General features: G+C 35.5%; 52 protein-coding genes, 2 riboswitches and 1 other annotated feature (1 of these 55 running past the window's edge). Of the genes, 35 read left to right on the top strand and 17 right to left on the bottom strand.

The features are described 5' to 3' along the window. Window positions 1-119, top strand: partial view of a hypothetical protein gene (locus ABS916_RS12105; protein WP_350452143.1) — the end only. Its footprint begins 727 nt before the window's first position; 119 of the gene's 846 nt are visible here — the last part of the coding sequence; its start codon lies beyond the left edge, outside the window; it ends in the stop codon at window positions 117-119. A gap of 27 nt (window positions 120-146) precedes the next feature. Here the strand turns inward: ABS916_RS12105 and ABS916_RS12100 are convergent, their stop codons facing one another. Together ABS916_RS12100 and ABS916_RS12095 are read right to left on the bottom strand one after the other, a co-directional pair. Beyond that, the gene (locus ABS916_RS12100) at window positions 147-1295 is read right to left on the bottom strand and encodes an NAD(P)/FAD-dependent oxidoreductase (RefSeq protein WP_350452142.1); all 1149 of its coding nucleotides are present in this window, start codon (window positions 1293-1295) and stop codon (window positions 147-149) included. Between the two features lie 283 nt (window positions 1296-1578). Further along, the gene (locus ABS916_RS12095) at window positions 1579-3000 is read right to left on the bottom strand and encodes an aspartate ammonia-lyase (RefSeq protein WP_350452141.1); all 1422 of its coding nucleotides are present in this window, start codon (window positions 2998-3000) and stop codon (window positions 1579-1581) included. 262 nt (window positions 3001-3262) lie between these two features. On the opposite strand from ABS916_RS12095, the gene ABS916_RS12090 reads away from it, so the two are divergent. Then, entirely contained in the window at window positions 3263-3700 is a 438-nt protein-coding gene (locus ABS916_RS12090; protein ID WP_035021249.1) for an Lrp/AsnC family transcriptional regulator, read from the top strand. A gap of 66 nt (window positions 3701-3766) precedes the next feature. On the opposite strand, the gene ABS916_RS12085 is transcribed toward ABS916_RS12090, so the two are convergent. The 4 genes from ABS916_RS12085 to ABS916_RS12070 form a co-directional block, all read right to left on the bottom strand. Further along, on the bottom strand, window positions 3767-5011 hold the full coding sequence (locus tag ABS916_RS12085; RefSeq protein ID WP_350452140.1) for a glutamate-5-semialdehyde dehydrogenase: 1245 nt from the start codon (window positions 5009-5011) through the stop codon (window positions 3767-3769). An 18-nt stretch (window positions 5012-5029) separates the two neighbouring features. Next, window positions 5030-5851 (bottom strand): glutamate 5-kinase, encoded by an 822-nt coding sequence (proB, locus tag ABS916_RS12080; RefSeq protein ID WP_350452139.1) that lies wholly within the window; start codon window positions 5849-5851, stop codon window positions 5030-5032. A 202-nt stretch (window positions 5852-6053) separates the two neighbouring features. Further along, a complete protein-coding gene (locus ABS916_RS12075) occupies window positions 6054-8696 on the bottom strand; it encodes a cation-translocating P-type ATPase (RefSeq protein WP_350452138.1) in 2643 nt (880 codons plus the stop codon). Between the two features lie 530 nt (window positions 8697-9226). Next, window positions 9227-9745 carry a type 1 glutamine amidotransferase domain-containing protein gene (locus ABS916_RS12070; RefSeq protein ID WP_350452137.1) on the bottom strand — a complete coding sequence of 173 codons (519 nt, stop codon included), beginning with the start codon at window positions 9743-9745 and terminating at the stop codon, window positions 9227-9229. A gap of 169 nt (window positions 9746-9914) precedes the next feature. Here ABS916_RS12070 and mgsA point away from each other — a divergent pair, with 169 nt between their 5' ends. Beyond that, window positions 9915-10343 carry a methylglyoxal synthase gene (gene mgsA, locus ABS916_RS12065; protein ID WP_035021260.1) on the top strand — a complete coding sequence of 143 codons (429 nt, stop codon included), beginning with the start codon at window positions 9915-9917 and terminating at the stop codon, window positions 10341-10343. Between the two features lie 41 nt (window positions 10344-10384). Here the strand turns inward: mgsA and ABS916_RS12060 are convergent, their stop codons facing one another. The 5 genes from ABS916_RS12060 to ABS916_RS12040 all read right to left on the bottom strand — a co-directional run bounded on the left by ABS916_RS12060 (window position 10385) and on the right by ABS916_RS12040 (window position 17008). After that, window positions 10385-12934 (bottom strand): vitamin B12-dependent ribonucleotide reductase, encoded by a 2550-nt coding sequence (locus tag ABS916_RS12060; protein WP_350452136.1) that lies wholly within the window; start codon window positions 12932-12934, stop codon window positions 10385-10387. Window positions 12935-13146: 212 nt separating this feature from the next. After that, the gene (locus ABS916_RS12055) at window positions 13147-14346 is read right to left on the bottom strand and encodes an amidohydrolase (protein ID WP_350452135.1); all 1200 of its coding nucleotides are present in this window, start codon (window positions 14344-14346) and stop codon (window positions 13147-13149) included. A 48-nt stretch (window positions 14347-14394) separates the two neighbouring features. Continuing rightward, complete coding sequence (locus tag ABS916_RS12050) at window positions 14395-15219, bottom strand: MetQ/NlpA family ABC transporter substrate-binding protein (protein ID WP_350452134.1); 825 nt, start codon at window positions 15217-15219, stop codon at window positions 14395-14397. A gap of 21 nt (window positions 15220-15240) precedes the next feature. Beyond that, window positions 15241-15921, bottom strand: a complete 681-nt coding sequence (locus tag ABS916_RS12045) for a methionine ABC transporter permease (RefSeq protein WP_350452133.1) — start codon at window positions 15919-15921, stop codon at window positions 15241-15243. Between the two features lie 13 nt (window positions 15922-15934). Next, window positions 15935-17008, bottom strand: coding sequence for a methionine ABC transporter ATP-binding protein (locus ABS916_RS12040; RefSeq protein WP_350452132.1), 1074 nt, complete (start codon window positions 17006-17008; stop codon window positions 15935-15937). Between the two features lie 56 nt (window positions 17009-17064). Beyond that, window positions 17065-17320: a binding site (T-box leader), on the bottom strand. 512 nt (window positions 17321-17832) lie between these two features. Then, window positions 17833-17935: riboswitch (THF riboswitch) on the top strand. Window positions 17936-17976: 41 nt separating this feature from the next. Between ABS916_RS12040 and ABS916_RS12035 the strand changes: the two genes are divergently transcribed. Both ABS916_RS12035 and ABS916_RS12030 read left to right on the top strand, forming a co-directional pair. Next, complete coding sequence (locus ABS916_RS12035; RefSeq protein ID WP_350452131.1) at window positions 17977-18492, top strand: folate family ECF transporter S component; 516 nt, start codon at window positions 17977-17979, stop codon at window positions 18490-18492. Between the two features lie 118 nt (window positions 18493-18610). After that, complete coding sequence (locus tag ABS916_RS12030; RefSeq protein ID WP_350452172.1) at window positions 18611-19078, top strand: NUDIX hydrolase; 468 nt, start codon at window positions 18611-18613, stop codon at window positions 19076-19078. Window positions 19079-19135: 57 nt separating this feature from the next. On the opposite strand, the gene ABS916_RS12025 is transcribed toward ABS916_RS12030, so the two are convergent. Beyond that, entirely contained in the window at window positions 19136-19576 is a 441-nt protein-coding gene (locus tag ABS916_RS12025) for an organic hydroperoxide resistance protein (RefSeq protein WP_350452130.1), read from the bottom strand. A 164-nt stretch (window positions 19577-19740) separates the two neighbouring features. Between ABS916_RS12025 and thmT the strand changes: the two genes are divergently transcribed. Next, window positions 19741-19920: a 2-hydroxymuconate tautomerase gene (gene thmT / locus ABS916_RS12020; RefSeq protein ID WP_035021281.1), complete on the top strand. Its 180-nt coding sequence runs from the start codon at window positions 19741-19743 to the stop codon at window positions 19918-19920. A gap of 102 nt (window positions 19921-20022) precedes the next feature. Here thmT and ABS916_RS12015 read toward each other — a convergent pair whose 3' ends face one another. After that, on the bottom strand, window positions 20023-20925 hold the full coding sequence (locus ABS916_RS12015; RefSeq protein WP_350452129.1) for an ArsR/SmtB family transcription factor: 903 nt from the start codon (window positions 20923-20925) through the stop codon (window positions 20023-20025). A gap of 255 nt (window positions 20926-21180) precedes the next feature. On the opposite strand from ABS916_RS12015, the gene arfA reads away from it, so the two are divergent. The 12 genes from arfA (at window position 21181) to ABS916_RS11955 (ending at window position 35966) form a co-directional block, all read left to right on the top strand. After that, the gene (gene arfA, locus ABS916_RS12010; protein ID WP_350452128.1) at window positions 21181-22677 is read left to right on the top strand and encodes an arabinosylfuranosidase ArfA; all 1497 of its coding nucleotides are present in this window, start codon (window positions 21181-21183) and stop codon (window positions 22675-22677) included. Window positions 22678-22692: 15 nt separating this feature from the next. Next, the gene (locus ABS916_RS12005) at window positions 22693-24030 is read left to right on the top strand and encodes an ABC transporter substrate-binding protein (RefSeq protein WP_350452127.1); all 1338 of its coding nucleotides are present in this window, start codon (window positions 22693-22695) and stop codon (window positions 24028-24030) included. A 74-nt stretch (window positions 24031-24104) separates the two neighbouring features. Further along, window positions 24105-25025 (top strand): carbohydrate ABC transporter permease, encoded by a 921-nt coding sequence (locus tag ABS916_RS12000; protein WP_350452126.1) that lies wholly within the window; start codon window positions 24105-24107, stop codon window positions 25023-25025. Window positions 25026-25039: 14 nt separating this feature from the next. Continuing rightward, on the top strand, window positions 25040-25876 hold the full coding sequence (locus ABS916_RS11995; protein WP_350452125.1) for a carbohydrate ABC transporter permease: 837 nt from the start codon (window positions 25040-25042) through the stop codon (window positions 25874-25876). Between the two features lie 301 nt (window positions 25877-26177). Continuing rightward, a complete protein-coding gene (locus ABS916_RS11990) occupies window positions 26178-26807 on the top strand; it encodes a DUF624 domain-containing protein (RefSeq protein WP_350452124.1) in 630 nt (209 codons plus the stop codon). A gap of 62 nt (window positions 26808-26869) precedes the next feature. Beyond that, complete coding sequence (locus ABS916_RS11985; RefSeq protein WP_350452123.1) at window positions 26870-28228, top strand: glycoside hydrolase family 43 protein; 1359 nt, start codon at window positions 26870-26872, stop codon at window positions 28226-28228. A 31-nt stretch (window positions 28229-28259) separates the two neighbouring features. After that, window positions 28260-29213: a glycoside hydrolase family 43 protein gene (locus ABS916_RS11980; protein WP_350452122.1), complete on the top strand. Its 954-nt coding sequence runs from the start codon at window positions 28260-28262 to the stop codon at window positions 29211-29213. A gap of 30 nt (window positions 29214-29243) precedes the next feature. Beyond that, window positions 29244-30692, top strand: a complete 1449-nt coding sequence (locus ABS916_RS11975; RefSeq protein ID WP_350452121.1) for an alpha-N-arabinofuranosidase — start codon at window positions 29244-29246, stop codon at window positions 30690-30692. Window positions 30693-30938: 246 nt separating this feature from the next. Next, window positions 30939-32546: a xylulokinase gene (locus ABS916_RS11970; RefSeq protein ID WP_350452120.1), complete on the top strand. Its 1608-nt coding sequence runs from the start codon at window positions 30939-30941 to the stop codon at window positions 32544-32546. A gap of 14 nt (window positions 32547-32560) precedes the next feature. After that, window positions 32561-33265, top strand: coding sequence for an L-ribulose-5-phosphate 4-epimerase (locus ABS916_RS11965; protein ID WP_350452119.1), 705 nt, complete (start codon window positions 32561-32563; stop codon window positions 33263-33265). Window positions 33266-33280: 15 nt separating this feature from the next. Then, complete coding sequence (gene araA, locus ABS916_RS11960) at window positions 33281-34705, top strand: L-arabinose isomerase (RefSeq protein WP_350452118.1); 1425 nt, start codon at window positions 33281-33283, stop codon at window positions 34703-34705. A 166-nt stretch (window positions 34706-34871) separates the two neighbouring features. Then, window positions 34872-35966, top strand: coding sequence for a GntR family transcriptional regulator (locus tag ABS916_RS11955; RefSeq protein ID WP_350452117.1), 1095 nt, complete (start codon window positions 34872-34874; stop codon window positions 35964-35966). Between the two features lie 125 nt (window positions 35967-36091). Here the strand turns inward: ABS916_RS11955 and yidA are convergent, their stop codons facing one another. From yidA to ABS916_RS11940, 3 genes are read right to left on the bottom strand one after another with little or no spacing between them, the layout of a single operon-like run. Beyond that, window positions 36092-36931 carry a sugar-phosphatase gene (gene yidA / locus ABS916_RS11950; protein ID WP_350452116.1) on the bottom strand — a complete coding sequence of 280 codons (840 nt, stop codon included), beginning with the start codon at window positions 36929-36931 and terminating at the stop codon, window positions 36092-36094. Next, the gene (locus ABS916_RS11945) at window positions 36928-38322 is read right to left on the bottom strand and encodes an HD domain-containing protein (protein ID WP_350452115.1); all 1395 of its coding nucleotides are present in this window, start codon (window positions 38320-38322) and stop codon (window positions 36928-36930) included. Before ABS916_RS11945 ends, yidA begins: the two co-directional genes overlap by 4 nt. Beyond that, on the bottom strand, window positions 38319-39188 hold the full coding sequence (locus ABS916_RS11940; RefSeq protein WP_350452114.1) for a lipoate--protein ligase family protein: 870 nt from the start codon (window positions 39186-39188) through the stop codon (window positions 38319-38321). Before ABS916_RS11940 ends, ABS916_RS11945 begins: the two co-directional genes overlap by 4 nt. A gap of 209 nt (window positions 39189-39397) precedes the next feature. Here ABS916_RS11940 and ABS916_RS11935 point away from each other — a divergent pair, with 209 nt between their 5' ends. The 16 genes from ABS916_RS11935 (at window position 39398) to ABS916_RS11860 (ending at window position 55645) form a co-directional block, all read left to right on the top strand. Next, window positions 39398-39829, top strand: coding sequence for a YwiB family protein (locus ABS916_RS11935; protein ID WP_350452113.1), 432 nt, complete (start codon window positions 39398-39400; stop codon window positions 39827-39829). Window positions 39830-39873: 44 nt separating this feature from the next. Next, complete coding sequence (rpoE, locus tag ABS916_RS11930) at window positions 39874-40491, top strand: DNA-directed RNA polymerase subunit delta (RefSeq protein WP_350452112.1); 618 nt, start codon at window positions 39874-39876, stop codon at window positions 40489-40491. A gap of 256 nt (window positions 40492-40747) precedes the next feature. After that, the gene (gene pyrG / locus ABS916_RS11925; protein WP_350452111.1) at window positions 40748-42346 is read left to right on the top strand and encodes a CTP synthase; all 1599 of its coding nucleotides are present in this window, start codon (window positions 40748-40750) and stop codon (window positions 42344-42346) included. A 133-nt stretch (window positions 42347-42479) separates the two neighbouring features. Next, window positions 42480-43337 carry a class II fructose-1,6-bisphosphate aldolase gene (gene fba, locus ABS916_RS11920; RefSeq protein ID WP_350452110.1) on the top strand — a complete coding sequence of 286 codons (858 nt, stop codon included), beginning with the start codon at window positions 42480-42482 and terminating at the stop codon, window positions 43335-43337. A 263-nt stretch (window positions 43338-43600) separates the two neighbouring features. Next, window positions 43601-44869: a UDP-N-acetylglucosamine 1-carboxyvinyltransferase gene (gene murA / locus ABS916_RS11915; RefSeq protein WP_350452109.1), complete on the top strand. Its 1269-nt coding sequence runs from the start codon at window positions 43601-43603 to the stop codon at window positions 44867-44869. A gap of 12 nt (window positions 44870-44881) precedes the next feature. Continuing rightward, window positions 44882-46177, top strand: a complete 1296-nt coding sequence (rho, locus tag ABS916_RS11910) for a transcription termination factor Rho (RefSeq protein ID WP_350452108.1) — start codon at window positions 44882-44884, stop codon at window positions 46175-46177. 142 nt (window positions 46178-46319) lie between these two features. Further along, window positions 46320-46592 carry a type B 50S ribosomal protein L31 gene (locus tag ABS916_RS11905; protein WP_350452107.1) on the top strand — a complete coding sequence of 91 codons (273 nt, stop codon included), beginning with the start codon at window positions 46320-46322 and terminating at the stop codon, window positions 46590-46592. 471 nt (window positions 46593-47063) lie between these two features. Next, window positions 47064-47831: a hypothetical protein gene (locus ABS916_RS11900; RefSeq protein WP_350452106.1), complete on the top strand. Its 768-nt coding sequence runs from the start codon at window positions 47064-47066 to the stop codon at window positions 47829-47831. A 240-nt stretch (window positions 47832-48071) separates the two neighbouring features. Continuing rightward, window positions 48072-49169, top strand: a complete 1098-nt coding sequence (locus ABS916_RS11895) for a D-alanine--D-alanine ligase (RefSeq protein ID WP_350452105.1) — start codon at window positions 48072-48074, stop codon at window positions 49167-49169. Between the two features lie 105 nt (window positions 49170-49274). Beyond that, a complete protein-coding gene (locus ABS916_RS11890) occupies window positions 49275-50663 on the top strand; it encodes a UDP-N-acetylmuramoyl-tripeptide--D-alanyl-D-alanine ligase (RefSeq protein WP_350452104.1) in 1389 nt (462 codons plus the stop codon). Window positions 50664-50748: 85 nt separating this feature from the next. Then, window positions 50749-51459: a Bax inhibitor-1/YccA family protein gene (locus tag ABS916_RS11885; protein ID WP_350452103.1), complete on the top strand. Its 711-nt coding sequence runs from the start codon at window positions 50749-50751 to the stop codon at window positions 51457-51459. A gap of 487 nt (window positions 51460-51946) precedes the next feature. Beyond that, on the top strand, window positions 51947-53527 hold the full coding sequence (gene cshA / locus ABS916_RS11880; protein WP_350452102.1) for a degradosome RNA helicase CshA: 1581 nt from the start codon (window positions 51947-51949) through the stop codon (window positions 53525-53527). 208 nt (window positions 53528-53735) lie between these two features. Beyond that, complete coding sequence (gene acpS, locus ABS916_RS11875; protein WP_350452101.1) at window positions 53736-54086, top strand: holo-ACP synthase; 351 nt, start codon at window positions 53736-53738, stop codon at window positions 54084-54086. A gap of 275 nt (window positions 54087-54361) precedes the next feature. Next, window positions 54362-54610 carry a hypothetical protein gene (locus tag ABS916_RS11870; protein WP_350452100.1) on the top strand — a complete coding sequence of 83 codons (249 nt, stop codon included), beginning with the start codon at window positions 54362-54364 and terminating at the stop codon, window positions 54608-54610. A gap of 27 nt (window positions 54611-54637) precedes the next feature. Further along, window positions 54638-54988 carry a type II toxin-antitoxin system PemK/MazF family toxin gene (locus tag ABS916_RS11865; RefSeq protein ID WP_035021324.1) on the top strand — a complete coding sequence of 117 codons (351 nt, stop codon included), beginning with the start codon at window positions 54638-54640 and terminating at the stop codon, window positions 54986-54988. 110 nt (window positions 54989-55098) lie between these two features. Then, window positions 55099-55144: riboswitch (PreQ1 riboswitch) on the top strand. Window positions 55145-55153: 9 nt separating this feature from the next. Then, window positions 55154-55645, top strand: coding sequence for a QueT transporter family protein (locus tag ABS916_RS11860; RefSeq protein ID WP_350452099.1), 492 nt, complete (start codon window positions 55154-55156; stop codon window positions 55643-55645). A 48-nt stretch (window positions 55646-55693) separates the two neighbouring features. Here the strand turns inward: ABS916_RS11860 and cbpA are convergent, their stop codons facing one another. Further along, on the bottom strand, window positions 55694-56335 hold the full coding sequence (gene cbpA / locus ABS916_RS11855; protein ID WP_013709987.1) for a cyclic di-AMP binding protein CbpA: 642 nt from the start codon (window positions 56333-56335) through the stop codon (window positions 55694-55696). A gap of 230 nt (window positions 56336-56565) precedes the next feature. Here cbpA and ABS916_RS11850 point away from each other — a divergent pair, with 230 nt between their 5' ends. After that, window positions 56566-57270, top strand: coding sequence for an O-methyltransferase (locus tag ABS916_RS11850; protein WP_350452098.1), 705 nt, complete (start codon window positions 56566-56568; stop codon window positions 57268-57270). Window positions 57271-57671 lie beyond the last annotated feature (401 nt).

The following is a 57671-nucleotide window of genomic DNA, read 5'->3' as shown; positions in this document are numbered from 1 at the left end:
TAGGGATCTCAAATATGGTGGGCATGTTCGAATACGATCTAGCAACAAAAGAGTTGAAAAAAATGGATCCATTAACAGGTGAATATTCTGTCTTCACTGGAACAGATTCTACTATTTAAATACGAAAAAATAAGGATTTGAGATACTTATCTCAAGTCCTTATTTTTATTGTTCATTTCTTTAATGTATTGATCAACTGGATAATTAGAGAGTGGTAAGTCAGTAGCTTCACCTGAGATAAGCTGGCTTAACATGTACCCGATCAAAGGTCCAGAAGTTAACCCTGAAGATCCTAAACCACTAGCTGTAAAAAGGTTAGGGTACTCTGGAATAACGCCAAAAAAAGGTGCGAAGTCAGATGTGTATGCTCTTGTCCCTACGCGGATTCCTGTAATGGTGGCATTCTTTAATCCAGGAGCGAGTTCTATCGCTTCTTCTAGCATGACCTCTAACTTTTCTTTAGTAGGTGTTAAATCATATCCGCCATCATTTTCATGAGTAGCTCCTACAATGATTTTTCCATTTGCGAAAGGTATGATATCTTTTTCACCATCAGGCATGATAACAGGCCAGTTTGACATCTCTTCTTGTAAGTGAAGTTGAACTAATTGTCCTTTTTGTGGGCGAATATCAACGTCTAAACCAAGTGGGGCCAATAATTCGGGTAACCAGGCACCAACTGCTAAAACAACTGTATCATACGTTTTAGCATGGATATTCGTATGGATAACATACTCATTTGAGTTTGGAGAAGAGAGAGTGACTTTTTCTGAATAATAGCGAAGACCATTAGATTTAGCTTGATCGATCAGTCTTTCTGTCAATAAAGAGCCATCTACTCGCACACCACCTGAAGCAAATAAAGCAGATTCTTCAGAGTCATATAATGGGAACTTAGCTTTGATTTCCTTTGGAGATAGAAGAGCCAATTCCCCAATCTCCGGAGCAGTTTCTAAACGTTTGAGCGCTGTTTTTTCTAACTTTTTTAATAAACCAAGATTTTTTTTAAAGACTAAAGCACCTACTTGTTGATAGATATCGGAATGAGTAAGCGATTCGTCCAAATCATCCATAAGTTGTGGATAAAAAGCGGCGCCTTTTGAAGCTAATTGGTACCATTCTTTATTGCGTCGTTGAGATAGCCAAGGGCATATGATTCCAGCAGCAGCAGAAGTGGCTTGTCCTACACCATCATCATAAAGAGCTAATTCATAATTTTTTTGACTAAGGTAAAATGCAGCGGTCGCTCCTACGATACCACCGCCAATAATTGCAATTCGTTTACGTTGTGTCATTGATCCTCATCCTTTTCATCTACAACTACATGTATTTATTCGTAAATAACAAAGCGCTAGTGTTCCATGAACTACCTTTTATCACAATATTACTTTAGGTATGTGCATAAAAAAATTCTTTATATTACTCTAGGATCAATTGTCCAAGACCAATAAAAAGAATCGTAACATGGATAAGTATAAAACAAATAATGATTTTTATACATGAGATTTACTAAAAGAATGAAAAAACTTATCGTTTACTATGAAAAAGTAGTCAATTCTTACACATCTGTCAAAGTACTTATGCTAACACAGAAACAGATGTGTGGTTTGACGAAACAATACCTTTAGCTAATTTTTCTAAATCAAGAAGTTCATTAACTTTTTCTGTGGGCAACCAATTCTTTTCAAGAAGAATATGGCGAATGGAACGTCCAGTTTGCAAGGATTCTTTTGCTAGTTCACTTGCTTTTTGATAACCGATCAAAGGACAAAGAGCGGTAACGATTCCGGGGCTTTGTTCAACTTGATTCCGACAGTGTTCTTCATTGACAGTAATGCCAATAATGCAGTTATCCGTTAAGGTCATCACAGCATTTGTCAGTAATTCTATAGAACTAAAAAGATTCCGGAAAATAATAGGTTCGAATGGATTTAGTTCAAGTTGACCAGATTCGGCAGCCATTGTAATCGTAAGATCATTTCCTATAATTTGAAAAGCTACTTGAGAGACGACTTCTGGAATAACTGGATTAACTTTTCCAGGCATGATTGAAGATCCATTTTGCATCGCGGGTAAATTGATTTCTCCGAAACCAGTTTTTGGGCCACTAGACAATAAACGAAGATCATTGCACATCTTGGAGAGAGTAATAGCGGCTGTTTTTACAACTCCTGAAACACGAACGAATCCATCAACGTTTTGAGTAGCATCGTATAGATCATCAGCTTGCTGTAAGGGCAGTTTCAGTTCATGGGCAAGATTTTTTGCAATGGTCGCTGAATAACCTGCGGAGGCATTAATGCTATTTCCAATAGCTGTAGCGCCAATGTTAAGAGTATACATCTCACTTGTTATCATAGTTAACTGTTGAATGTCACGTTGAACAGCGGATTGATAGGCTTTGAAAGAACGTCCTAAAGTTGTAGGTACAGCATCTTGCAATTGCGTTCTTCCCATTTTGATAACGTTTGAAAATTCTGTTGCTTTTCGCTCCAATGTTTTTTCTAACGAGGTAAGAGTTGAGATGAGTTGTGGCAGCAGTTCTAAGACCGTTAGCTTTCCGGCTGTTGGAAAAACATCATTCGTTGATTGAGAACAGTTCACGTGATCATTAGGGTGTACCAGTTCATAAGTTTCTTTTGTTCCTCCAAGAATTTCACTGGCACGGTGTGCAATAACTTCATTCATATTCATATTTGCTGAAGTTCCGGCACCTCCTTGAATAGCATCAACAATAAAATCATCTTGAAAGTGTCCCGCAATAATTTCATCACTTGCTTTACAGATAGCTTCTGCAATTGAAGCGGATAGGTTTTTTTCTTGATAATTAGTGAGTGCAGCTATTTTTTTTATGAGTGCTAATTTTTTTATGAGGATAGGATGCAGCATTTCACCAGATAAGGAAAAATTATTTTTTGCTCTTAGAGATTGTACTCCGTAATAAGCTTCATTTGGAATGGGTAAGCTGCCGATTGAGTCAAATTCTATTCGTGTATTCATTTCTGTCACACTCCTCAAATGTAGGGTAAAAGACTTTTGTAAAAATCTATTTTTAAAAGATACCATGCTGGAACCGAGGAGTAAATAGCCAAAGAATAAGAAAAAACAAATGATTGGTATAGGTGTGTTTTAAATTAGATAATACGATATTTGACTGATTAAACTTTGTTTTATTAAGCGTAAAGTTTTTTATGTTTGAAATGTCTACCCCAATCTGTATAATCTAAATAGAAAGAAAATCTTAAGAAAAGGATGGGATAAAATGGATAGTATTGATAAACAGATTATTCAATTATTGGGAGATAATGCACGAGCATCATTAAAAGAGATTGCTGCTGAAACATTTTTATCCTCTCCAGCCGTCTCTGCACGGATTGCTCGTTTAGAGAATGAAGGGATTATTACAGGCTATTCAGCTCAAATAAATTTACATAAGTTAGGTTATCATATTACTGCGTTCATCAATTTGGAATTGAGCCCTAAGCAAAAACCAACATTTTATCCATTTGTAAAAGCATGTCCTAATATTCTTGAATGCAATTGTGTAACCGGAGAGTACTCCATGCTTTTAAAAGTAGCTTTTCCATCTACAGTTGAGCTGGATGGGTTTATCGGTGAATTACAGCAGTTTGGAAAAACTTATACACAGATTGTTTTTTCAACTAGCATAGAGCCAAGAGGGATTCAGTTAAAAGAATAGAAGGACATAAAAAAGATCTCGCTTTCTATGGGAAAGTGAGATCTTTTTTTATTTTATGGCTAAGTTTTATCGAATCTGTCCTTCACCAAAGATAATGTATTTGGATGAAGTCAGTTCATTTAGACCCATTGGCCCACGGGCATGTAATTTTTGAGTGCTTATTCCAATTTCTGCACCAAATCCAAATTCGAAACCATCTGTAAAACGAGTAGATGCATTAATGTAAACAGCAGCAGAGTCAACTTCGCGATGAAATTGAAGACCTGAAGCATAATCATCTGTCACGATGGCTTCAGAATGGCCAGTACTGTAACGGTCAATGTGTTCAATCGCTTCATCTAGAGAAGAAACAACCTTAATAGCTAAGATAAAGTCTAAGAATTCTGTTTCCCAGTCTTCTTGAGTAGCTGGTATGGCTTTTTTTAAATAGGATAAGGCTTTTTCATCTGCTCTTAATTCAACATTCCACGGAGCTAAAGCTTTTTCAATTACAGGCAAAAAGCTTTCCGCTACGTCTTCATGAATCAATAAGGTTTCAGCAGCATTGCATACAGAAGGTCTAGAACATTTGGCGTTTACAATAATATCAGTTGCCATTGCTAATTGAGCATCTTTATCAATATAGATATGGCAATTTCCTGTTCCAGTCTCAATTACAGGGACGGTAGCTGTTTCTAAAACGGCTTGAATTAATTTTGCTCCACCACGTGGAATCAAAACATCCAAATAACGATTTAATCGCATCATTTCGTTAGAACTTTCGCGTGTGATATCTTCAACCAATTGAATCGTTGTAGCAGGAAAGACTGTTGTTTCAAGTGCATCTTGCAAGATGCGAACGAGCGCTTTATTTGAATGAATGGCTTCCTTACCGCCCCGTAAAATGACCGCGTTACCGGCCTTGAAACACAATGATCCTGCGTCGGTCGTTACATTTGGACGAGATTCATAAATGATTCCAATGACTCCTAATGGAACACGTTGTTTTCCAATCGTCAATCCAGCTTCGTTTTTCCACATTCCATCAACTTTTCCAATTGGATCGGGTAAGTCGGCTATTTTAAGGATTCCATCAGCCATAGCTTCGATGCGTTCCTTAGTTAAGATTAAACGATCCATCATATTTTCTGATATTCCGTTTTCTTTAGCAGCTGTTAAATCTATCTTATTTGCTGTAAGAATAGTGTCTGTGTGAGCAATCAAAGCTTGGCTCATTAATTTTAATGCTTCATTTTTTTCAGGTGAAGTAGCTCTTGCAAGCGAGCGTGCCGCTTTCTTTGCTTTTTCACCTAATTGGATCAATGTTTCCATAAAAACACTCCTTCTAATTTAGTCAGCTGAGAATAAGGTTCCTATTTGTTTGCCTTCAATAATATCAAAAATAATCGTAGGGTCTTCACCGTTAGCCAATACCATTTGACTGGTATTTTTTAAAATATGATTAGCAGCAATCAACTTGGTAGACATTCCGCCAGTTCCATAGCTAGATCCTTTTCCACCCGCAAGAGCGTATAAGTCATCCGTAATGGTGTGAATTTCGTGAAAGAGAACAGCGTCAGGCTCATCGTTTGGATTTTTATTATAAAACCCATCAATATCTGATAACATAATCAGCAAATCAGCGTCCGTAATTTCTGCAACAATAGCGGATAGACGATCGTTATCACCGAATTTAGTTAAGTGATCCAATTCATCAACTGCAACAGTATCATTTTCATTTACGATTGGAATAATACCTTTTACAAGCAATTGTTCAAAAGTGTTAATTGCGTTTAGACGGCTAGTTGGAAACTCTACAATATCACGGGTCATTAAAACTTGTCCGATGATTTGTCCATATCCGTAAAAGAATTTACTGTATAAATTCATCAATTCGGTTTGGCCTACAGAAGCTACAGCTTGTTGTTCGGGAATCGTTCTTGGTCGCTCACTAAGATGCAGACGAGAGATGCCTACTCCCACAGCTCCAGAAGATACTAGAATTACTTCTTTACCTTGGTTTTTTAAATCAGATAAGACAAAAGCTAATTTTTCTAGACGTTGTAAATTAATAGTACCATTAGGGTACATGATCGTGCTGGTTCCAACTTTTACAACGATTCGTTTACATGAAGATAATAATTGTCGAGAAGTAGTCGTCATTTTTTTCATCCATTCTATACTTGATAACCCTAAAAAGTTTGGTTTAGTTTAATGAATTTGGTCATTAAACAGTAAGACATTCTATTCCATTTATTCTACCAGTTTCTAAGGGAAAAAACTATTTTTTCTGGCTTTAGATTAAAGAGGTAAAAGAAAAAAAGACCCTGGCAGATGCCTAGGACCTTTTCTTATTTAGTTTCTTTCCGAAAACTTAAAACGTTTTATTCATTTTACGCATAATGAATTTTTGTAGTTCAACTACTATAAGAATAGTAAGTGATAGTCCAATAGCGATCAACCAATGCGTCATACTTATAGCAACTAAGTTAAAAATACCAGCTAAGAATGGTACAGTAGCCACTAGAGTAATCAATGCAATTGAGAGCATTGCTAACCAGAACAAGTTCATGTTGGATGTGATCCCAACTTTGAAAATAGATTCTTTACTACGTGCATTGAAAATGTGCAGTACAGAAGACCAACCAAGAATTAAGAAAGCCATTGTTTGACCAACGTCATGACTTGCGGTGATCGTAGAATCGATATCAATAAATGAACCCACGTAGAAACCAATAAGAGTCGTAATTGTGAACGTTAAAGCTGCAATTGCAATATTCCGATAGCCGCCCTTAGCGAAGATACTTTCACCTTTAGCTGTTGGTTCATTAGCCATAATAGTCGGATCAGCTTTTTCTTTGCTTAATGCAAAACCAGGAATTCCATCTGCTACTACATTAACAAATAGTAGTTGAATCGCAATAACTGGTAAGCCCCAGCCCATAATGACAGCAATTAACATAATGAAAATCTCTGAAATGTTACATGATAATAGGAAATAAACGGTTTTTTTGATATTCTCATAAACACGTCTACCTTCTTCAACAGCATGGACAATAGTATCAAATTTGTCATCGGTTAAGATCATGTCAGAAGCACTTTTAGCAACCTCAGTACCGGTAATTCCCATGGCAGTACCAACATCAGCCGCTTTTAAGGCGGGTGCATCATTGACACCATCTCCAGTCATGGCCACAACGTCTCCATGTGATTGCCAAGCTTTAACGATTCGAATCTTGTCTTCAGGAGAAACACGTGCATAAACGGAATAATCACGAATGGTTTCTTTTAGTTTTTCATCTGAAAGTTTACCTAATTCAGCACCTGTGATGGCTTTATCGCCTTCTTCAAAAATACCGATTTGTTTAGCGATAGCAGAAGCTGTAGCAGCATGGTCACCAGTAATCATAATCGTTTTAATACCGGCTGACTTGGCTTCTTTAACGGCTTGGATACTTTCTTCTCTTGGAGGGTCAATCATTCCAACAATCCCAGCAAATGTAATCCCATCTTCAAGTTCTTCGGGACTTAAATCTTCTGGAAGTGTATCGTATGTTTTATATCCAACAGCGATAACACGTAAAGCATCATTAGCAAATGAATCATGGATATCTCGTGCATTTTGACCTACTTCATCTGTAATAGACGAAAATTCAACGGGTAAACGATCAAAAGCTCCCTTAGTAATGGAAATGTAGTGACCATCTATCTCATGAACGGTCGTCATCAACTTACGACTAGAATCAAAAGGAATCTCATGTACACGTGGATAAGACGCATCTAAATCATCTTTTTGTAGTCCTTTTTTCTGTAGCAAACGGATAATCGCTGTTTCGGTAGGATCTCCACTAATAACTTCCTCGCCATCACGATCTTCAATAGTCGCATTTGAGGCTAGGCTCATCATCTTAAGAACCCATTTTTCATCATCGCCAAACTCATTTTTTACATTTATTGGTTCATGAGGAAAAGCCCAAAGCTTTTGAATGGTCATTTGATTTTGAGTTAATGTTCCTGTTTTATCTGAAGCAATAACAGAAGCACTACCTAAAGTTTCAACGGAAGGGATGGTTCGGATGATCGCATTGCGATCTACCATATTTTTCACACCATTAGCTAATGAAATAGTGACGATAACAGGTAAGGTTTCAGGAACGGCTGCAACAGCAAGTGATACAGCAGTCATTAAGCTAAGGATAAAGGCTTCTCCTTGAAGGAAGCTTAAAATGAAAATAATAACCCCAGCAATTAAAGCTATGACACTTACTTGTTTTCCTAAACTATCCATTCTAGATTGTAAAGGTGTTTTTCCTTGTTTGGTACTGTTCAATAAGTTTGCAACAGAACCCATTTCTGTGTCCATACCAGTTGTTACAACAATAGCTTTTGCTCGTCCATTGGTAACCAAGGTTCCAGAAAAAACAGTATTAAATACATCACCAACAGGGCTGTCTTCTTCAATTTCTGCATTTTCATCTTTTTCGACAGGCACACTTTCACCAGTTAATGCAGACTCTTCGACTTGTAAATCTCCACTAGAAATTAAACGAGCATCTGCAGGGATTTGATCACCTGCTTCTAAAAGTATAATGTCTCCTGGTACTAACTCGGCAGCGTCAATAACGTCTTCTTGACCATCTCTTATAACGCGTGCTTGTGGAGCAGATAGACTCTGCAGTGAAGCCAAAGCTTTTTCAGCTTTTCCTTCCTGCCTAAGAGCAATAACAACATTGATGACAATAATAGAGAAGATTACAATAGGTTCTGAGAAATCGTCGGGGTGTTCAGTGATGGCAATATACGTGGAGATAATTCCGGCAAGGATCAAGATAATAACGGTGACATCTTTTAATTGATCAAGAATCTTTGAAAATAAAGAAACACTTTCCTCTTCATCAAATTGGTTGGCACCAAATTGTTTTTTGTGTTCTTCTACTTCCTTCGGGGATAACCCTGTTTCTGCGTTACTGTTGAACTGTGATATAATGGAATCTAATTTTTTTGTTCTAAAATCCATAACATTCCTCCTAATAAGTATTTTTAACAAAATGGATGTAACAAGTAAGTTAGACAAGCAACCACTTGTTTGTTTGTATAAGTATACCAATATTTTTTTGTTTTTGTCAAGTTAGGAGCTTGAAAAAAAGCAAGTAATATTAAAAAATTAGCAGGGCAATATTAATTTAGGCAAAAAAAACCACCCGTATAAAAAGGGTGGTAGAGGAGTCATTGCCATTTACTTTGGAGGAGAAAAGGCAATATAAAAAAGTTGGTTGTTATTGGTATAAGTAAACTATATCGATAAGTTATGAAGAAAATGTGATGAAAGTTTTATATATCTCTTAAGGTAATGGTAAAAATAAAAAAGCTATCTCAATTAAGAGATAGCTAGGGGATAAGACTCTTTTCAATAGGGGGAGAAAAGAGAGTGAAAATAAATTCAGTTTATTTTAACAACATCTATAATTTATCATAACCAACTAAATATCCTATGATAAACAAGTAAAAAATTTAATGGAATTAAATTAAAAATTACTTATTTAATCCTTAATCCGCTAAAGCATTCACGATTGCTTTATTAAAAGCGGGAAGATCTTTTGGTGTACGGCTGGAGATAATGCCGCTTTCGTCTTCTACAACTTCGCTGTCCTCAAATAATGCACCTGCATTTTTTAAGTCGACGCCCACTTGTTTAACAGCCGTCATTTTTTTGCCTTTAACAACTTCAGCATTAATAAGAAGTTGTGGACCGTGGCAAATTGAAAAAATAGGTTTTTTAGCATCAGCGAATGCTTTGGTAAAGGCTAAAAATCGATCATCTGATCTTAATTGATCTGGTGAAAAACCACCGGGAATCAATAGTGCATCGAACTCTTCGGGTGAAACATCTTCAATACCTTTATCAATGGTAATGGTGGTTTCTCCTTTTTTACCGGTAACGGTATTTCCTGCTTTTTTCTCGATAGTGATCACTTGATGACCGGCATTTGTTAAAGCCTCTTTTGGAGAAGTGAATTCGACATCTTCAAATAAATTGGTCACAACTGTTGCAATTTTCTTTCCCATGTATAATCCCTCTTTCCTTAAAATTTAACTACAATAAGTGTAACGCAGATGAAAAGTGTCTTCAAGTAATAGGCTTTTCTACATAAAGTAATCGCTAACATAGTCTTATCTTTTTTATCAAGTACATGTTATCATTAAATAATAAAAGGTGGAATGGAGTTGGAAAGAGATGAATATTGCATTTATTGCTCATGATAAGAAAAAAGACGAAATGGTAAAATTAACTACAGCTTATCGAGAAATTATCAAGGATCACCAAATATTTGCGACAGGAACTACTGGACAGCGGATTATTGAAGCAACTGGTTTAGATGTTCATCGCTTTAAATCAGGCCCACTTGGTGGAGACCAACAAATCGGGGCATATGTATCGGACAATAAAATTGATTTAGTTATATTTTTGAGAGATCCGTTAACGGCACAACCGCATGAACCAGATATTTCAGCATTGCTTAGGTTATGTGATGTCTATGAGATACCTTTAGCAACAAACCTCGGAACAAGTGAAATTTTATTACGAGGCTTAGGAAATGGCTTTATGGAATGGCGCAAAGTACAACGGGAAGCCCAATTAAAAGAGCTAGAAGAATATGAATAAAAAGATGGAGCTGGGACAATTTCCCAGCTCCATCTTTTTATTTACAGGCCACATTTTAATTGAGCATTGCAGTTAGTACAAGTATTGCAACCGCCTAAATCTTCTACTGTTCCTTGTCGACAGATGGGACAAGTATCTCCAACTTCATTTCCATACTTGTTTTCTTCGCTAATAGGAGCGACTTGAACCGTTTTTTGTGCTGAGGGTGACAAATCTTCTTTGGTTTCTTCATCCCATATTGTTTCTTCAGCTTTTAAGGTCAAGACTTGTGTATCACGGCTACCATCTACATAAACTGTGCCGCCTTTTGCTCCGCCTTTATAAAGACGCTCATAAATGGACTGAACTTGTTCCACTGTATACCCTCTAGGAGCATTGACTGTTTTAGAAATAGAACTGTCAATCCATCGTTGAATTGTACATTGAACATCAACATGAGCTTCCGGTTTTAGGCTCATTGCAGAAACAAATTGTTTAGGCAACCGTTCAGGATCCGTTTCGGGATGATGATCTAGGTATTCTTGAACGATATCAGCCTTTACTTCGATAAATTTACCCAAGCGTCCGCTTCTAAAATAACTGAAAGAATAGTAGGGTTCAAGACCAGTGGAAACACCAACCATGGTACCTGTCGAACCTGTTGGAGCGACCGTTAATAAATGTGAATTGCGTATCCCATGTCTCATAATCCCTTCATGGATATGTTTTGGCATTTTCTTCATATAACCAGATTGAAGGAACTTTTCCCTTAGACTAGTGGTCTCTGCTTCAGTTTTTCCAATTAGAAATGGAAAGCTGCCTCGTTCTTTTGCTAACTCGATAGAAGCCTCATAGGCAGAAACCGCAATAACTTCAAATAGCTTATCTACTAACTGATTTCCTTCTTGAGAGCCGTATTCTGCGCCACAGTAAATCAATAAGTCAGCGAGCCCCATAATGCCTAAACCAACACGGCGTTCACCTAAAGCTTGTTTTTCGTTTTCTGCTAAGAAGTAAGGAGTGGCATCAATCACGTTATCTTGCATACGTACACCGACTTGAACGGTTTGCTTTAATTTATCAAAGTCAATTGTTCCAGATTTCTTATTGGCCATTTCAGCTAGATTGACAGCTGCTAAATTACAAACAGAATAAGGAGCAAGAGGCTGTTCGCCACACGGATTTGTAGCAACGACTTTTTGACCATAAGCAGAAGCATTCGTCATCTGATTTGCATTATCGATAAAGAAAATGCCAGGTTCAGCAGCGTAAGTCGCACAAATAGTAATGAGTTTCCATAATTCACGAGCAGGGATGGTTCGATACGTATGAACACGATGCCCTGAAGCTTCCCATTCACGGACATCGCCAACTTCTGACCAATGAGCATTGTATTCTTCCATTTCCTTTGAGCTGTATGTTTCGACGGCAGGGAAGCGAAGAGGGTAGTCTGCGTCTTTTTCAACAGCCTCCATAAAATCAGTTGTTAGACAAACTGAAATATTTGCTCCAGATAAAAAGTCTGGATCGTGTACACTGTATGTGCCGCCTTCGTTTAATTTAGCCGCCGCTTCTTTTATTAAAGTTGCATCAAATCCACCATAACCAGGTACATTTTTATAATTTAAAATGCTTTGATACATAGCGATTTCACGTTCAGTAAAAGGTGTGAACTGTAACTTATCGGTAGCTAATTTCTTTATTTGATCGTCTGTTGTATTTTCAATCAAATAACGTAGAATACGAGGGTTTTGCATTTTTGAAATAATGAATTCAAGAATATCTGGATGCCAATCAGCTAACATAATCATTTGAGCTCCGCGACGACTGCCTCCTTGTTCCACCAAATGAGTCAACTTAGCGATGTCATCTAACCAAGAAACAGCTCCTGAGGATTTGCCATTCACCCCACGTGCTAGCGTATGACGTGGGCGAAGTGTAGAACCGTTTGTTCCAACGCCGCCGCCACGGCTCATGATTTCCATTACTTGTTTTCGATGATCTGAAATACCTTCGCGTGAGTCAGGGACAAAGGGCATCACATAACAATTGAAGTAAGTGACGTCAGTTTCCGAGCCCGCGCCATATAAAACGCGACCTGCCGGAACAAAATTCAAATTCTTTAGTTCTTCATAAAAAGCAGTGTAAGCATCCTTTCTTTTCTCGGGAGTTGATTCGATAGCCGCTAAACCTGTTGCGTTTCGTTTTGCAATTTGTTCGTAAAAGATTTCAAGTGGTTTTTCAATCACATCTAAGCTGCAAGTGATCAGCCCTGTTTTTTGTTCATGCTCCTCTTCAATGGATCCTCGGAATTCCTCATCAATTAAAATTGAAGCAGTGTGGTTAGAATAGTTGATGCTTGTAACAAATCCAGTGCCTCTTGTAGGGTATTGAGGGTCAGCTTTAATCGTTAAAACAACTAAGTCTCCGATAGAAAGAGTAGACTTAGAAATGTCTTTAAATGAATAACGATCTAACATAACTAAACGGGAAACACCTTTATAGGTTAAACTCATATCATCCGTTATTGGATGGACTTGTGGGAAAGCTTGTATAGCCTCATTTAATTTGTCGATGTTTAGGTGCATATTTGTAAAGGTATTTGCAATCATGGGTATCACTCCTTAATAATGTATGTAAATCAATAGATAGAAACGAAAATACTATATGTCGTTATACGTTTCTTATATTACACTATATGTAGTGTTTTTGCATTAAAAAAGAGAATGAAAAATCATGAAAAGTAAAAAGATTGAAGCGAAAACAACTCGCTTCAATCTTTTACAAAACTTTTTCAAAAAATAAATTTAAAAAATAGTTGACGTTACTGTTCGCCATTTAAAAAATCAAGTGCATAGTTGACATGTAATTCTGTAGCGATAGCTAATCCGCGTTCATCAATATCAAAATTTTCGTGGTGATGTCCATACCACGTCTCCGGATTAGAAGGGTCTTTTGTTCCAACACGAGCATAAACGCCTTCCGCAACAGCCAAAAAGTCAGCGAAATCATCTGCTCCTAAGCTTTTTGGATTATCTTGAATAACATTTTTTGCGCCTACAATGTCAGATCCAACACGAGCTGCACGACTTGCCGCAGTTTGGTGGTTGATAAGTGGAGCAGCCGCATCGTAATTTTCAAATTCAACTGTAGTACGATGGGCTGTTGCCACATCTCGTGCCACACGTTCAACAGCCTCTAAGACAAATTGACGTGTTGTGTGGCTGAAAGTACGAACTGTTCCTTCAAGAGAAGCTTCATTGGCAATAATATTGTAACGAGTTCCGGCATTTAATACGCCTACAGCAACTACGACATTATCTAAGGGACTAACTTCGCGAGCAACAATGCTTTGTAATTCGACAGTAATAGCAGCAGCAGTCAGTAAAGCATCTCTTCCTAAATCTGGTCTAGCAGCATGCCCACTTTCGCCAGTCACTTTAATTTTAAAAATATCACAAGATGCATTCGTTGGACCAGCAGTAGAAACGATTTTTCCAGTTTCAATAGAAGAGTCGACATGGATACCAAAAACTTGATCGACATTGTGAACAAACCCGCCAGATACAAATTGTCTTGCACCAGCGCCGATTTCTTCAGCTTGTTGGAAAGCTAATTTGATAGTGCCTGCAAAATCTGCTTCGTGATTTTTTAAAATTTTTGCGGCCCCTAATAAAGCTGAGGTATGGCCATCATGACCGCAAGCATGATGTAAGCCTTCATTAAGTGACTTGTAGGGTTTATCTTTTGCGTCTTCTAATTCAAGAGCATCAATATCAGCTCTTAAAAGAATGGTTTTTCCAGGTCCTTTCTGGCCATTTATTATTCCGATAGCTCCTGTTTCACCAACAGATTCGTAAGGGATTTCTAATTTATCTAATTGATTTTTGATGAATTTAATCGTTTCATATTCTTTTAAGCTTGGTTCAGGATGTTGGTGAAGATAACGACGCAATGCAATAACCTCTTGAGCTCCTTGTTGAACTTCTTCGTGTATTGTAGATTGAGTAAGTAGTGTTGACATTAATGATCATCCTCTCTAATTTAGTTGACACTTTCTATTTGCATCTAATTACCAAACTGGAATAGAAGAACCTTTTGATGTTTCTGCGATGACTTCTTTTGTATCTTCTGCTTGATAAGCTTCTATAATTTTTTGGAACACTTCATTATCTTTATCTTCTTCTCTTGAAACAATTGCATTGTAATAAGGATCAGATGATTCAGTAACTGGCTCTAAGAAAACCGCATCCTCGGTTGGAATGAAGCCGGCATCAACGGCCATTCCGCTATTAATAACGGAAGCAGTCACATCTTCTAAAGCACGAGCAGTTTGAGAAGAGTCCAATGTTTCAAATGTTAAATTCAAGGGGTTGGAAGTAATATCTTCGACTACAGGGATTTGTTTTTTTGCAGGATCAACTTCAATTAAACCGGCTGTTTGAAGTAATAGTAAAGCTCTTCCTTCGTTAGATACATCATTTGGAATAGCAATCACATCATTTTCTTTTATTTCAGATACGTCTTTAATCGATGATGAATAAATACCAAGAGGAGCGATAACCGTATCAGCTATAGCGACTAAATTTTCTCCATGGTCTTCATTAAATGAATCCATAAAAATTTTCGTTTGAAACGAGTTTAAATCTAATTCTCCTTCAGCAAGAGCGACATTTGGTGTAGCGTAATCCGTAAATTTAATTAATTCAATCTCAACGCCGTCTGCGGCTAATTTTTCTTTCACAAAATCCCAAACTTCATTCACTTCACCAACTACTCCAATTTTAATGGGTTCAGATGCTTTAGCATCTGAAGTCGCATCCGTTCCACAAGCTGTTGTTACCAGAAGTCCTAATGCCAATGTTAATCCTAAAAATCCTTTTTTTAATCTTTTCATGTTATTTTCCTCCAATGTCATCTAGTGACTCGTTTTTTTAACTAACGTATTTCCTATAAATTGACTAATAAAAACAATCAGTAAAATAATAACAGTTGCGACTAATGTCACATCGTTCTGGAAACGATTGTACCCTCGAGAGATGGCTAAATTTCCTAACCCGCCGCCTCCAATGGCTCCAGCCATGGCTGTTAAACCAATCAAGTTAATAATGGTTACTGAAGAGACACGAATAATGGCTGTCAGACCTTCTTTTAAATACACACGAAAAATGATTTCTAAAGGGCTGGAACCCATAGATTCTGCAGCCTCTATAACGCCAGGATCAACTTCTAGAAGAGCATTTTGAATTTGTCTTGCAAAGAAAGGCACAGTTCCAATGACCAAAGGGACAATAGCCGCGGTTGTTCCAATTGATGTATCAACAAGAAAACGGGTAAAGGGAACAACTAGAGCCATCATAATAATGAATGGCAAAGAACGAAAGAGATTAACGATTTGATCGAGTAAACCGTAAAGGCGCGGTCTTTCTAAAATGCCACCACGATCTGTTACAACAAGAATAACGCCTAAAATTAAACCAAGGATACCTGCAATCAATCCTGTAACAGTTACCATGTACAATGTTTGTAAAGTACTTTCAATAATTTCATCTTTTAATGGAATAACATTTTCAAAATAGGTTGTAAGAAATTCAGTCATAGTCGTTCACTCCTTAAACAATATAGTGTTCTTTTTTTATTGGGATAACTTGTTGGTGATGGTGGATCAGGGTTACTTTTACATTTTTTGACTTTAGATAGGCTAATGCTTTGTCTCTGCGCCCTGGTTCGCCACTTAAGACAACAATCAGATTACCGACAGGCGTTTCTTGTAAAATTTCGACATTCCCAAATAAAATATTGGTGGTAATTCCAAAACGAGTAGTCAGTGTTGCTATTAGTGGGTCACTCGTACTCGCACCAACGTAAGAAATGTTAGCCAAGACATCATTAGTCTGCAAATCGAGTAAAGTAGGGTGTTTTAAAATGTTTTCTAGCGCTTGATCAACATGAGTTGAAGTATTGATAAACTCTTTTGTGATCCTTTCTTTAGGTTCAGTAAAAATAGAAACCAAATCGCCTTCTTCAACAACATGACCATTTTCCATAACAGCTACTTTGTTGCAAATTTCTTTTACAACCTGCATCTCGTGTGTGATGATGACGATTGTCAGTGCTAATTTTTTGTTCAACTCCTTCAACAATTCTAAAATCGAAAGAGTTGTTTTTGGATCTAAGGCACTGGTAGCTTCATCACATAATAAGACTTCAGGATCGTTGGCTAAAGAACGTGCAATAGCTACACGTTGTTTTTGTCCACCAGATAATTGAGAAGGGTACGCGGAACTTTTATCGGTTAACCCTACCAGTTGTAATAACTCGGCAACTTTTTCTTTGATTTGTGATTTAGTTAAGCCCGATTTTCTTAAAGGGTAAGCAACATTTTCAGCAATCGTACGAGAGCCCATTAGGTTGAAATGTTGAAAAATCATTCCGATTTTCTTGCGCGCAGCTCGTAATTGCTTTGGTTTTAAACTTAATAAATCTTGATCTGAAACAATTACTGATCCTTCTGACGGACGTTGAAGAAGGTTGATAGTACGAACTAAAGTGCTTTTTCCGGCACCGCTATAGCCGACAATTCCAAAAACATCTCCTTTTCCAATCGTTAACTGAACATTTTCTACTGCTTTTATACTTGTTTCTTTGCCTTCAAACGTAACGCTGACATTGTTTAGTGTGATCATCTATATTCCTCCTTAAAATAGAAAAAAGCATTCGCCCATTAACCTACTGCTGTAGATTAAAGGACGAACGCTTTACCGTCGTGTTACCACCTTTATTTGAGTTGTTCTCACAAACAACTCCTTATCAAGTACGAGAAGAAAACTTCTGATACTTTAGCACTGTAATGGGTGCGCCCATGATAGCCTAATGTTTAAAACACTTGGTATCCCACTCGGAGGCCATTTTCTTTTTACTCCTGCAAACCTGTTCTCAGCATTCAGGCTCTCTGTTAGTGCATTCTGTAAAAATACTTTTCTCTTCATTGCGTTTAATTATGTAGTTGTAAAAATAAAAAAGTCCTTACAAAGAAACGAACGAATCCGTTTCTTTGTAAGGACGAAAGTCAGTTATCTGCTTCGTGTTACCACCTTAATTTATAAGTATATTGCTATACTTACCTTATCCAGTACGTCAGACTATATTGCCTTTTTATACTGTGACACTGTAACGGGTGTGCCCGTAGAAAGCTGACACATTTAAAAGTGCTTCGCTAACTCCACTCAAAGACCATCTTCGGTTTAATCTGACTAACCCATTTTCAGCAACTTACTGGGTTCTCTAAAATAGACAGGTACAAACGTACTCTTCTTTTCATAGTGTTTTATCATCTTTTTATCATATATTTAACTTGTTCTTAATATACAGAAGAAAAAAATAATTGTCAATAACTAAATCTCTTTTAAAAGAATTTAGTTTAACTAGTGGTATTCGCTACTATCCCAAACAGATAGAATGTGCTATAGTGGATTTGCCTAAAATATCTACTGAATAGGTTAGGCAATATATCAGAGTAGGAGACAAAGCGTTAAGTGTCGTAGGGATGGGATGTTGCCCACGGACGAAAAATTGTTTAGACAATTTGCGGTTTTGTTTTTGCATTCGCTGCATAAGATTTTATGTGTGGAGCTCTTCAAAGGAGATCTTCAAAATGAGTGAGAACAAGTACGATGCAAGAAGTATTTCTAAAATTGGGTTATTAATGGCATTAGAAATTGTATTGACCCAATTTATTTCAATTGAAACACCAATAGTCCGCATTGGTTTTGGTTTTTTGCCAATAGCTATTGTTGGTATGCTGTATGGCCCTTGGATAGCTGGAACGGCTTCAGCTATCACAGATATAGTCGGTACCATCTTGTTTGGTGGGGGAGTATTTTTCCCGGGATTTGTCTTATCTGCATTTATCGGAGGAATGATTTATGGTCTGATTCTTTACAAGAAACCAAAATCATTAAAGAGAATCATTCTCGCGATTCTGTTGGTTACTGTTTTTGTGAATTTAGGATTGAATACAATTTGGTTAACCATAATGCTAGATAAAGCTATTCTAGTAATTTTCCCGACACGAGTAGTGCAAAACCTTATTTTAGCACCGGTTAATATCATGTTGCTATACTTTGTTGTTCAAAATAAGACTTTGCGAAAAGCAATCGGAATTGACTAAGATTTAATATAGAAACAATCCACAACATCCAATCAAAAGACAGTTCAAATTTGAGCTGTCTTTTTTTCGTATATAGAATATAATGAGATTAGATTTTGATGAGGGTGAGGAATGTGGAATGGTAGTAAAAACGTTTGGTATGAAGATTGAGAATCAAATTTATCGCACGCGTGTTGGTGTACACTTTGTGATTTTTGACCAAGATAGGAAACAAATTTTACTTGTTTCACCACCGAATGGTTCTTTTTTACTGCCAGGAGGAGAAATTGAAGCGAATGAAACGCATGAAGAAACGGCAAAACGAGAATCTATGGAAGAATTAGGTTTTGAAATAGAGCTTGGGGAATTTATCGGTGAAGCTGAGGATTACTATTATTCTAAACATCGTAAGCAGCATTATCATAATCCTGCATATTTTTATACGATTAAGTCATGGAAATCCATCTGTGATCCACTAGAGGATTTCAATCAATTAGAATGGATGACTATTTCTGAAGCGTTAACTAAATTAAAAAGAGGTAGCCATAAATGGGCTGTACAACAATTTGAAAAAACGTATGTAGAGATGAGTCAATCAATAGAATGATAAACACACAAAAGGGAAGTGAGACAAAAGTCTCACTTCCCAATAAACAATAGACTATTATTTATCTGCTTCGTAATCAACAGCAGTGACGGTTACGTCGATATTGCCACTCGTAGCTTTTGAGTAAGGACAAAAAGCATGAGCTTTTTCTGCTAATTCTTTAGTAGTTGCTTCATCTTGACCTTCAATTCCAACATCTAATTTTACTGCAAGTTTAAATCCACCGTCAGTAGGATCTGAATGCAATTCTACAGTTGCGGTAACTTGGCTTTTCCCAGAGACTTTTTCTTCTTTCATCATATGCTCTAAAGCCGAATTGAAACACGCGCTGTAGCCTAGTGCGAATAATTGTTCTGGGTTACTTCCTTGTCCAGGACCGCCCATATCTTTTGGAGTAGAAACACGTACAGAAAATGATTTATCTGGTAAATGGCTTTCTCCATTTCGTCCACCAGTATTAATTGCTGTAGTTTGATACATTAATTTTGAATCTGCCATATTTGTAATTCTCCTCTCTAATTATCGTACGTACCAAGTATACTAATAGTGAGCATAAAACTCTAATAATCTGTTTGGGGCTGCTAAAAATAAAAAACTAGTTGAAAAGTAAAAAGTGTATCGCTAAAATTGAGAGAAGAATACATGGGAAGGAGAGTGTTTTTATGCCATTTGTACATGTTGAATTAGTTGAAGGTCGGACTGCAGAACAAAAAGCAGGTCTAGTTAAAGACATTACGCAAGCAGTAGTAAAGAATACTGGAGCAACAGAAGATCGAGTTCATGTTATTATAGAAGACATGAAAAAAACGAACTATGCTGTTGGTGGGAAATTACTGGGTTAATATTAAAAAAGAGAAAAAAGTTATTGAAATAGGTTTATATTCAAAGTCTTCATAAAAAAATCCCATCTTACTTATACTTTAGTAAGATGGGATTTTTTTAGTTTAAGAATAGTACATCTTAAATTTTATATCTTGCGGGTGGTTTCCGAAATGTTCTCCAAATAAAGTAGCTCCACCTAAATTTTCGGCATCTTTCTTTACTTCAATACGTAAACTCCAAATCTCACTTTTTGTATTAATATCTTGAATTGTAAAATCTGATAAAGTCTCGCCATCCATATATGTTCCATGAGAAGTAATTCGTATTGTTTTTAGTAATCCATATTGATTTAATTTAGAAGGATACCATTCAGGGTTTAGTTTACCTCTGGTATCTGAAAAGTCACCAGGGCTAGTCCAAGTCCCTAATTCGATATCGTTTAAACTAAACGTAATATCAGATGGCCACACATCATTTGAGAATGGAAACTCTGACGAAATTTCCATACTGATCTCAAGTTGTTCTAACTTTTCCTCTTCATTTAAGAAATTGGGTGTTTTATATTCTACATAACCTTCAGTAAACCAAAGAATTTGAGCATCCATTCTTTTTGAATCCATAAAAAATTTTGGTTCATCAACTTCACCAATAAAATCTTTGACAGTAGCTAGACCACAAGTAGGAGAAACCGAATAGTCTGTGTATTGTCCTACTGGAATAGTAGTCTCTCTTGTTTCAAAAGAAGGATAAATTTTTTTAGGAAAGAGAACCTCTATGTGATCAACTTTTAATATCGAAATTTTTTGTGATCCTGATTTTCCAGGAACTCGTTCGGTTTTAATTAAGCCCGATGCTTCTAATTTTTTGATATGCTTTGTTATCACAGCACTACTTAAACCAGTAGCCCCAGCAATTTCTTTAATATTCATTTTATTTTTAGAAAGTAATTGAATAATGTTGAGTCTCACAGGACTGGCTAAAGCTTCATAAACAGGTAATGAGGCTTTAGAGATATCTATTTGCATATAATCACTCCTAAGTTAATGGATGTCTTGATTTTTTAATTTGATATTAGTGTAATGGCTAATCAAGTTATTGTCAATTCTTTTTTAGAGATAAGGATTAACTAATTAGTTAATTATATATAAAATAAAAACAAAACAATTAACTATAAAACTATTGACAGCGATTACATTTATGTTTATATTATGTTTATAAACTAATTCTAGAAGATAGTTTTACAATATAACATAGTAGAAAAACTAGTAAGGAGTAAAAAAATGAAATCATCTTTAGCAATAAGCAGAAATAAAATTATTTCAGAGATTGATCCGCGTTTATATGGATCCTTCATCGAGCATATGGGAAGAGCTGTTTATGAAGGGATTTATGAACCAAAACATCCGAGTGCGAATGAAAAAGGATTTCGGAAAGATGTATTGAGTTTGATTAAAGAATTAAATGTCCCTCTAATTCGGTATCCAGGTGGTAACTTTGTTTCTGGGTATAACTGGGAAGACGGAATTGGACCTGTAGAAGAAAGACCTCGAAGATTAGATTTAGCATGGCGAACGATAGAAACAAACGAAGTTGGACTTCATGAATTTATGGAGTGGTCTAAAGAAGCTAATGCCGAAGTAAATATGGCAGTAAACTTAGGTACTAGAGGAATCGACGAAGCAAGAAACTTACTTGAATATTGTAATTTTGAAGGAGGGACCTATTGGAGTGATCTAAGAAAGAAAAATGGAACCGAAAAACCGTTTGGAATTAAGACATGGAGTCTTGGAAATGAAATGGATGGACCATGGCAAATCGGGCATAAAACAGCTGATGAATATGGGCGCTTAGCTGAAGAAACAGCAAAAGCTATGAAGCTAGTAGATGATAGTATTGAATTAGTTGTGTGTGGAAGTTCGACAAGTAAGATGCCAACTTTTGGTTCTTGGGAAATGACTGTTCTGGAACATGCTTATGAGCACGTAGATTATCTATCACTTCATTGCTACTATGGAAATCCAGAAAATGATCTGGAAAATTACTTAGCTCAATCGTTAGATATGGATCATTTTATAAAAGGTGTAGTGGCGATGTGTGATGCCATTAAATCTAAAAAGGGAAGCGATAAAAAAATTAATCTTTCTTTTGATGAATGGAATGTTTGGTATCATTCTAATGAACAAGATAAAGAAATCAAGCCTTGGCAAGTAGCGCCTCCTTTATTAGAAGATATTTATAATTTTGAAGACGCTTTACTTATTGGGTGTCTGCTTATTACCTTATTAAAAAATGCTGATAGAGTTAAAATTGCTTGTTTAGCTCAATTGGTTAATGTAATTGCACCAATTATGACAAATAAAGAAGGGGAGGTTTGGAAGCAAACTATTTTTTACCCATTTATGCAGGTCTCAAATTTTGGCAGAGGTGTTGTTTTAGAACCTGAAACTAAGAGTGATACTTATGCTACTAAAGATTTTGATGCAGTTCCGTTTCTTGAAAGTATCGCAACGTATGATGAGCATAAAAAAGAAATAATTATTTTTGCTGTAAATCGTTCTAAAAATGAACATTTAGACTTTTCAATAAATGTTGAAGGATTTGAAATGGAAGAGATTGTTGAAACTACTCAGATGTCCGGATACGATGTTAAAGAAACAAATCAAGAAAAAGAAAAGGTTAATTTAAGTAAAGGAAATTCAATAGAGCTACATACTAACTTTTTAAAAACAGAATTGAAACCGCTATCTTGGAATGTAATTAGAATAAAAATAAAATAATCGGAGGTTTTTGTAATGACACTAAAGAAAGCAATCATAAGTTCTTTAACAATTGCAACTCTATTTACTTTAACAGCGTGTAGTCCTTCTTCTGGTGAAGAAAATTCAGACACAAAAAACTTAACATTTATGTTTAGAGGTGGAGAAGATGAAAAGGCAGCTTATACTGCTGCAATTGATTCTTTTGAAAAGGATAATCCAGGAGTCGAAGTCGAAATGATCGTTACAGATGCCGATCAATATGCAACTAAACTACAAGCTACAATTTCAGGACGTGATGTTCCAGATGTGTTTTATGTAGAACAAGGAAATGTAATGGCCTATGTAGATAATGGTATTTTAATGGATATAACCGACGAAGTTGAAAATCAAGAAGTAGATTTAGACAATATTTGGGAATATGGTCTGAACAGTTACCGTTATGATGGAAATGTCGTTGGTCAAGGGCAACTTTATGGTTTACCTAAAGATGTAGGCCCTTTTGCTTTAGGATACAATAAAACAATGTTTGAAGAAAATGGAATCGAACTTCCTGATGTTGACGAACCTTACACATGGAACGAATTTGTTGAAACAGGACAAGCGTTAACATTAGATAAAGATGGTGATGGTGAGTTGGATCAATGGGCCACCGGTTTTAATGCTAACTGGTCACTCCATTCTTTTGTATGGGGTAATGATGGAGAATGGTTAAATGAAGATAATACAAAAGTTACGGTAGATACTCCAGAATTTGCTGAAGCACTACAATTTTTTGCAGATATGACAAATGAACATGGCTTGACTCCTTCAACTTCTCAAGCAGAGACATTAGATACTTATCAAAGATGGATGAATGGGGAACTAGCATTCTTTCCAGTTGGTCCATGGGATATGAGCACGTATAATGATTTAGATTTTGAATATGACTTAATGCCATGGCCTACAGGAAGTACAGGAGAATCAGGAACTTACATTGGTTCTTTAGGAATTGGTGTGTCTGATGCTACAGAATATCCTGAGGAAGCCGTAGAGCTAGCAACGTATCTTTCTACTTCAGTTGAAGGACAACAACAGTTGATTGATGCAAATATTCAAGTTCCTAATTTAATTGATATGTCTGAAGAGTGGGCTGCTAACACTGAAACTTCCCCAAGTAATAAACAAGAATTTTTAGATATTGTACAAGACTATGGTCAAAATTTACCAGCAGCTGAAACATATACTTCTCAATGGTATGATGAATTCTTCATTAACATTCAGCCAGTACTTGATGGTAAAGAAACTGCCGCAGATTACGTGAAAAAAGTCCAACCTAAAATGCAAAGTATGTTAGACGAATCAATTGAACAACATGAAAAGTCAATGAAATAATACGTTCAAATAAATAAAAAAAGGCATCTTCCAATAAAGGTTGGATGCCTTTTGTTTAATAGGAGGGAAGCAACATGGAAAATATACAACAAGCTAAACAAATTAAAGCAAGAAAAAGTTCACTTTATAAAGCTGAACATAGAGTTGCATTTTTGTTTATTTTAATTCCTATATTGGGTTTTATAATTTTTGCTCTTATTCCAGCGTCAATTAGTTTATATGCTTCGTTTACTGATTGGAATGGAATCAGTCAAATGAATTTTATTGGACTAGAAAACTATAAAAAATTGTTTCAAGATGAGTATTTCTGGAAAACTTTAGGAAATACATTTTATTTAATGTTAGGAATTCCTATTGGATTGGTACTTTCTTTTCTTCTAGCATCTGCATTAAGTAGAAAAATTAAAGGAAGAACCATATTTAGGGTGATCTATTATATACCAGTAATATCATCTCTTGCAGCAATATCAATATTATGGCAATGGGCATATAATGGAGATTTTGGTTTAGTAAACCAAGCCTTAAATCTAATTGGAGTTGAAGGACCTAATTGGTTGCAAAATGTAAATACTGTAAAACCGGCAATTATTATTATGACAGTATGGAAAGGCGTAGGATATTCTATGTTGCTTTACTTAGCTGCAATTCAAAGTATTCCTAGAACATACTATGAAGCAGCGGATTTAGACGGAGCTTCCGCTTTTCAAAGATTTAAGTACATTACTTGGCCAATGGTAAAACCAATTACATTCTTTTTGGTAGTTACAAACATTATTGCGGGATCACAAATTTTTACAGAGATTAATATTATGACACCTACTGGTGGACCTCAATACTCATCTGCAACAGTAGTTTGGTATTTATGGCGTGAAGCATTTAATAACTTAAATATGGGTTATGCCTCAGCAATAGCTGTAATATTAGGGGTTTTAATTTTCTTCATTACTGTAATTCAATTTTATATTAATAGAAAGTCAGATTATAAACTGGACTAAGGAGGGTACAAGTTATGAAAAGAGAATCTAAAGTGAGTAACTCCATAATATTTTGTTTATTATTGTTTGGTGCAATCATCATGATAGCACCACTATTATGGATGATTTCTACTTCATTTAAAGATAAAAGCGGTGTTTTCTCATTACCACCACAATGGATCCCAAGTCCTTTTCAATTGGATGGTTACAAACGCTTATTTGAATTAGATACGTTATGGAGTGGAATAAAAAATTCAATAATTGTTTCTTTATCAGTTACAGTTATTGGAACAATGACATCTAGTTTAGCAGCGTTTTCTTTTGCCAAACTACGATTGCCTTTCAAAGACTTAATTTTTTTATTACTTTTAATTGGAATAATGATTCCTTATCCAAGCATTATGATTCCACAGTTTGCAATATTTTCTAGAATCGGTTGGATCAATACTTTACTTCCATTAATTGTACCAGGGTTGTTTGGTAATATAACAATGATTTTTTTCTTAAAACAATATTTGACAAATATACCTGATTCTATAATGGAAGCAGCAAAAATAGATGGAGCATCGTATTGGCAAATTTTTAGTAAGTTGATTTTCCCAGTAATTAAACCAGCTGTAGCAGCTCAATTCATTTTGTGGTTTATGGGTGTATGGAATGACTATCTAGGACCGTTGCTTTATTTAAATAGTCCGGAAAAACAAACTTTACAAGTTGTCATAGCGAATTTGAATGCAGCATATGCTATTCAAACGGATTATCCTTTAATCATGGGAGCTTCTGTAATTTCTTTGATTCCAGTATTATTAGTATTTATTGTTTTCCAAAAGCAAATTATTGAATCTGTAGCTCTTTCTGGATCTAAAGGATAGATAGTATGTAAAAATATGTAAGCGACGAATGGACTACACTAGGTGGTCATGATTCAATAATTACTAAAAATAATAAAAACGAAAAATAGTATATGTCTTCAACTGATACTGTCATAAATGGTGGAAATTAGAAATAAATGCAGAATGTATTGCTCTGCTTCAACGTTTGGAAGTAGACGCATCAACAGTGTTTCCTATTTGTAAATATATGAAGGTTACAATTGGTAATATAGAAAAGTAACAACTATTTATCAGGACTATCTAGCATAGGTCAAACCATTTTAGGAAAGAAGGTAAAACCATGAATTGGGCTAATACAATTATGAAAGTTCTCGAAAAAATCATGTTTATTGTACTCCTAAATATTTTATGGCTTTTAGGAACGGCATTAGGATTATTTATTCTGGGGGTTGCTCCAGCGACAGCTTCTTTATATAAACTATTAAATGAAAAAGAATTATTTGAAGAAAGGAGTGAAATAAGAATAATTATTTCTAGCTTTTTTAGAAATTATAAAAAACTTTTTATTGCATCTAATATGACTTTTGTTGGTTACTTGATCTTATTCTATGTCTTAGGAGTTGATTATAATATTATAAAAAATATTGATGTAGCTTATTCTTTATTTAAAATTCCGCTCTTTATAGTTGCTCTTTATATTATAGGTACGCTAATTTTCTTCATTCCAGTTTCTCTGTTCTCTGTTGGGAATTTAAAGCAAAAAGTTAAGCTGATCTTCATGACACCGTTACTGATGCCAGTAACGAATATTGTGAATTTAGTAGTTTTAAGTATTTTAGTGTTGTTTTCTTTTCTATATCCTTTAGGGGGAATACTAGCTTTTGTATCGATTGGAACATTAACGATTAGTTTTATCAGTATGAAAGCTTTGAAAAAGAAAAAATTATTAGTTGAGGTAAATACAATTTGAATAAAAGAAGACTTTTTTATCTATTAGTATTAAATACAGTATTTTTTGTAAGTAGCTGTAGTATGAAAAACGGAATAGTAGATCAAGTATTAGAGGAACCGGACTTTAAAGAAGTTTCTGTACATGACCCTTCGGTTATATATGCTGATGATCAATATTATATTATTGGTTCTCATCTTAGTCTTGCTTCAAGTAAAGATTTGATTCACTGGAATAAGCTTTCAGAAAATGTGGAATCCAATACACTATTCGATAATGTCAAAGTCGAATTAGCAGAAAGTTTTAATTATGCAGAAACGGATACTTTATGGGCAAGTGATATTGTTCAATTAGCAGACGGCAGATACTACTTATATTACTGTGCTTGTGAAGGTTCTTCCCCGCTGTCCACCCTTGGAGTTGCAATATCAGATACTATAGAAGGACCCTACAAAGACCAAGGAGTGTTTCTGAAATCAGGAACTACGAATCTCCAAGGAGAACAATTTAATCCATCCGATGAACCTAACGTAATTGATCCACATGTTTTCTATGATAATGAAGGAAAGTTGTGGATGGTTTACGGGTCATATTCAGGAGGGATTTTTATTCTTGAAATGGATGAAAATACAGCATTGCCTAAAGAAAATCAAGGGTATGGCAAAAAAATATTAGGCGGAAACCATAGTAGAATTGAAGCACCATATATTTTGTATAACAAAGAAACAAAATATTACTATTTATTTTTAAGTTTTGGTGGGCTTGATGCAGATGGCGGATACAATATCCGAGTTGCTCGCTCGAAAACGCCAGATGGACCTTACTTAGATTCAGAAAATCAAGACATGATTTCTGCTAAAGGAACAGAAGGAAGTTTCTTTGATGATACAGCAATTGAAGGTTTTGGATCCAAATTAATTGGGAATTATCAGTTCAATAATTCTAAGGAAACAGAAAAAGACGGCTACATTTCTCCAGGACATAATTCTGCTTACTATAATACAAAGGAAAATAAATATTTTATTATTTTTCATGCCAGATTCCCTGATTATGATGAATATCATGAAGTAAGAACACACCAGATGTTTTTCAATGAATCTGGTTGGCCTGTCATTGCACCATTAAGATATTCCGGAGAAACAATAGATCATTATACTGATGACCAAATTGAAGGCGAATACAAAATAATTAATCATGGTAAAGACATCTCTTCTAAAATAAAAACCCCATCTTTAATTCATTTGAAAGAAAATGGCAGCATAAAGGGAGATCTCAATGGAAGTTGGTCTTTAGATGAAAATATGAATGCAGTCGTTATTATTGATAATCATAAATACTACGGTGTGTTTATTTCTCAATGGGATGAATACAATACAAAACAAACGATGGCATTTTCAGGAATGTCTGAAGAAGGAATAGCTATATTTGGAATAAAAAATTAAATTATACTTAATAATGAAAGGTGTAAAAAATATGAAAAGCAAATTATTATACAAAAATCCAATTGTCACAGAGCGGGCTGATCCCTGGGTGTACAAGCATACTGATGGCTTTTACTACTTTACTGGTTCTGTTCCGGGTTATCAGGAGATCGAAGTAAGAAGAGCTAGAAATCTAAACGAGTTAGAAGATGGAGAAAAAGCTATTGTTTGGCATGCTCATGAAAATGGAGAAATGAGTAAATTAATTTGGGCTCCTGAGATCCATTTTATACGTGGGAAATGGTATATCTATTTTGCAGCTGCTAGTGATGACACTATAGCTGAGGGAACATTTCAACATCGGATGTATGTACTCGAATGTGCTAATGAAAATCCTTTAACAGGTGAATGGATTGAAAAAGGCCAAGTGAAAACAGAAATCGAAAGTTTCAGCCTAGATGCTACTACTTTTAAATACAATGATAGATTATATTATGTTTGGGCACAAAAAGATCCAGCTATTCCTGGTAATTCAAATTTATATCTATCAGAAATGGAAAATCCATGGACATTAGTTGGAAATCAAACGCTACTGAGTATTCCTGAATATGATTGGGAAAAAATCGGGTTTTTGGTTAACGAAGGGCCGGCAGTCATTATCCGTAACGACAAAATTTTCATTAGTTACTCCGCTAGTGCAACAGATGAAAATTATTGTATGGGACTGTTGTGGGCCGATGTAGAAGATGACTTATTAAACAAAGATAGTTGGAACAAATTAGAAACGCCAGTATTTATTTCATCTGAAGAGAACTTGTTATTTGGACCAGGACATAATTCATTTACAGTTAGCGAAGATGGTAGTGAAGATGTATTGATCTATCATGCTCGGCCAAAAAAAGTCACAGAAGAAGAGCCCTTGGATGTTCCAGATAGACATGCAAATGCACAAGTTTTTACTTGGAATGAAGAAGGCATGCCAGTATTTGGAATACCAGGAAAATAAATAAAAAGAACTAACAAAGGAGAATAAAACATGAATCATATTACTTTTACACCAAAAAGAAAAAAAGCAAAGATCAGCAAATACATATATGGACAATTTGCTGAACACCTTGGAAAATGTATTTATGAAGGATTATGGGTGGGAGAAAACTCGGATATCCCTAATAAAAATGGTATTCGCACGGATGTAGTTGAAGCGTTGAAAGAAATTAATGTTCCAGTACTGCGTTGGCCGGGAGGATTATTTGCAGATGAGTATCATTGGAAAGATGGTATAGGACCACGAGAAAAACGAAAAAAAATTGTTAACTCAAATTGGGGCGGTACTGTAGAAAACAATCATTTCGGTACACATGAATACTTCGAACTCTGCAAGCAATTAGGAACAGAAACTTACATTAATGGGAACGTAGGAAGTGGAACTGTTCAAGAAATGCAGGAATGGATTGATTATATGACTTTTCCTGGAGAGTCTCCAATGGCTAATTTACGAAAAGAGAACGGCCAAGAAGAAGGCTGGAATGTTGATTTCTTTGGAGTAGGAAATGAAAGTTGGGGTGGTGGCGGCAATATGCGACCAGAATATTATGCTGACTTATATCGCCAATACCAGACTTTTGTTCGAAACTATACAGATAGAAAAATTTATAAGATTGCTTGTGGAGCAAATATAGACGATTATAATTGGACGGAAGTGTTAATGAAGAATGCTGCTCCTTTTATGGATGGATTAAGTCTACATCATTATGCTTTGGCGTCTGAATGGGAAGATAAAAGACCAGCAACTGGATTTCCTGATGAGGAATGGTTCTCGTTGATTCATAGCGCGTATAAAATGGACGAATTTATTACAAAACATAGTACGATTATGGATAAATATGACCCTGAAAAGCGAATTGGCTTAATTGTGGATGAATGGGGAACGTGGTTAGCCGTTGAAGAAGGAACAAATCCAGGTTTCTTATACCAACAAAATACTATTCGAGATGCTATGATTGCCAGCATTACTCTAAATATTTTTCATAAGCATGCGGATCGTGTTCAGATGGCTAATATTGCTCAGATGGTAAATGTTTTGCAATCGATGATTTTAACGGACGGGGAAAAAATGATAAAAACCCCAACGTATCATGTATTTGATATGTACCAAAATCATCAAGATGCAGTATTAATTGATGCAGTTGGTGAAACTTCAGATACTATCAGCTATACAGCGTCTATAAAAGAAAAAACGTTAACAGTATCGTTATGTAACTATAGTATTACTAATGAAGAGGAAATAGTATTGGAAGTAAATAACGAAAGCTTTGGAAATATAGAAGCTTGGGTATTAGCTGCTAAAACGACAGATGCCCATAATACATTTGAAACACCAGATAATGTACAAAAAGAAATTTATAAAGGTTATTCAATCAATGAATCTAAATTAACACTCAAAATGCCTCCAATGAGTGTCGTTACTATAGTAGCAAAGAATTAAGGTAAGCAGAATAGCGAATTTAAAAAATAAAAATGGCTGAGTGGATTTTCATACGAACAGCAGAGTCATTTTTATTTTTTTTTATTGATAATCTATACAATTCGTTCGTACGTATATATATAATGTCATTGACATGTACGTATAACTATTTTATAATTGTTTTATGGAAAACGGTTACAATTTAGCGGTAACAAATACTGTTAAATTTTTTAACTGCTACTGTTAAGCGAAAGAGGGGGAAAAGCTTTGGAAGAAAGAAATAGGCTGATAAAAGAAGCAATTGCTAGAGGAGAAACATCCTTAGGAATTGAATTTGGATCTACTCGCATTAAAGCCGTATTAATTGATCAGAAATTTAATACCATTGCCTCAGGGAGTTACGAATGGGAAAATCGTTTAGAAAACAATATCTGGACTTATTCACTTACAGACATATGGAAGGGTTTACAAAATAGTTATCAGCTAATGGCTTTAGAGGTAAAAGAAAAGTATGGAGAAACATTAACAACGATTGGATCTCTTGGATTTAGTGCTATGATGCACGGATATATGGCGTTTAATAAAAAAGATGAGTTATTAGTACCTTTTCGTACTTGGCGTAATTCAATGACTGAACAGGCAGAAAAAGAATTGACGACACTGTTTAACTTTAATATTCCTCAAAGATGGAGCATTGCTCATTTGCATCAGGCAATCTTAAATCAAGAATCTCATGTACAAGATATAACATTCTTCACGACATTAGCTGGTTACATCCATTGGAAACTGACAAATAAGAAGGTCTTAGGAGTTGGAGATGCCTCGGGAATGTTTCCGATTGACATAGAGACAAAAAATTATGACGTAAGGATGATTAAGCAATTTAATGAACGAATTGCAGATAAGAATCACACTTGGAAACTCGAAGAAATTTTACCTCAAATATTATTAGCCGGAGAAGAGGCTGGGTATCTGACAAAAGAAGGTGCAGAACTTCTTGATCCAACCGGAAATTTACAACCTGGCATTCCATTATGTCCACCCGAAGGCGATGCAGGTACAGGAATGGTTGCTACAAATAGTGTTGCTAAACATACTGGGAACGTATCTGCTGGAACTTCGGTATTTGCGATGATTGTTTTGGAAAAAGAATTGCAAAAAGTGTATCCAGAAATTGACTTAGTAACAACCCCTTCTGGTGATTTGGTTGGTATGGTACATGCAAATAATTGTTCTTCTGATATCAATGCTTGGGTCAAGTTGTTTCGTGAATTTTTAGAAACAGCAGGAATAGAGATGGAAACAGATAAGCTATTTGAGCATCTATTTACTAAAGCACTTGAAGGAGATAAGGACTGCGGTGGATTATTATCCTATGGTTATTATTCTGGAGAGAATATTACAGGAATAAAAGAAGGAAGACCCTTATTCGTACGTTCGCCTGAAAGTCAATTTAATTTAGCCAATTTTATGCGTGTTCATCTTTATTCAGCTTTAGGAGCGTTAAAAGTCGGTATGGACATACTTTTAAAAGAGGAGAAAGTCCAAATCAACAAAATCTATGGTCATGGTGGTTTGTTCAAAACAAAGAAAGTTGGACAACAAATTATGGCGGCCGCTATGAATGCTCCCGTATCAGTAATGGATACAGCCGGAGAAGGCGGAGCATGGGGAATTGCTTTGTTAGCAAGTTATATTAAAACAAGAAATGAAAATGAATCACTAGAAGAGTTTCTTAAGAATCAAGTATTTGCAGGTGATACAGGCACGGAAGAAAAACCTCAAAAAGAAGATGTTGAAGGTTTTGAAGTCTTTATTAAGCGGTATAAAGCAGGAATCCCTATTGAACAAGCCGCAATTGATCATTTGATTTAAAGGAGGAGACTATTGTGTTAGAACAATTGAAAGAAGAAGTTTTTCAAGCCAATTTGGAACTTCCAAAACAAGGACTAATCAAATACACATGGGGCAATGTAAGTGCTGTAGATCGTGAACAGGGATTATTTGTAATTAAACCTAGTGGCATTAGTTATGAAGAAATGAAGGCCAGTGATATGGTCGTTTGTGATATGGATGGAAAAGTTGTTGAAGGAAACTTAAACCCTTCTTCTGATACGTTCACTCATGCCGTATTATACAAAGAATTTCCAGAAATTGGTGGTATTGTCCATACGCATTCAACTTGGGCAACGATTTGGGCTCAAGCAGGATTGGACGTACCGGCAATGGGAACGACACATGCTGATACTTTCTATGGTTCAATCCCTTGTGCACGTTTTTTGAATCAAGAAGAGATCGACGAAGGTTACGAAGAACAAACTGGTCATGTGATTGTAGAAACGTTTAAAGAACGAAATATTAAACCAATGGAAATCCCTGGGGTGTTATTGCATGGACATGGACCGTTTACTTGGGGAAAAAATGCGAAAGACGCAGTGATGAATGCAGTTGTATTAGATGAAGTTTGTAAAATGAATCTTTTTTCGAGACAGCTAAACAGCTTTTCCGAAGAGCTTCCACAAAGGGTTTTAGATAAACATTATTTACGTAAACATGGTAAAAATGCCTATTATGGACAAAAAAACACACACTAAGGGAGAGAATAAATTATGTTGACTATAGGAAAAAAAGAATTTTGGTTTGTAGTTGGTTCACAGCACTTGTATGGAGAAGAAACATTGTTAGAAGTAAAAAAACACGCAGAAATTTTAGTTAGTGAATTGAATGAGAGTGGGAAACTTCCGTATCCAATTGTACTACAAGAATTAGCTGTTACTGCGGATAAAATCACTAGAGTAATGAAAGAAGCTAATTATCATGATGAAGTAGCTGGAGTCATCACATGGATGCATACATTCTCACCAGCAAAAATGTGGATTCGAGGAACAAAATTGTTGCAAAAACCGTTGTTACATCTAGCGACTCAATTTAATGAAAGCATTCCGTGGGAGACGATTGATATGGACTTTATGAATCTAAATCAATCTGCTCATGGTGACCGAGAATACGGATTTATCAATGCTCGTTTAAAGAAACAAAATAAAATAGTGGTTGGTTATTGGAAAAATCCTACGGTACAAAAACAAATTGCGGAATGGATGGATGTAGCGGTTGCTTACATTGAAAGTTTTAATATTAAGGTAGCACGATTTGGCGATAATATGCGAAATGTAGCTGTAACTGAAGGAGATAAAGTAGAGGCACAAATCCAATTCGGATGGACAGTAGATTATTTTGGTATTGGAGACCTTGTGCAGTATATAGATGCAGTAAAAGAAACAGAAATAGAAGAGCTCTTTAACGAGTATAAAACGCTTTACGATTTTGATTATGGTAGCTATGACCATCAAGATTGGGAAAATCATGTTAAGGCTCAAGTCAAACAAGAAATTGGCTTACGTCGCTTTTTAGAAGCTGGAAACTACAATGCTTTTACTACAAATTTTGAGGATCTTTATGGCATGCAACAATTGCCAGGTCTGTCAGTTCAACGTTTAATGGCAGATGGATATGGATTTGCTGGAGAAGGCGATTGGAAGACTGCTGCTATTGATCGTCTAATGAAAGTTATGGCACACAATGAAAACACTGGATTCATGGAAGACTACACATATGAATTGGCAGAAGGAAAAGAATCGATTTTACAATCTCATATGATGGAAGTAGATCCTACCTTAGCAAGTAATAAGCCTAAAGTAGTTGTCTCACCGCTATCAATGGGAGATCGTGAAGACCCTGCACGTCTAGTCTTTGACGGTAAATCTGGAGAAGGTGTAGTGGTTACTATGTCCGATTTTGGCACACACTTCAAACTTCTAATTAATGAAGTCTCTGCATTTGAACCGGAAGAACAAGCTCCTCACTTGCCAGTTGCGCGGGTATTATGGAAAGTGAAGCCAAACTTTACAGAGGGTGTCCAATCATGGATTGAAAATGGCGGCGGGCACCACACTGTAGTTTCATTAAATTTAACTACAGACCAAATTGCTACATGGGCTAAAATGGTTGAATTAGATTATGTAGTTATTAAATAAGAAAAAGAGTGCTTGAAAAAGCACTTTTTTCTTGGACAAAAAGTTACTATTAGCTGTACGTAATAAAGTAAGATAAGGATCAATGGGTGAAAATAGTACAGAATCTTGCTTTGTTCATTGACATCATGTACTATTCATGTACGTACAACTTATGGAAGGTGATTAAATGTCTAATAAACCGAAATACTTAGTAATCAAAAATCAATTAAAAGAACTCATTTTAAGTGGCGAGTATTCTGCAGGGAACAAAATACCCTCAGAAGCAAAATTAAGAGAACAATTTGGTGTCAGCAGACATACCATTCGACAATCTATCGCAGAACTTGTTAATGAAGGTTTCTTAAAGAAAGAGCAAGGTTCTGGAACTTATGTGAATGATCAAAATCAACAACGAGTGAAAGAAACAGGCAATAAAACAATTGGTGTCATTACAACCTATCTTTCAGATTATATTTTCCCTTCAATCATCAGAGGAATGGAAGAAACTTTAAGCGAGAGCGGTTATTCATTATTATTATCTAGTACACAAAATGACGTTCAAAATGAAAAAAGAAGCCTTGAAATGATGTTGGAAAAACAAGTAGATGGACTAATTGTTGAGCCTACGAAAAGTGCTCTGCTAAACCCAAATCTAAATTACTATCTTAAAATCCAAGAAGCTGGTATTCCGTGTGTATCTATAAATGCTTCTTATGAAGAACTGGATGTCCCAGAAATTAGGATAGATGATACGTTGGCAAATGAAATGTTAACAACTCACTTATTAGATTTAGGACATGAAAGAATCAGTATGATTACCAAAACAGATGACATGCAAGGGAAAAGTAGGATGAAAGGCTTTATACGAGCATTTTCAAAGAAGAAAAAATCTTTTGATGATAAGTTAATTGTTACTTTTGATACAGAAACAAAAGGAGAGTTGGCTGATAAGATACAAGTTCTTTTAAACCTAGAAAATCTACCTACAGCTTTTGTTTGTTATAATGATCAAATTGCAATGACAGTTATTGAGCAAATCAACGCGATTGGTAAAAATATTCCAGATGATTTTTCAATTGTAAGTCATGACAATTCATTTTTGAGTACAGCTTCAGATGTTAAATTAACTTCGATCAACCATCCAAAAGAACAACTTGGTAAAGAAGCTGCTAATTGGATTATACAAGCACTTGAAAAACCTTCTTTTAAAAAAGAATCGGTTATCTATCAACCGGAACTCATCACAAGAGAATCAGCAAAAAATATTACTGAAAAAAGTTAAAAATCATTCGTTTTTTTTCATATGAAAGTTGAGAAAATTAGTTTATACGTATTCTGAAGTACACAAAAAAAGAGTGAAACAAATACAAATTGTGTTTGTTTCACTCTTTTTTTAGTTTATTATTTTTATTTAGTGTAGTTCTCAGCAGGAAGTGTTTCAAAAGCAATGGCCTCAATAGCCGTAGCAACTCCATCATGTTCGTTTGTATCAGTAACGTAATTACTGATTTCTTTTACGCTGGCAATCGCATTTCCCATGGCTACACCCATACCAGCATATTCTATCATGTCTTTGTCATTTTCATTATCGCCAATGGCCATCATATTTTCTCTTGGTATGCCTAGAATTTCTCCCAAATCTTTCAGTGCTTGTCCTTTACTAGCAGATTTATTTAAAACTTCTAGATAAAAAGGTTCGCTTTTTAAAATAGTGTACTCATCGTAAAAATCTTCTGGGAATTTGGCAATAGCTGCATCTAAAATATCAGGTTCGTCGATCATCATCATTTTGCTGATTTCAAGAGCTGGATCCATTTCCTCAACTGTGCGGTACCGAATAGGCATATTGACTAAAAATGACTCTCTTACGCTGTAAGGACTGATGTCTCTGTTAGCAGTGTAAATGTATTTTTCATCGATCGTATGACAATGCACATCGACTTGACGGCTCATTTCTTCAATTCTCAAAAAATCTTCATGGCTTAAAGTATGGTGAGCGATAGCTTTACCGTTATGTGATTGTTGGACTAACGCGCCATTATACGTAATCACATAATCGCCTTCTTCTTCTAGATTTAAGGCTTCTAGGATTGGTGATACTCCTGGCAATGGACGGCCAGTACAAACAACAACTTTGATGCCTTTTGTTTTAGCAATCTCAATCGTTTCTTTTACTTTCGCCGTTATTTTTCTTTCAGGGGTTAACAAGGTACCATCTAAATCGATAGCAATTAATTCGATAGTCATTTAAGTGAATCCTCCACTGGTTTATTTGGGTCTGCAATAGCCCCATTTTTAATATAACGATTAAATTCATGATACAAGTCTTCAAATAACGTAATTTCTTCAGAAGTTCTAGGTTTTAAAAATTCTTTTGGTACATAAAATCGTTCGTCGCCACGAACCTTTCCTGTTATAGAAGACACAATTTCACTGACCTTAGATAGTTCTACTAATGTACCATCTTGATAGACCAATTCAATTTGCGTGCGGTTCGTGTCCTGATTTGGTCGATAAAAGTCATAAGGTAAGTCATAACTGTTATTAACCGCTGTATAATAATCTGTATCGTAACCAGCTTCACGAATAATAACTTTTAACTCTTCGATCAAATTCAAGTCTGTTTTACTGGAGAATTTAACGGATTTGAAAGGGTGTCGATCAAGAAACCGCGTAGCTAAATCGCTTAGTATAGGATCTTTTTCATCTTTCCATAACGTAAAGTAAGTAGCTAGCACACCGTCATCCAATTTTAAATAATCTTTAAGTGTAAAGTTCTTTTCAAAAAAAGGAATGAGCAAATTTAGTTGGTCATTAAATTGAATCTCTGGATTAAGGTACATTTTTTTTGCGCGTTTCAGCAGATGATCTAAAATAACTTCCATACCTCTTGAAACAGGATGGAAATAAACTTGCATGTACATTTGATAGCGACTTACGACGTAATCTTCAACAGCATGCATACCGGATAATTGGAAATAGATCCCATCTTTGTAAGGACGAATTACTCTAAGAATACGAGTTAAATCAAATGTACCATAATTTACGCCTGTATGATAGGCATCTCGTAACAAGTAGTCCATCCGATCGGCATCGATTTGACTAGAAATAAGTTGGACCACTTGCGGATTAGGATACGTTTTTTGAATGACACTAGCAACCTTTGCAGGAAAGTCTTCACTCACCTTGGCTAGCACTTTGAAAACTTCCGTTTCTGGAGAGGTGATAATGGCTACCGTGATTTCTTCGTGATTGGTTTTGAAAATATGTTCAAATGTATGGGAATAGGGTCCATGTCCAATGTCGTGTAAAAGTGCTGCGCATAAGGCAACTAAGCGTTCATTATCATCCCAACCGCCATCATCTGGTGTTTGAGTAGCATAATTTCGCTGGAATTTATCACAGATTCGACGAGTAATCTCGTATACACCTAACGAATGAGTGAAACGAGTATGTTCTGCACCATGAAACGTTAAGGAAGAAGTACCTAATTGTTTGATTCGACGTAAGCGCTGAAATTCACTTGAATTGATTAAGTCTAAAATAATTTGGTGTTGAACATGAATGTAATCATGAACTGGGTCACGAAAAACATGTTCGATTGGTAATGAAAAATTGGCGTCGTAAAGGTTGCTCATTCGATTAACTCCTTATCAATAGAATTGCCAAGCATTTGTTGGTTGCGGCGAATCATTTTTTCAAATCCTTCATTATAGTCGGTTAATAGTTCTGAAGAATAGTCGCCTGGTGAAATGGTACAGTTCTTTTGAAGCAGGGTATCTAAGATCAACTGTTTCATTTCCTCCACAGTTAAAGAAATAGACAGCAATTCTTCTAAGGTTGCCATAACAGACGGATCGACTGATGGAAAATGCCATTTGACCGTTTCACCTTTTAGACCAGCTTGGTAAAAATCACGAATCATTTTAGCTCTTTTTTCTTGATTACCGTTTACACTGATGTAGATCATGATCGCTACGCCACTTTTTAATCGTCTTTGCGAGATGCCTGCAAATTTTTTACCGTCAATACTTAAATCAAAATCTCCAGGACAGTAAGAATTTTTGATTTCATATGCCTCGCTTATCTTTCCAAACGGTTTGATAGCTTCATTGATCAATTGCAGCATAAATTCGTATCCAGTATTGATGGGCATTTTTTGTTGAGTATCTTCAGGCAATATAAGAGAAAAATTCAACACGCCTTCATCTCCAACTACAGCCAATCCACCTGAATTTCGGACAATAAATGAATGGTTATAATTTTTTATGACCTCTAGCGCATCTTTGAAATAAGGTAATTTTGTATCCATCATACCTAAGATAACTAAATTCGAAGTTGGCCAAAAATGTAAACTGTTTTTTTTATACTTTCCAACATAACGCAATAAACTATCCGTTAATGCGAAGTGAGAAATGGTTTTGTTAGTAAAGGGCATGGTTGTTGATTCATAAAGTTCATAAGAATGACTGGTTAGAAAGTCTTTAGTATCAGTAGGATTCATTGGTTTTACTTCCTTTATTTGATTAGAAACAGTAACTCTTCCTTATTATAGCAAATATTATTGTTGTGTTCTTCCTTTACCGTTTTAAAAAAGCATAATAATCTTGCAATTTATGATAAGATAGATATGCAATAAAGTAAAATCAACTAGCTAAAAAATATTCATTTATAGTTAAAAGACAGGAATAAAAAAATATGAGGTGAAATAAATTGGATTTATCAAAAGGAAGAGTAGCGCAGGTACATTTAGAGACGATTATCTCTCAAGGCAATGAAACCGAAAAACATGTATTTGATGAAGTAGGTAAAGTCGTTCAAATGAATTCATCTTATTACATTCGTTTTCAAGAAACTTATGAAACAGGAGTTGTTCCTGTGACAGTTAAAATCGACCCTTCTGGTATTGTGACTCTTACGCGTAAAGGTGAAACAACGACACGCATGAGATTTGATAAAGGTGAACGATTTGAAACGCTCTATCGTACGCCTCAAGGTACAGTGAATATAGAGACCATGACAAAAGATATGCAGATCAGTTATACAGATAAACCTTTTTCTGGAAGTGTCTCTATTGAATATGATTTATTTTTAGGAAAAGAAAAATTAGGAGATTACAAATTACAATTGCTTTTTACTATTTAAATATTGTATGATAAAGAATAGACTGTTGAAAGGACGTGGCTTTCGTGAAATTAACACAATTTGACGGGCAAAACAAAAATGAATTGTCAATGATTGAAGTAGCTCATGCCATCTTAGATCAAAAAGGAGAGATCCTTGATTTCTCAGCTTTGCTAAAAGAAGTACAAGAATTTTTAAACATAAACTCAAAAGAACTTGCTAATGCAACTTCTCAATTTTATACAGACTTAAATATTGACGGTAGTTTTATTTCCTTAGGAGAAAATCGTTGGGGACTACGTTCATGGTATCCAATCGATTTTATCGATGAAGAAGTAACTCAAGGAAATGAAGATGAAGCTCCACGTCGTAAAAAACGTAAAAAGGCTAGTGCATTTGTTACAGGGGAAGATGATATTGATTACAACGATGATGATCCTGAAGACGATGATTCTCCTGAAGAGGAAGAAGATGACGATGCTACTACTTACGGTGGGCGTGTGAATGTTGATGAACACGGTGTAATGATCGACGATGAGGACAAAGAAGATCTAGGCGAATACAAGGCAGATTTATCTGAATTAGGTACCGATGATGAAGAAGACGAATTGCCTGACGGTGTCGAAGGAGATCTTACAATTATTGAAGATGAAGACGAAGACGACTCTGAGGAAGAATATTAGTAAGCAATTTGCTAATGATTGTTTCTAGGTAAAAGTCTGTTTTTAAGATATTACTTGACGGTTCTCGCAGAGCTGTGTATTATGTACATTGGGCTCCCTTAAATTCATTTTTAAGGGACAAGAACGGAAAGTAATCAAAAAAGCTCCCTATTCTACTATGAATAGGGAGCTTTGTTTTTTTTATTATCCAAATGAGAAACAATAAAGGGAATGATTGTTTCTTTACCCTAATTAAGATTAGAAGGAGTCGGTAAAAATGACGAAGTATATTTTTGTGACAGGCGGAGTAGTTTCTTCCATAGGTAAAGGAATCGCAGCAGCTTCTCTTGGAAGATTATTGAAAAATAGAGGATTAAAAGTAACGATCCAAAAATTTGATCCGTATATCAATGTTGATCCGGGAACAATGAGTCCTTACCAGCATGGCGAAGTTTTCGTAACAGATGATGGAGCTGAAACCGACTTAGATTTAGGTCACTATGAACGCTTTATCGACATCAATCTAAATCAATATTCTAATGTAACAACAGGGAAAATTTACTCAGAAGTTATACGCAAAGAGCGTAAGGGAGAGTATTTGGGAGCAACAGTACAAGTAATACCGCACATTACCAATGAAATCAAAGAAAAAATTATGCGTGCAGGACAAACAACGGATTCTGATATCGTTATAACAGAAGTTGGCGGTACAGTAGGTGATATCGAGTCACTACCCTTTCTAGAAGCGTTACGCCAAATGAAAAGCGATGTTGGTTCTGACAATGTGATGTACATCCATACAACCCTAATTCCTTACCTTGGTGCAGCAGGTGAAATGAAAACAAAACCCACCCAACATAGTGTAAAGGAATTACGCGGGCTAGGAATTCAACCCAATCTTTTAGTTATCCGGACAGAAAAACCTGCTCCGCAAAGCTTGAAAGATAAATTGGCTTCATTTTGTGATGTTGACCCTGAAGCCGTTATTGAATCGCGCGATGTAGATACGCTCTATTCCATTCCATTAAATTTACAAAAACAAAATATGGATCAAATCGTCTGTGATCATCTAAAAATCGATGCACCGCCTGCAGATATGTCAGAGTGGATTGCATTAGAACAAAAAGTATTGCACTTATCTAAGAAAACAAAAATTGCATTAGTTGGAAAATATGTTGAATTACCGGATGCTTATTTATCGGTTATTGAATCGTTAAACCATGCAGGATATGCTGTTGATTCTGAAATTGAAGTCGATTGGATCAATGCAGATGAAATGACAGCTGAGAATGTTGAAAGCAAGTTGAAAGATGCAGATGGCATTCTAGTTCCAGGAGGTTTTGGAGATCGTGGCTTAGAAGGTAAAATTTTAGCCATTCAATACGCACGTGAAAATAAGGTTCCGTTCTTAGGGATTTGCCTAGGCATGCAATTAGCTTGTGTAGAATTTGCACGTAACGTTGCCGGGCTAGAAGGAGCACATTCTGCAGAAACAGACCCGGAAACACCACATAATATCATTGATCTAATGTTAGATCAAAAAGAGGTGGTGAATATGGGAGGAACACTACGTCTTGGTTTATACCCATGTAAACTAAAACCAGGTTCTGTAACAGCAAAAGCATATGATAATGATGAAGTTGTTCAAGAACGTCACCGTCATCGTTATGAGTTTAACAATAAATACCGTACTCAATTAGAAGAAAAAGGGTTAGTGTTTTCAGGAGTTTCGCCAGACAATCGTTTAGTTGAAATAGTGGAATTATCGGACCACCCATTTTATGTGGCTTGCCAATTTCACCCAGAATTTATATCTCGTCCAAATCGCCCGCAAAAATTATTTTTAGGTTTTGTAACTGCAACATTGAATAAATAATTATGAAAAGGTCATGAAAACTAGATAAGTATTATAATATTTATGGATATTTCAGCGTGTGTTTGGTATAATAACAACGTTGACTAAGAGCATCTTAGTAAATAAAAAGATTTCCTTAAGGAGGAAAAGATATATGAGTCGTTTAGTTAGTATGACAGATATGTTAAATAAAGCATTAGAGGGTAAATACGCTGTAGGTCAATTCAACATCAACAACCTTGAATGGACACAAGCTGTATTGGAAGCTGCAGAAGCAGAAAAATCACCAGTTATTTTAGGTGTTTCTGAAGGAGCAGGTAAATACATGGGTGGCGTTAAAGTTGTATCAGCAATGGTTGAAGCTTTGATGGAAACAATGAATATTACAGTCCCAGTTGCATTACACTTAGACCATGGTTCTTCTTTTGAAAATTGTAAATCTGCAATAGATGCTGGTTTTTCTTCTGTAATGATCGATAACTCTGCATTTGCAATTGATAAAAATATTGAAGAAACTAAAAAAGTTGTAGAATACGCTCATTCAAAAGGTGCATCAGTAGAAGCAGAAGTTGGAACTGTTGGTGGTACTGAAGATGGCGTTACTGGTGGAGTAAACTATGCAGACGCAGAAGAATGTCTACGTATGGTAACTGACGCTAAAATCGATGCTTTAGCTGCAGCTTTAGGATCAGTACATGGTGACTATGAAGGCGAACCTGTTCTAGGTTTTGACGAAATGAAAATCATCTCTGATTTAACTAAAACTCCTTTAGTATTACATGGAGGATCTGGAATTCCAGAATTCCAAATTAAAAAAGCTATTGAAAATGGACACTCTAAAATCAATGTAAATACTGAATTACAACAAGTTTGGACAAAAGCTGTACGTGAAAAATTAAGCACTGACGACAAAGTTTACGATCCACGTAAAGTTATCGCTCCTGGTAAAGATGCAATCGTTGCAACAGTTAAAACTACAATGCAAAGATTTGGATCTTCTAACCAAGCTTAATTAACCAAACAAAAAAACCTTGCCTAAATGGCAAGGTTTTTTGTTTGGTTAAAGATATAGTAATTGTAAGTTGTTTTCAGGTATAGTAAGATTAAATCAGCTTATTTTACATAAAAAGAGGTAAAGTTATTGACGCTCTTTGTGAAATGAAATCATATGAGTAAAACAAAAAATAAACACTCAAACTAAATAGATAAAACTGTATAGGAATTTATAAAGTTTCTAAGATATAATGAGATTTTAGAAGATAATGGAGGTATAACATGAAGAAATTAGTCATTAATGGTGGAAAGAAATTATCCGGCGAAGTAACCATCAACGGGGCAAAAAATAGTACGGTTGCTTTGATACCAGCAGCAATACTGGCAGATTCACCTGTTATTTTAGAGGGTGTACCAGATATTCAAGATGTCCATTCATTAATTGATATTCTGAATGTGATGAAGGTAGAAACGACTTTTGATGGCTCAACGCTTACGATTGATCCTACAAATATCGTTTCTATTCCTATGCCGAATGGAAAAATCAAAAGTTTGCGAGCATCGTATTACTTTATGGGAGCGCTACTCACTAAATTCGGCAAAGGTGTTGTTGGATTACCTGGCGGATGTTTTTTAGGACCTCGTCCGATAGATCAGCATTTAAAAGGATTTCGTGCTTTAGGGGCTAGTGTAGAGAATGAGATGGGCGCTATGTATCTAAGAACCGATGAAACAGGATTAGTGGGTACAAGAATGTATCTAGATGTTGTATCAATCGGTGCGACCATCAATATTATGCTTGCTGCAGTAAAAGCAAAAGGAAAAACGATCATTGAAAATGCCGCGCGTGAACCTGAAATCATTGATGTTGCAACACTCTTAAATAATATGGGTGCTAAAGTAAGAGGCGCAGGTACCGATATTATTCGTATAGATGGCGTTGATGAATTACATGGATGTCGCCATACGATTATACCGGACCGAATCGAAGCGGGTACGTATCTTGCGTTGGCAGGAGCTGTGGGGACAGATATCACAATTAAAAACGTTATCGTAGAACATTTGGAAGGTCTATTGGCTAAAATGGAAGAAATGGGTGTCCCAATGGAAATTGGAGAAGACAGCATTCGGATAAAAGAAGCCAAGAATTTAAAAGCTGTAAATGTTAAAACACTTCCATATCCTGGATTTGCAACGGATTTACAACAACCTTTGACACCACTTTTATTAAAAGCGACTGGTACTTCTTTAATCACGGATACAATTTATCCTAAACGAGTTAAGCACATACCAGAGTTGATCCGTATGGGAGCACAAGCTCGGGTTGAAAGTGACATGATTTTAATTGAAGGCCCGAATCAATTGCAAGGTGTAGAAGTAGAAGCGAGTGATTTAAGAGCTGGAGCATGTCTTATAACAGCCGGGTTAATGGCACAAGGGACCACAACCATTACTGGTGTTGAAAATATTTTACGTGGATATGATCAAATCGTAGAAAAATTAACGGCTTTAGGTGCAGATGTTCAAATGATTAAAGATGACAACAAATAGGAGTTAACTAATATGAGTGGTTTAGTAACGTTAGTCGAGTTAGAAGGAAAAACATTAAAAGAAATTTACAATTATGCAAAAGAACTTAAAATTCCTTATTATAGCCAAATGAATAAAAAGGAATTAGCGTTAGCGGTTATACGTGCACAAGAAGAAAAACAAGGATTTTTTATTGTTGAAGGTGTATTGGATATTATGGCACAGCAGGATTTTGGTTTTTTGCGTCCCATCAACTACACACCAAGTAAAGAAGATATTTACATTTCTTCTTCTCAAATTAAACGCTTTGGGTTGAGAAATGGGGATAAGGTGTCAGGTAAAGCTAGACCTCCAAAACCATCAGAGCGTTATTATGGTTTGATGCAAGTGAATTTTGTGAATGGAAAAAATCCAGAAGATGCAAAAGAACGTCCTCATTTTCCAGCATTAACGCCTCTTTATCCTGAAAAACAAATTTCTCTTGAAACAACGCAAACGAAAATTTCAAATCGAATGATCGATATTTTGGCTCCTGTAGGTTTTGGCCAGCGTGGATTGATCGTAGCTCCTCCAAAAGCCGGTAAGACAATTTTGTTAAAAGAAATTGCAAATGGTATTGCTGAAAATTATCCTGAGGCTGAATTGATTATTTTGTTGATCGATGAACGTCCAGAAGAAGTGACGGATATCGAAAGAAGCGTTAAAGGTGAAGTTGTTTCTTCAACATTTGACCAACAGCCACAGAACCATGTGCGAGTAACGGAATTAGTTCTAGAAAGAGCGATGCGATTAGTAGAAGATAAACGGGACGTCATTATCCTAATGGACAGTATCACCCGATTAGCTCGTGCCTATAACTTAGTCCTCCCTCCAAGCGGAAGGACATTAAGCGGAGGTCTTGATCCAGCAGCGTTGTATCGACCTAAGCGATTCTTTGGAGCAGCGAGAAATATTGAAGAAGGTGGAAGCTTAACTATTTTAGCAACTGCATTGATTGATACTGGAAGTCGAATGGATGACATGATATATGAAGAATTTAAAGGTACCGGAAATTCTGAGTTGCATTTATCAAGAGAACTCTCTGAACGACGCATTTTCCCGGCAATTGATATCAAAAAATCAAGTACTAGAAAAGAAGAACTCTTATTGGAAAGCGATAAGCTAGAAGTGATTTGGAAGTTGCGTCACGCAATGATCGGAGATGCGTTAGATGTAACAGATCAGTTTATAAAAAAATTGCAAAAATCAGAAAATAATCAACACTTTTTCGCTAATTTTACAGATAATACTATTACTCAAACGAAAAAAACAAGAAATTCTCATCGTTAAAAAATTAATTAATTGCATGTAATATTACCAATAAAAAGAATTGCTTTGCTAATAGAAATATGCTATTATGCTAATGTTGTCTAAAGACAAAAAATCAACTCTGATTCAGCAGATGTATCAGGGCATAAGGAGAGATTTATATATGAAACAAGCTATTCATCCAGATTACAGACAAGTTGTGTTTATGGATACTACAACAGGTTATAAATTCTTATCAGGTTCTACTAAAAATTCAAGCGAAACAGTTGAATGGGAAGACGGTTCTACTTACCCAATGATTCGTGTTGAAATTTCATCTGACTCACACCCATTCTACACAGGACGTCAAAAATTTACACAAGCAGACGGACGTGTGGACCGTTTCAACAAAAAATACGGTATTGCAGACGCAAACAAAAAAGAAGAAGAAGCATAATAGCTATCTACTTTTTAAAAGAGACCAGACAACTGTCTGGTCTCTTTTTTTCTATTTAAAGTTTATTTAATATACTATTGGTAAATGAAAGAATAAGCGTGCCTACCCTTATTTAAGGATCCTTTAATTTGCGCTAACAGATTACGTGCTTTTCAACAGCTATTTTGGTACGATAATAAAAAGAAAGACAGTCAAAATTAGTTTTACTCTAATTGGAAGTTGCCTATATTCAAAAGCCGATGAAACTAGTTAGATGCCTATAAGCAAGTTCAATGACAATTGAAAATCTAACAGGCTATTTAAGATCACTTGTTTTGAAACTAATTTTTCATAACGTCCTAATTGTCACAACATTGTCTTAATAAAGCGGATACAGCAGTTAATTGTCATCAGATTATTACCTAATTGATACAGATAAATTGCTGTTTAGATAGTACAATGTAAGGATAAAAAATAAAGGGAGAATGTGTCGTGCCTTCAGAATTCACTTATATTCATTTAGATACTATTACAAATGCTGTTTGGAGTAAGGGTATCACGATGAATGAATACAAAGATGTTGTTAAGAAACCGCCAAAAAATATTTTGCTGCTGAATGCCCCTCAAGGCGTAGGTGAATATGACTCTCACACTGGATTTCGTATGATTCGGGGAATAGCTAAAATCCAAGAATACTTCGATAAAAGTCAATATATAAGTGACATTCCTTCTAAATGGATAGATTTTGATAGTGTTGAATTAATGAGGCAATTAACACCAATTGAAATTGCTGAATTGCTGTATATTGCTCACGCCCATACACATTTACATTCGCCTTTTTATTACAAGTTGCAAAATAATTTTATTCATTTAACCTTACCAAAAGGGATGACTAAGGTTTACCATAGACATTTAGAACAATTTTATAGTCTTTTGTCTGTCAATATCACAAATAATTTAGAAAAAAAAATAAATGATAAGAGAAACTTATTTATCTTTAAAAAAACTAAAAAGATTACTCGTATACCAGTTTCTGAGATAAAAAATTTGTTGCCTATACTCAGAGAAGGCGTCGTTTTTTCATATAAACAGATAAGCCTAATTCAAGAAGTGTATGAAATTCCAATCTACCTAGCCGAAGATCGGTTGAAGTTTGAAGGTAGAAATTTCACTAACAAAGATTTGTTGGGAAGTATCTGCTTTAATGAGATAAATCAAAAATGGTTCTTTAAAGAAGAAGCAATTGTACAACCGTCGTAAAGGAAAGTCTTACTAGTTAACTGGAGTCGCTCGCAGGTTATGTGCTTTTTAACCTATCGGGCGTTTAGGTAGCTTGAAAGGCTTTTTTTTTGAGCGCTGAAAAGTGAATTAGATTTAGATTAATTCTGAATAATTGTTTCTAAAGAGGCGTGCTATTTTTCTATAAAAAAATATGGTACAATAATTTTTGAATTATAAGACTAAGATAAAGATACCTAAGTAAATTCGGAGGATAACTAAATGAAAATCTTTCTAGTATATGGTGGAAAAAGCGCAGAGCACGATATTTCAATTTTGACTGCCTTTTCTATTATTAAAGAAGTATATTATGATTATTATGAAGTAGAACCTATCTATATTACAAAAAGTGGTCAATGGGTTAAAGGTGCAATCGTTAAGCAAGCCAATGAGGTTAAGGATTCAGATGCGTTAAAATTAACCATTTCGGATAGCAGCAAATTTGCAATTGATGAAAATCAAGACTCAGAAGGTATTCTTATTCAACCGTCTGATTTAAAAGAAGAAAATGCTGTGATTTTCCCAGTATTGCATGGACCTAATGGAGAAGATGGAACCGTTCAAGGGCTGTTTGAAGTTATTGGAATGCCTTATGTTGGGGCTGGTGTTCTAGCTAGTGCTTGTGGAATGGATAAAATCATTAGTAAGCAACTCTTTCAACAAGCAGGATTGCCGCAAGTTCCCTATGTGCCTGTAAGAAAAGCTGAATGGTTAAATGATAAAGAGAGTGTTTTCAAACAATGTGAAGGAACATTGTTTTACCCGATGTATATAAAACCGGCAAATCTCGGATCTAGTGTAGGAATTAGTAAAGCAGAAAACAGAGACGAATTAGTTGAAGCAATTGAATTAGCTTTGCGTTATGATCGAAGAGTTGTTGTTGAGCAAGGCATTGAAGCTAGGGAAATTGAAGTCGCTATTTTAGGAAATGATGATATTCATATTTCAGTTCCAGGAGAATTAGTGAAAACTGTTGATTTTTACGACTATGAGTCAAAATACCTTAAAAATGAGGTTGTATTGCAAATTCCCGCTTTAGTTCCAGAGGACGTTAACGCACGTTTGAGAGATTATGCTGTGCGTGCTTTTCAAGCGCTTGATGGCAGTGGGTTAAGTCGATGTGATTTCTTTTTAACAAGCAACGATGAATTGTTTATTAATGAAGTCAATACAATGCCTGGTTTTACACAATTTAGTATGTACCCTACTTTATGGAAAAATACTGGATTGAATTATGGTGATTTAGTTGAAGAGTTGATTCAGCTAGCATTAAGAAGACATCAAGAACGTATGTCTTTTCAGAATGAAAACGATAAATAATAAAACGTGCTACTAGGAACAGAGGTTGGGCTATGTGCCTAGTCTCTGTTTCTTTCAGGAATCATGGGTGATAGACTGTTTTATTGAACTTGAAGGAGGATTATGATGATTTCTTTAACCGTGAAAGAAATTGCAATGGCAGTTGGAGCAATAAATGATACAAATCAATGGTCTGACCAAGAAATAACATCCGTTAATTTTGATACTCGAAAATTAGTTAAAGGGTCATTGTTTGTACCGTTATTGGGAAATAATGATGGACATAATTTTATTTTAAAAGCTGTTGAAAATGGGGCAGCCGTTTCTTTATGGAGCAAATCTTTAAAAGACTTACCGCTTGAATTGGAACAAGAGTTTCCTGTCATCCAAGTAAACGATACCTTGAAAGCGTTGCAAGATCTAGCTAAATTCTATTTAACTAAAGTTGATCCAAAAGTTGTTGGTATCACTGGAAGTAATGGAAAAACAACTACGAAAGATATGGCAGACGCTGTTTTATCTAGTCAATACCGTGTGCATAAAACACAAGGAAACTTTAACAACCACATTGGACTTCCGATAACGATTCTTGAAATGCCGATTGAGACTGAAGTTGTTATTTTAGAAATGGGTATGAGTCGTGCTGGAGAAATCAAAGTGTTATCAGATTTAGCTAAGCCGGATGTCGCTATTATAACGATGATCGGAGAATCTCATATTGAATTTTTTGGTTCAAGAGCTGGGATCGCGGATGCAAAAATGGAAATTTGTTCAGGCTTAAAAGAAAATGGTGTGCTGATTTATCCTGGGGAAGAGCCATTACTACAAGAAAGAGTAACAGCTTTAAAAGGATCGCAATTGAAGACCTTTGGAACAGCTCCTGAAAATGATTTGTATCCACTAAATATAGATGCTCAAATGGACAAAACGAGTTTTGCGACCAATGAAAGACCTGATTTAGTGGTAAGTTTACCTGTTTTAGGAACATATAATGTGAACAATGCGTTAGCTGCTTTAATGGCAGGAATGACTTTAGGGATCTCAATTGAGAAATCTGCTCCAAAACTAGCCCAATTTCAATTAACTAAAAACAGAACAGAATGGCTAAAAGGGATAAATGATAGCAGTATTTTAAATGATGCTTATAATGCGAACCCTACTGCTATGAAAGCTGTCTTGGATAATTTTAGTACATTTACAAATACAGGTAAAAAAATAGTTGTTTTAGGAGACATGCTGGAGCTAGGAGAACAGTCATCAGAACTGCATCTAAGCGTTAAAGAGTCACTTGATCCAACTCAAATTGAAAAAGTTATTCTTTATGGCGAACAAATGACTGTATTGTACGAAGCATTAAAAGGAACTTTCGATGATGAAAATCTTTTTCATTTTATTGGAGCTAAAGAACCACTGATTAAATTTGTAGAAAAACAAATTGATCCTGGAGATTATGTTCTTCTAAAATCAAGTTTGGGAACGGATTTGCTTTCAGTTGTAAGATCACTTCAAGTGTAAGCTAAAAATATGTCTAAAGACTGAGTGATTAATTTAGAAAATTTGTTATACTGTTACTATAGAATAAGTTAAGGGGATGGATAGTATGAATACACCAAGAAAAGAAGTATCCAATCAAACGATTAATACTGCTGGCTTATCTAAGTTTTTTGCGTCGATCTATAGTTATATGGCAGTAGGACTGACTATCACAGGAATCACAGCTTTTTATGCATCTCAGAGTCCGTTTATTTTAAATTTAGTTTTTGGAACGCGTTTCGGATTTTTAGGTTTTTTTATTGCTGAGATTGCACTGGTAATGAAATTGTCTGCAAATGGAGCTAAACTAAAATCAGCAGGTGCATCGATTGTCGGTTTTATTGCGTTTGCGCTTATTAATGGAATCACACTTTCTTCTATTTTTCTGATGTATGATTTAGGCAGTATTGGTGCAGCATTCATTTCTACAGCAGCATCATTTGCAGGTATGAGCATAGTAGGTTTTACAACTAAAAAAGATTTGACATCTTTAGGTGGACAATTAAGAGGGGCCTTAATCGGTTTGATCATAGCTATGTTAGTAAATGGTTTCTTCCTTCAAAGTGGACCGGCCGATATGGTTCTGTCTTTTATCACAGTAGTGATTTTTATTGGTTTTACAGCATATGATACTCAAAAATTAAAAGAACTTTATGTGCACTACTCAGGAGAACAAAATTTAGGTGCACTAGCCATCAGTGGAGCATTAAGTTTATACCTAGATTTTATTAATATTTTTCTTGGCTTGTTGCGTATCTTTGGTGGCGGAAGAGATTAATCGATTTTAACAATCGGAATAGAAGTGAATATCCTGATAAAACTAAAAGCAACGTGTGCAAACACAGCTTTTAGTTTTTTTTTAAAGGGATTATGTCAGTTAGATTAGCGAGGAAGATTGAAAACGTAAACTAAAATAGGTGAATTCACAGATTGAAAAGAAATTTAAAAAAGGAAACGTGTTCATTGAAACAAAAGGCCAAATCAATTGATAAACTAAAATATACATGATAGAATGAATTAGATTGAAGAATATTCTTTAATAAAAAAATGAAACCATCGAGGGTTTTGTGAAACTAGATAAGCAGATAAACTTGGAAAATAGTTCAAGTTTTTTATATGAAATGAGAAACTTGGTGTACATTCAACCGAACGAACATCGAGTTTTTATATGGAGTTACAGCAGCAGGTGCATTGATTAAACTAATGAAGGTGCCTGTATTTCGCAAAAATCTCTCTTTAAGGTTTTAAAATTGGGAGGAAATATATTGAAATTTACAGAATTAGGTTTAGCACCTGAGTTATTAAAATCGGTAGAACGTTTAGGATTTGAGGAAGCAACTCCAATCCAAGCACAAACTATTCCATTGGCACTTGAAGGAAAAGACGTTATTGGGCAAGCACAAACAGGAACTGGTAAAACAGCTGCGTTTGGTTTACCGATGTTACAAAAAATTGATGTAAATAACCGTAATGTACAAGGATTAGTTATTGCACCTACTCGTGAATTAGCTATCCAAACACAAGAAGAATTATTCCGTTTGAGTCGCGATAAAAAAATTCGTGTTCAAGTTGTTTATGGTGGAGCTGACATCAGTCGCCAAATTCGTGCTTTAAAAGATGCACCACACATTGTTGTTGGTACGCCGGGTCGTTTATTAGATCATATCAAACGTAAAACATTGAAATTAGGACATGTTGAAACCTTAGTGTTGGATGAAGCGGATGAAATGTTAAACATGGGATTCATTGATGACATTGAAACAATTATTCATGAAGTTCCAGCTGAACGTCAAACTTTATTATTCTCTGCTACAATGCCGCCTGCTATCAAACGCATTGGTGTACGTTTCATGAGTAATCCTGAACACGTTCAAATCAAAGCAACAACAATGTCTGATAGTTTGATTGAACAATTTTTCGTACGTTGTAAAGACTTCGAAAAATTCGATATCATGACTCGTTTATTTGATGTTCAAACACCAGAATTAACAATCATTTTTGGTCGTACAAAACGTCGCGTAGATGAATTAGCTCGTGGATTAGAAGCTCGCGGATACCGTGCAGAAGGAATCCATGGAGACCTTTCTCAACAAAAACGTATGAGTGTTTTGAAATCTTTTAAAACAGGTAAATTAGATGTTTTAGTAGCAACCGACGTAGCTGCTCGTGGATTAGATATCTCTGGCGTTACACACGTATACAACTATGATATTCCTCAAGACCCAGAAAGTTACGTTCACCGTATTGGACGTACTGGTCGTGCAGGAAAAGAGGGTGTTTCTGTAACATTTATTACACCTAATGAAATGGGATACTTGCGTGTTATTGAAGATTTAACTAAAAAAACAATGACTCCATTGCGTCCACCAACAAATGCTGAAGCTTTTGAAGGTCAAATTAAAGCATCAATTGATGAAGTAGGTTCTATCATTGACGCTAATGGTTTAGATCGTTACGAAAAAGCTGCTGCACAATTATTGGAAACTTATACAGCTGAAGATCTTGCTGCTGCATTCCTTAAGAGTGTGACAAAAGACGCTGACGAAGTACCAGTTAAAATTACTCCAGAACGTCCATTACCTGGCCGTAAAGGCGGAAGTCATGGTGGCGGAAGCAACCGTGGTGGAAGTGCAAGTAAAGGCGGATACCGTGGTGGAAGCAGCCGTAGTGGCAAACCTTCTGAACGTCGTGGTGGCGGAAGCGGCACTGGCGGAAGCGGAAAATGGAATAAAGATTCAAGTCGTGGTGGAAGTGACAGCCGTCGTAAAGACAGCCGTGGCAAATCTACTGATAACCGTCGTAAAGCTGGCGGAGAACGTAAATTTACTATTCGCGATAAAGATTAAAAGTGTAAGTGAAAAAGGTTGGGACATTGTCTCAACCTTTTTTGTATGTTTGAGTGGTAATTACAGATGAGCGAAAAAAACTAAAATGAAATTATTTTTCGTATTCTTTAGAAGTGACATAAGAACTAATATTTGATAAAATTAGTGTAATATTATAGAATTCAATTTACAGGACTAAAGAAGTAGCCTAGTTTAAATGAGGTGTAAAGTGATAATAGGGATTGGTTTGGATATAACAGAAATCGTTCGTATAGAAGAAGCTTATTTGAAAAGGGAAACTTTTTCTAAGCGAGTGCTGACCCCGGTAGAATGGAAAATATTTTCTGAGTTAGCAGGTACACGTAAAATTGAATTTCTAGCTGGTAGATATGCTGCAAAAGAGGCTTTCTCAAAAGCGATGGGAACTGGAATCGGAAAATTGGGTTTTCAAGATATTGAGATTTTACCCGATCGTTATGGGAAACCAATTGTTGGAAAATCTCCTTTTAGCGGACAAGTGTTTTTGTCTATTACGCATACGGATACTATTGCAGCAGCACAAGTGATTTTAGAACAATAGAAAGGGAGAATAATAAAGTAACTATACTTAAAGACTAAATCATACATACGATTTGTGTTGCGAAAACTAATTGGAATCATTCCAATTAGTAAACAGCAAAATAGCTTAGTTAATGCTTTGAAATACTTAAGTGTGAGATCAAATTTGTCTATAAAATGAAACTTGGTTTTAAACCGTATCTAGAGTTTCAATGCTTTTCAATTCATGTTACCATGTTCTTGAAGCGAATCCTTTTTATGGGGTATGAAAAGGTAATCTTTTAGGAGGTATGGGGCATGGATGAGAATGAAAACATAATGAAAGTTAATTTAGCACCTGGAATCTACAAAGAAGTTAAAGAGTATTGCATGATTGCAAATATTGACGAAAATGAATTTGTTAATTCGGTAGTGAATTATTTTTTAGATGAAAATTTAATAGTCTATGATACCATGCGTAAAGGATATGCAGAGATGTCTCGTATCAATCTTGATATTTGTGATGAATTTGAAGTTTGTGAAAAAGAGGTCGGTGCCCAATTCTAACCAGGTGTTATAAGGAGGAAAATACCTATGGTAAGACGGGGAGAGATTTATTATGCTGATTTATCGCCAGTTATAGGTTCGGAACAAGGTGGAATGCGGCCGGTTTTGATTATTCAAAATAATGTAGGCAACCATTACAGCCCAACCGTTATTATTGCAGCGATAACAGCGAAAATCCAAAAGGCTAAAATGCCTACCCATGTTGAAATCTCGGCAGAAGAGTATAATCTTGAAAAAAATTCTGTTGTCTTGTTAGAACAAATAAGAACAATTGACAAACAGCGTTTACGAGAAAAAGTAACTCAACTAGATTTTAAAATGATGAAAAAAATAGATGAAGCTCTTGAGATAAGTATTGGTTTGTCAAGACAAGTCTAATAAAAAATGTACCTAGCTTTTAGCATTCGTTCATTTGCGAATGCTTTTTTTATTTGTTTATTTAAACGAAATTGAATAAATTAAAGTAAAATGGTATGCTATAAAAGTTGTGAAACGTGGTTCGTTGACCATCCCACGAAAAAAAACTAGGAGGAAGTGGAAGGAATGAAAATAAGAAATTTGGTAATAAATGCTGTAGTCGCAGCTTTGTATGTGGCAATCACTTCGGCATTTGCTTTTATGTCTTTTGGAGCAATTCAATTTCGAGTAGCCGAAATGTTAAATCATTTAGCAGTATTTAATAAAAAGTATATTATAGGAATAGTTGGTGGAGTGTTTATCTCTAACCTTTTTTTCTCAACTATGGTTGTCTATGATATAGTATTTGGCGTTGCGCACACATTGCTGTCATTAATTATAATGAGTGGGATAACAAGAAGAATAACAAATAATTGGGTGAAGATGAGTGTTAATACGGTAGTGTTCACTATCGGTTCAGCCTTGATTGCGTGGGAATTGTATCTAGCGTTGCAATTGCCGTTCTGGTTTAGCTACTTAACGGTTGCGATTGGTGAATTTGTTGTTATGGGAATTGGTATGCCAATCATGATGTATATTGATAAAAAAATTCATTTTAGTAAACGGATAGAAGGATAGAAAAAAAGCTAAATGCATCAGCATTTAGCTTTTTTAGATAGTAAAAAATTAACCAACGTTTTTTAAATCTTCTACTTCAACTACACGAAATCCTTTTTTGCTTAGAGCGGCAGTTAATTCCTTCAGAGTATCTTTTGTCATGCCGGATTCTAAAGTGATCATTGTGCGGCGAACTAAATCATCTTGCTCAACATCTAGTGTAATACAACTTGAAATTGAACAAAAACGGCTAATAATTTTTGCCATATTTGCTAAATCGCCTTTTTGGCCAGTAGAAGCAATTGTTAAAACGTAACTACCTGTGTTCACATTCCAAGATTGTTGCAACATATTTAATAACGAACTATGAGTTAAAATACCATAAAATCGATTATCTTCGTCCAATACAGAAATGTATGGCAATTCTTTGATCGAGAAAAATACTTTGAAAAAAGAGGCGTCAATAGAAATGAACTTAGTAGCATTTTTTAATAAATGAGTTACTGGTAAGTTCATATCTCCACCATTAGCTTTGTGACGGTAAATATGCATTTTGTAGATATTTCCTCTGAATATTGTTCCAGTTTCATCTAGAATAGGTATACAGCGAAAGCCGGATTTTTCAAGAATATCAATTGCTTCTTGAAGGGTAACCGTTTCGCTTACAGTAGTAAGTTTATTTTTAGGAATACAAAGAGATTTTATAAGCATTTCGTATCCTCCTTTAAGGATTGGGATTGATTTATTTAATTTGATAATAACATATCGTGCTTAAGGTATCCAATGCTTTTGAAAACGGATGAAAATTTATTTAATGATAAAGCAGTTAAGCATTAACAACATTAACTTGTCTGAAAGTATTTGGCATTCTATAATAAATAGCAAATGGAAATTAGAATTAAAAAAACGACTGATAAAATTAGAAATGCGAGGGAAATGCAGTGAGAAATGAAATGATGTACAGACCAGTTGTGGATAAAGAAGTAGTGGAATTTCTTCGAAACGAACAAAAGCCACTTGAGGGAAGTCTTGGAGAGATTGAACGCCAAGCGAATAAAGAAGGTGTGCCGATCATACCGCATGAAACAGTGGTATTTTTGAACTTACTGCTAGGGCAGATAAAGCCAAAACAAATTTTAGAAATTGGAGCAGCTATCGGCTTCTCATCAAGTTTGATGGCACAACATGTTGGGGATGAAGGGCACGTTACAACAATTGATCGTTTTGACGTTATGATTAAAAAAGCAAGAAAAAATTATGAAGTATTGGGATTAACGGACAAAGTTACTCTGTTAGAAGGGCAAGCAGCTGATATTCTTTCTACGCTAGAAGGACCATATGATTTTATTTTTATGGATAGTGCGAAATCCAAGTATTATGATTTTTTTCCAGATTGTATGCGTTTGTTGAAAAAAGGTGGAATGTTGATTGTTGATGATGTTTTACAAGGTGGAACAATTCTTACTCCCAAAGAGGAAATACCTAAGAATAGAAGAACGATACACCGCAAATTAAATGCATTTTTAGATGTGGTTATGCATCATCCGTCATTAGAATCAAGTATCGTCCCGTTAGGCGATGGTTTGTTAATGGTAGTAAAACAAGATGACACTGATTTTTCTTATATGATAGAAGATAAGGTTTAAGTATAAATATAAAGCGCAATTCAGTAAAAATACCACGATGTATATTTTTACTGAATTGTTTGTAAAATTAACAAAAGAATTAGGTGTTTAGTATTGACGAAAAAGAAAAATCTTGGTATAGTAGAACACGTTGTTGCGATAGTGATAGCAAGAAAAGAGAATGAAAAGTAATTCTTGACAAATACAGTGCTAAAGTGGTATTATATTGTGGTCATCGAAATTACGATGTAGCGGTTACTTGGATAATTATACAGAATAAAAAATAATTATTTAAAAATCGTTGACAACTTATTTAGAGGGTGTTATACTTCAGTAGTTGTCAGATGAAGTGATTGATGAAGTGATTGACCTTTGAAAACTAAACAAAGTAAGACGAACCAAATGTGAGGGTGACTTAGCAG

The organism is Carnobacterium sp. (genome assembly GCF_040274945.1).
Lineage (GTDB): Bacteria > Bacillota > Bacilli > Lactobacillales > Carnobacteriaceae > Carnobacterium_B.
The sequence above is the reverse complement of the archived record's forward strand: the minus strand, read 5'-3'. Positions and strand labels throughout refer to the sequence as shown.

Coding starts and splice junctions, on each gene's coding strand:
- ABS916_RS12005 (WP_350452127.1), top strand. CDS start 22,693: ATGACACTAAAGAAAGCAATCATAAGTTCTTTAACAATTGCAACTCTA.
- yidA (WP_350452116.1), bottom strand. CDS start 36,931: ATGACTATCGAATTAATTGCTATCGATTTAGATGGTACCTTGTTAACC.
- pyrG (WP_350452111.1), top strand. CDS start 40,748: ATGACGAAGTATATTTTTGTGACAGGCGGAGTAGTTTCTTCCATAGGT.
- fba (WP_350452110.1), top strand. CDS start 42,480: ATGAGTCGTTTAGTTAGTATGACAGATATGTTAAATAAAGCATTAGAG.
- ABS916_RS11975 (WP_350452121.1), top strand. CDS start 29,244: ATGAATCATATTACTTTTACACCAAAAAGAAAAAAAGCAAAGATCAGC.
- ABS916_RS11905 (WP_350452107.1), top strand. CDS start 46,320: ATGAAACAAGCTATTCATCCAGATTACAGACAAGTTGTGTTTATGGAT.
- ABS916_RS12095 (WP_350452141.1), bottom strand. CDS start 3,000: ATGAATACACGAATAGAATTTGACTCAATCGGCAGCTTACCCATTCCA.
- rho (WP_350452108.1), top strand. CDS start 44,882: ATGAGTGGTTTAGTAACGTTAGTCGAGTTAGAAGGAAAAACATTAAAA.
- ABS916_RS12070 (WP_350452137.1), bottom strand. CDS start 9,745: ATGGGAAAGAAAATTGCAACAGTTGTGACCAATTTATTTGAAGATGTC.
- ABS916_RS11865 (WP_035021324.1), top strand. CDS start 54,638: ATGGTAAGACGGGGAGAGATTTATTATGCTGATTTATCGCCAGTTATA.
- proB (WP_350452139.1), bottom strand. CDS start 5,851: ATGAAAAAAATGACGACTACTTCTCGACAATTATTATCTTCATGTAAA.
- ABS916_RS12030 (WP_350452172.1), top strand. CDS start 18,611: ATGGTAGTAAAAACGTTTGGTATGAAGATTGAGAATCAAATTTATCGC.
- ABS916_RS12050 (WP_350452134.1), bottom strand. CDS start 15,219: ATGAAAAGATTAAAAAAAGGATTTTTAGGATTAACATTGGCATTAGGA.
- ABS916_RS11995 (WP_350452125.1), top strand. CDS start 25,040: ATGAAAAGAGAATCTAAAGTGAGTAACTCCATAATATTTTGTTTATTA.
- ABS916_RS11885 (WP_350452103.1), top strand. CDS start 50,749: ATGAATACACCAAGAAAAGAAGTATCCAATCAAACGATTAATACTGCT.
- arfA (WP_350452128.1), top strand. CDS start 21,181: ATGAAATCATCTTTAGCAATAAGCAGAAATAAAATTATTTCAGAGATT.
- murA (WP_350452109.1), top strand. CDS start 43,601: ATGAAGAAATTAGTCATTAATGGTGGAAAGAAATTATCCGGCGAAGTA.
- ABS916_RS12000 (WP_350452126.1), top strand. CDS start 24,105: ATGGAAAATATACAACAAGCTAAACAAATTAAAGCAAGAAAAAGTTCA.
- ABS916_RS11955 (WP_350452117.1), top strand. CDS start 34,872: ATGTCTAATAAACCGAAATACTTAGTAATCAAAAATCAATTAAAAGAA.
- ABS916_RS12085 (WP_350452140.1), bottom strand. CDS start 5,011: ATGGAAACATTGATCCAATTAGGTGAAAAAGCAAAGAAAGCGGCACGC.
- ABS916_RS11980 (WP_350452122.1), top strand. CDS start 28,260: ATGAAAAGCAAATTATTATACAAAAATCCAATTGTCACAGAGCGGGCT.
- ABS916_RS11990 (WP_350452124.1), top strand. CDS start 26,178: ATGAATTGGGCTAATACAATTATGAAAGTTCTCGAAAAAATCATGTTT.
- ABS916_RS12025 (WP_350452130.1), bottom strand. CDS start 19,576: ATGGCAGATTCAAAATTAATGTATCAAACTACAGCAATTAATACTGGT.
- ABS916_RS12100 (WP_350452142.1), bottom strand. CDS start 1,295: ATGACACAACGTAAACGAATTGCAATTATTGGCGGTGGTATCGTAGGA.
- thmT (WP_035021281.1), top strand. CDS start 19,741: ATGCCATTTGTACATGTTGAATTAGTTGAAGGTCGGACTGCAGAACAA.
- ABS916_RS11895 (WP_350452105.1), top strand. CDS start 48,072: ATGAAAATCTTTCTAGTATATGGTGGAAAAAGCGCAGAGCACGATATT.
- ABS916_RS12090 (WP_035021249.1), top strand. CDS start 3,263: ATGGATAGTATTGATAAACAGATTATTCAATTATTGGGAGATAATGCA.
- cbpA (WP_013709987.1), bottom strand. CDS start 56,335: ATGCTTATAAAATCTCTTTGTATTCCTAAAAATAAACTTACTACTGTA.
- ABS916_RS12045 (WP_350452133.1), bottom strand. CDS start 15,921: ATGACTGAATTTCTTACAACCTATTTTGAAAATGTTATTCCATTAAAA.
- ABS916_RS11945 (WP_350452115.1), bottom strand. CDS start 38,322: ATGAGCAACCTTTACGACGCCAATTTTTCATTACCAATCGAACATGTT.
- ABS916_RS12060 (WP_350452136.1), bottom strand. CDS start 12,934: ATGATTGCAAATACCTTTACAAATATGCACCTAAACATCGACAAATTA.
- mgsA (WP_035021260.1), top strand. CDS start 9,915: ATGAATATTGCATTTATTGCTCATGATAAGAAAAAAGACGAAATGGTA.
- ABS916_RS12055 (WP_350452135.1), bottom strand. CDS start 14,346: ATGTCAACACTACTTACTCAATCTACAATACACGAAGAAGTTCAACAA.
- ABS916_RS11870 (WP_350452100.1), top strand. CDS start 54,362: ATGGATGAGAATGAAAACATAATGAAAGTTAATTTAGCACCTGGAATC.
- ABS916_RS12035 (WP_350452131.1), top strand. CDS start 17,977: ATGAGTGAGAACAAGTACGATGCAAGAAGTATTTCTAAAATTGGGTTA.
- ABS916_RS11890 (WP_350452104.1), top strand. CDS start 49,275: ATGATTTCTTTAACCGTGAAAGAAATTGCAATGGCAGTTGGAGCAATA.
- ABS916_RS11860 (WP_350452099.1), top strand. CDS start 55,154: ATGAAAATAAGAAATTTGGTAATAAATGCTGTAGTCGCAGCTTTGTAT.
- ABS916_RS12015 (WP_350452129.1), bottom strand. CDS start 20,925: ATGCAAATAGATATCTCTAAAGCCTCATTACCTGTTTATGAAGCTTTA.
- ABS916_RS12075 (WP_350452138.1), bottom strand. CDS start 8,696: ATGGATTTTAGAACAAAAAAATTAGATTCCATTATATCACAGTTCAAC.
- ABS916_RS11940 (WP_350452114.1), bottom strand. CDS start 39,188: ATGAATCCTACTGATACTAAAGACTTTCTAACCAGTCATTCTTATGAA.
- ABS916_RS12040 (WP_350452132.1), bottom strand. CDS start 17,008: ATGATCACACTAAACAATGTCAGCGTTACGTTTGAAGGCAAAGAAACA.
- ABS916_RS11985 (WP_350452123.1), top strand. CDS start 26,870: ATGAAAAACGGAATAGTAGATCAAGTATTAGAGGAACCGGACTTTAAA.
- araA (WP_350452118.1), top strand. CDS start 33,281: ATGTTGACTATAGGAAAAAAAGAATTTTGGTTTGTAGTTGGTTCACAG.